Consider the following 55960-nt stretch of genomic DNA (forward strand, 5'->3'; position numbering starts at 1 on the left):
GCGGTCGCCTCCTAAAAGGTAACGGAGGCGCCCAAAGGTCTCCTCAGGCTGGTCGGAAATCAGCCATTGAGTGTAAAGGCATAAGGAGGCTTAACTGTGAGGCACACGGGCCGAGCAGATACGAAAGTAGGGCTTAGTGATCCGGTGGCGCTGTATGGAAGGGCCATCGCTCAACGGATAAAAGGTACGCCGGGGATAACAGGCTTATCGCGTCCAAGAGTTCACATCGACGACGCGGTTTGGCACCTCGATGTCGACTCATCGCATCCTGGGGCTGAAGTAGGTCCCAAGGGTTCGGCTGTTCGCCGATTAAAGCGGTACGAGAGTTGGGTTCAGAACGTCGTGAGACAGTTCGGTCCCTATCTGTTGTGGGCGGAGGAGAGTTGAGAGGGGCTTTCACTAGTACGAGAGGACTGTGAAGGACGGACCTCTGGTTTGCCGGTTGTCGCGCCAGCGGCAGTGCCGGGTAGCTATGTCCGGTAGCGATAATCGCTGAAAGCATCTAAGCGAGAAGCGTGCCTCAAGATAAGCTCTCCCGGGGTGTATGCCCCCTAAAGACCACTTGTAGACTACGAGTTTGATAGGCTGGGTGTGGAAGGCCAGTGATGGCTGTAGCTTACCAGTACTAATCGGTCGTGCGGTTTAACATCATCATCTTTGCTCCTGATAGACGTGGTCTTCACACGATGCAACACTTGCGTCGTGAGTGCTGAGACCAAAGTTTTGAGTGCTGAGTCAATTTAAACTCAACCCACTCAAAACTTAGTACCCAGCACTCAAGACATGTTCAATTTATAGACGTTCCCGGTGGCATTACCGGAGGGGCCACACCCGTTCCCATCCCGAACACGGAAGTTAAGCCCTCCAAGGCCGATGATACTGCTGCTGTGAGGCAGTGGGAAAGTAGGACGCTGCCGGGTTACAAAAAAGCCCGCTGATCGAAAGGTCAGCGGGCTTTTTATTGCCATGATCATGTGTACACCCATCTCGCTATCTCTTATTAAAATGATGTCACGCGATGATTAGTGACCTGCCGATTGAATCTGTGGTATCAGTTCCCCAATGATTCCTTCGATTCCTCCAGGCTGGCGATCGTTGCTCGATACTGAGACGCGTAGGCCATACTTTCGCAAACTCGATGCATTTCTAGACAGCGAAGTTGCAAGTGGACAGTCGGTTCTCCCTCCCAGCAAGGACATCTTCAACGCATTAGCCGCAACATCTTACGATCAGGTCCGTGTACTCCTAATCGGCCAGGATCCCTATCCAACGCCTGGGTATGCCCATGGTCTTTGTTTCTCCGTGCTTTCAACTGTTCGCCCCTTGCCGTTTTCATTGCGCAATGTTTATCGAGAACTCCATGACGATCTGGGATGCCGGATTCCCAATAACGGGCATCTAGAGCCATGGGCCAGGCAAGGCGTCCTTATGCTCAATACAGTCCTTACAGTTAGGGCACATGAGGCCAATTCTCATCAGGGACGTGGGTGGGAGCAATTTACCGACCGTATGATCGAGCTGGTTGCCGCGAAGCCAACGCGAGTGGTTTTCGTGCTCTGGGGACGCAAGGCTCAGAATAAGTTGCCATTGATTGCGCAATCGCACCATGCCGTGGTTGCTTGCGCACATCCTTCGCCATTATCAGTCAAGAAATTCTACGGATGTCGCTGTTTCTCGCAGGTCAACCGCAATCTTGCCGATGCCGGGGTAGCTCCGATTGATTGGCAGATTCCAGATGTCTAGCGCCGGTTTCTGGAAAATCCCGCCAGCATCGTTCTCGGCTCATCGAAATCCTCAACGTACCCCTGAGGGTATGCCTCCGATTTCGATTTGCCTGCGGCCTTGCTGGACGAATTTTTTGAGCAGCCTGCAAGAGTTATCCTCCCTGTGCTTTTCCCTAAATCATCTGTCCTGGTCGGCCATGACGGAATAATTATTGCTCCATAATATCCAGTTGTTACAGGCAGTTCCTGTCGCTAGTGCATTGACTCTCCCCCCTGAGGCCTGTAAGGTGAGGGACGACGTATTGAGCCACGCCGACTGTCCCATCTCTCGCACTGCACTCCCTCCCACGTTTCCGTGCGTCTGATTCTCCGGTCTCCGCCGCTTCTACGCCAGAGTGCCCATTGGTTGCCGCATCTGTTGTGGCGCACGACCGCTGTCCCTGACAGGTATAGCGTTGTGGCTATGACGGGCCAAACCTTTGTGACACATCGGGTGAATCAATGTGTACTGTTCTCATTCCACCACGCAAGAGAGGAACGTCAGATGAATCAAGAACAATTTTCAGCATTTTGGATGCAACTCAAGGCGCCACTCAAAGCGAAGTGGGTGAAGATTACAGACTCAGACCTGTTGGAAATTGCGGGGAATCTGGTCACCTTCTCGGCCGTCTTGTTGAAGCGATATGGCGCAACTGAGAACGGGGATGTGAATACATGGGCTAACCGTCGCTATTCGCATTGGTCCGGGAACTATACGAGCAAGTATGCAGACCCAGTAAAGGTACCCTGACGAATCACGCAGCCTGATTGCGCGGTTAGAAGAGCCGGTCCCAGGCCCATCAAATATTGCGACAACCTGAGCCCCGACAAGGGAGAGGAAAGGATCGGTTTATGAAGAAAATTGTGATCAACAAGAGCTACGACAAGTTTTCGGTGAGTCACCAAGCATTTCTGCGATTACGTGAGCTGGGCCAGCTGGATGCGCTTAAGGAAACGGACCTCGGAGCCTACTGGCCCGAGGCTGCGACGCCGAGAGAGCCGAGCCTCAATCAGTGTGGAATACTGATTCCGCGTGATGACCTGAAGTTGGCACAAGTTGTGGAGGAACTCGGTATGGCCGCCAATGGCCATGGTGCCGAGTTGCGCGTCGTCACGATTCCTGACGATGTTCGTTGGGAAATTAGTGCCGTGGGCGGGATCGAGCATGTCAGCGAACTGCATCGGACCTGGGCCTAACAGTCTGACATTGAGCGCCTGCCCGCATGATTGTAACTATCAGCGCGGGTAGGCCGCCTCGTGCGGGAATGTATATGTCTGCTGAAGTAGTCGTTTTTCTGTGATTTAATGAGCGTAGGATGAGTGCGGTCGTTGGGGGAGAAGGAGCCGCAGTTCGAGCCGTTTAAAGACGGCAGCCCCCCAAGGAAGCTTTCCCAGCCAGCTCTCGTCTGCGTTTTTCTCACGGTCCAACTACAAAGACTAGCCATCAGGATTACTCAGGAAAGACGATCTTGTGTGACGTCCTGAGGCCCTTCCAGCATGAGCTTGGCTCGCTGAAATGCGTTGGTTCTCGCTTCCCATTCGGTGTTGTAGCCCTTCGATGAATCCTGGCATGCCACGCCGCCGTCGAGATGGCTGGATCCTGGAATCGAAAACTTGCATAGCCATTTGCCATTCTTGATCTGATTGGTGACCAAGATCACTTTCTGGCCTTTGGCGTAGCAGGTTTCTGTCATGATCGATTCTACATCCAGGTTTCTGCGGGCAGGCATTTCACGGTGCTCATACTGCGTGTGCCATCCTCACCGCACTCGCTCTAAGTCTGTTAGGCCGGTTTAATGAAGCGATCTGCTGCCAGCACACTATGGAGCGATTGTGTGACGGCGCGGCGATACGGTGCCTTCTGCCGCAACATAATGACGAGATCCTCATCGTCGATCAGGATAGACAAATCGTCTTCTGTTACAAGCTGGCGATCCGGTGCCCCAATATTCATGCGATATTGCGTTTTTCCATCCGGGTTCCGGTTGGGGCCGGTGACAATCTCGGTAAGCCCATCGATAAATCCAATGTGTCCTTCATGACGGTGTTTAACCTTTGTGCCATCGGGAATGCGGACCCAGGCCTTGGCTGTTCGTGGCTGCGCAGGTTTTACGGTATTCATAGTCATGGTCTCTCCCTGTAATCCGATATGGAGTGTAGAATAACTGCCGATCTTTTCATCGTGCATCCCACGGTTATGGAAATGTCATCGATGCGCTTTGTCCCGGCGAGCGATCTCGAATTAAGCACGAAGTGAGTCAGCACGGCGTTGATGGAGAGACGGCGGCGATAATTCACGCAACCGCTCATGGGCGTCATCAACAGGGAAGGAATGCCAATATTCTTCGTTCAACAGAGACAACATTACTGTACCATAGGCAGCACTGCCATAGCGAATAATGGAGGGAATACCCCCGGCCTCGCATGGGACATGTGCGGCCATGAGTGCCGGTACTTTGTGTTCATTCTTGTTCACCGAAACAGGGGTGGTTTATCTGTACGCACATTCTCCCCATCCGTTGTTGATCGGCCGGGATGATATGATGGCGTCCGTTGATTGAAGGTTTGGCTCATCCATCCTGTTACGAAGGGATATTGGCTATGACATTGACTCGTTACACGATTGGAATTGCATTGGGTATCGTGCTGTCTGCCGGGTTCGGCTATGCGGCGGATCCGGCCGAGGTGGAATCATTTGTGAAAGCCAGGATTGAGATCGGCGAGATGATGACGAGCTATTTTCAAGGCGGGGAGCGGTTCAAGGAAGGACAGCGGCCGTCGCCAGAGCAGATGAAGGAAATGGGCGCGGATATCAATGCAAAGCTCAGCACGCTCTTGGCGAAGCATCACCTGTCGATTGAAGAGTATCGGAAGCGCAGCCCGGATGTTTTTGCGGATGAGGCGTCCGTCAAGGCCTATCTCAACGGGCATCCAGACTTAAAGGCTCGGTATGATGCGCTCCCGCTGGATCGGATGGGACGCGGCGGCAGTGGGCGTGGGTACTAGTGAGACGCAGTAGGGGCGGTAGAATGTTTTTGCCACACGGGCGTCCGCTTTCTGTTTGAGAAACATGCTGCAGGGTCTGTATCTGTGACCTCTCACGGTCGACGTTACCCTGCTCTATCTTTGACCGATGAGGGGTGAGTTCCCTGCTGCTACATCGGAACATCGCATGATCGTCAACGATACCGACTCGGCTGATATCCCCACTCCCACGGGGCCTATGCGTACATACCTCTTTCGGCCAGCGGCTGAGGGGCGGTATCCTGGCCTGGTGTTGTATTCGGAGATCTTCCAAGTGACGGGGCCAATCCGGCGAACAGCCGCGATGTTGGCGAGTCATGGATTTGTGGTGGCGGTTCCCGAGATCTACCACGAACTGGAGCCGGCAGGCACTGTGCTGGCCTACGACGAGGCGGGCGCCGAGCGCGGGAATCTGCACAAGACTACCAAGATATTGTCGAGCTACGATGGCGATACGCGTGCAGTGCTGGACTATCTGAAATCCTCCTCGCATTGTACGGGCAAGCTAGGGGTTATGGGCCTGTGCATTGGAGGGCATTTAGCGTTTCGTGCGGCCATGCAGTCTGACGTGTTAGCCACCACCTGTTTCTACGCAACGGATATCCACAAGCGCAGTTTGGGCAAGGGCATGCACGACAACAGCCTGGACCGGATCGGCGAGATCAGGGGTGAGTTGCTGATGATTTGGGGGAGGCAGGACCCTCACATTCCCCGGGAGGGTCGTGCGCTGATTTACAACGCGTTGAGCGAGGCCGTGGCGCATTTCCAGTGGCATGAGTTCAATGCCGCGCATGCCTTTCTTCGCGACGAAGGTCCTCGCTACGATCCAGCTGCGGCCAGGATTTGTTACGACATGGCCCTGGAGCTGTTCACTCGCAAGCTGGGAGAAGGCGATCGGCAGGCGTCTAGAGCTTCGACCGAGATCAAGCTGTAACGAGGTTAGCGTTGGGCTCCTTCGAGGGATGGGTCTCTCGTCTCGTGCTCGCCTGCGTGTCTGTATCTGCTCCTGCTCACCGTACCAGCCAGCCGTCAGAAATTATTTCTCCTCGAGCTTCCACCGTCGAAGTCAGGCTTCTTCCTGTGGTAGTCTCGTGGCAGATGGGGCTACCTTACGAGGGGAATTCGTTGTGAAGCAGGGATATCGCTTGATTATTGTTGATAAAGACGGTGTATTGGTTTCCGAGTTCCAACTAACGGAGCGCGCGCTGGCTCAGCCGGAGGCCTTTGTTGAAGGGATTAAAGCCACCATCGATGGTATCGAAGAAGAGGAGTCGTAAGGGGACGGCGCTGCGTACGTGATTCATGTGCACGGCGCTCAGGAATGTCCTTTTCATCGAGAGCCACGGGAGTGTTTCGTATCATGGCGACGATTCTGATCATCGATGATGAAGCGTCCATCCGTATTCTGCTCCGTTCCGCGCTGGAAGCGGCAGGGTATGAGGTCACGGAAGCTGTCAACGGCCGCCAGGGTCTTGAGTTGTATCGCCGGAAACCGGCGGACTTGGTCATTACAGACATCCTCATGCCAGAGTTGAACGGGCTGGATATGCTTCTGGAGCTGACGCGTGAATTCCTCAACGCCAAGGTGGTCGCCATCTCAGGCGCGGGAGGGGAAAAGAACGTGTTAGATGTCGCAAAGCTTCTCGGTGCACGACAGACGTTTCGGAAGCCGTTTAGCATGCCTCAGCTGCTCGGCGCCGTGCGATACGAATTAGATCATTAGCATAGTTGAAACCGTCTCGCTTCTCTTGCGTCAGGGGGCATGATCTGTGGCGCTGGTGGAACGTCCTGACATCCTGTTAATAGCGCTTGACCAGGCTCTCTATGGCGTCTAGCATAGGGCCGTGCTGCGTTGAGCCTCGCTGACTGTTCTATCCCTCGCGCCCGCTGTGTCCTTCCCGCGCGTCTGATCCCCCAGTCTCCGCCGCGCCTAGTTCAACGTATGTGTGCTGTGGCTATCGTGTGTGTGCATCCGGACCGACGCGGATCGGTTTATTGGGGACATATGATGCCATGGACGAGCCGCAGGCCTCTCGTTGCAGGTCACGAATAATATGAAGGAGAGACGTTATGACACCGGAAGAACAGATTGTGAAAATGAAGAAGGCGATCACACAGGCCGTGAAGGTGATGGGCGACCGGTTTGGATCGACTGAAGAAGATGTTGCGAGGGCGATTGATGAGCTGAAGGCATCTATGCAGACGACACCGGCTGCAGTCGTTCCGCCACTTCAGAGTGCGGCTGCCGTATCCGCCGGCGTGTAGTGTGCGCATCTTCAGATTGTGCAGCATAATCGAAGCGCCTCCTGTGGATGCGTCGCCGAGCAATCAGCCTGCCGGTCATGGGAGGATACTCTTCCTGTAGTCGCGCTGGATCATATGTTATCGCCGTAGATGCCCTGCTTGACTGCAGCGCCTATTCACCAAGAAAGAGTACCGCCATCATGTCGGACGATGCCAAAGATAAAAAGGTTCATGCCGCAGCCAAGTCGGCCGGCACTCCCATGCGGAAAGTTGTCGATGGTGATCTTACCTGTACCGAATCCCAGATTGAGGACATTCTCTCTGAAGGCGAGTCCAGTAAACCGCTGAGCAAGAGCGATAAGGGCCTTCATGTGAAACGCCAGCCCAAATCCTCGTAGGTCTCAGGGGTGAGGTGTGGCGCCTATTCGCCTGTCCCTGCCAAATCCGCGGTGACGTCTCTTCTTTTACGGCCCTCCCAGAATAATCCTGCGAAGTATTTTTGTTGAAAAGCGTGGCGGCACTGGGCGATCACGGTTGATACTTCGTGAAACGGCTGGTAGTTCAGGTCGGGGCATCTGGGGCCATTACGAGTGAGGAAGCGTTCCATGAGCGAACGTACGACTGATGCGAGATCCCGGTGGCCTCTTCCATCCCAGGACTATTGGTCCACTCCCTTTGCCGAGTCCTTATTGCAGCATGTAGATCTTCGCCCGGGTCTGTCCATTCTCGACATTGCTTCCGGGCATGGGATCCCTGCGTTCTATTTGGCAGAGCAGGTGGGGCCCACCGGGCAAGTCTTGGCTGTCGATCTTAGTGGACGCCAGGTGGAGAGCGCGCGAGTCATCCAGGGAGCACAGCTTCCATGGCTACGGTTCGAGTGCCAGGATATGCGTGCACTCGAACCGCACATACCCTGTTTCGATCGCATTACGGGCAATCTGTCCGTCATGTTTTTCCGTCCCAATCGTTTCGAGGTCATCCAGGGATTACTGGAGCACCTCAAGCCTGGAGGTCAGCTAGTGCTGACATTTCCTTCGCTAGGCACGTTTGATTCACTTTGGCGCAGGATCGACCAAGAGATGGCTGTTGGTGGGCTCTTGACCGAGCGCCGTCGGCTTGAGGTCTACCTTGCTGAGCGGCCGTCGGACGAAGACGTTCGGAGTTGGCTGGAGCGGCTTCATCTCACGCGCATTTCGGTGGTTGAGTATCCGTTGGAGGTGGCAACTGGAGCGGGTCAGGCGTTTCTTCAACATCCACTGCTTCGGGGTGGGTTTCTTGATGATGCGTACGAATGTTTTGACGATCACAGATTGGCGAACGAAGTCATGACAAAGGTGTCTGAAGATGTGGAAAGCTTCACGCCACTCATTGCGCAGCGATGTGTGTTGTCGGGGTGGAAGTCCTAGCAGGGGAGATCAGTGGACGGGCGCATGCCACGATGAGCTGAAGAGAGGTATGAGGAGTTGAGACCGGCCGGATGGCTAAAATGCGAAGGGGCGCTTCGGTTGAAGCGCCCCTTCTTCAGCTTTTGCTGGTAAGCGCTTCGTTAGAAGCGGCTGCGACCGCCGCGATCGCCACCGCCGCCACCGCCGCCAAAACGACCACCACCGCCACCGCTACCGCCGCCGGTGCGTGGTTCTTGTGGCTTGGCTTCATTGACAGTCAGGGGACGTCCGTCCATCTGTGAGCCGTTCAATGCCGCAATCGCGGCCTTGGCTTCTTCCTGTGTGGCCATCTCGACGAAGCCGAAGCCTCGTGATTGCCCGGTGAACTTGTCCGTGATCACGCGCGCAGACTCGACGGTGCCATGCGCGGCAAAGAGGGTGGTGAGCTGTGATTCAGTTGCCGCATACGGCAACCCGCCGACATAAAGTTTTGAACCCATGGGGGTTCCTCCTTCTGAAATTGATATTGTCTGCGACTCGAGAACGAATACACGAGGGGAAGGAACGGGCCGAAGACGCGAACAATGGAGCGGCTTGGGTCGAACTTCCGATCAGATTCTCGGCAACAACAATATCGGTGATGGGCCGTTCTATTTGCTGTTTCATGCGAGGCCCGCCGCATGAAACAGGAACACCTTAACAGAGACGCACATGAAAAGCTATAGCCGCTATTTCTTCAGCGCGGTGGGGACCTGTGCAGTGGGGAGTGGAGCGAGAGGGCCGGGTCGAGCGATTCAGTCGGCGGTCCTATACATCTGCGTTTCCGGTTGGGCCGGGACCAGGCCAAATGAGGTAGGGAGGCTTTTTCATCGTCTCAGCCGAACGCGGGTAGAGGCGCTGGGCATGGTTGTAGGCGTCTTCTTGCGCCACGAGGCAGGTGGCTGCGGCGAGATGGTTGGAGACGACGCGGAAGGCTCCTCGATCATCGGCTTCGATGGTCGCCATGTAGAGGGCACAGGAGAAATTGCCCTCTTTTGAACAGGCGGTGCTGATCAAGAGGTGCGACCCATCGGGAAAGGTCATGATCGGGTCTAAGTTGGTACGGCCCATGGTGATTCCTTCTCCAAGACGTGTGCGAGGTTAGGCTGGTTGGTTTGCGTAGGGAGTCACGTAAAGCCTGAGGAGGTGTCCCTCCCATTCGGTGCCTTCAAGGGCCACCACGGCGCTCAATGCCTGTTCACCGGATCCCATTTCGACGAATCCGTATCCGGCAGACTTTCCTGTATGTTTGAATCGGACCACATAGGCTCTGGCGACCAGTCCATAGGAGGCGAACAAGCCTCGTAGCTCGCAGTCCGAGACCTTGTCCGGGAGTCCTCCCACGTATAGGACTCGTTTCCCCATCGAGATTCCCTTCGTGACGTATTAATTCGTTCGAGTGAGCGAGTCTTCGACGTACGAGCCTGTCCGCAGCGATGTCGCAAGTCCTAGTGAGTAGAGCCCGAGGATGAGCCATTTCGAGGGATCAAAGTGGTACCAGCGATGGCCGTTTCGGTAGTCGGTCGGATACATATGATGGTAGTTATGGTACCCCTCGCCAAACGTCACGAGAGACACGAGCCAGCTGTCTCGACTGGAATCAGAGGTGCCGTGTGGCTGACGTCCCCACAGATGACAGACGGAGTTGATGCAAAACGTGGAGTTCAGCACCGCAAAAGTTCGTCCCACACCGGCGAGGAGAAAGCAGCCGATGCCACCCATGATGCCGTTGTGGAGGAAACCGATGAGAAATGTGCCGGCCAAACCCGTAAGGACCAGAAGCGGGTAATGTTGGTGTTGCCAGATCGCAACGGGATCGTTCGCGACGCGCGTCGCATATTTTGGATCGGCATACTGATCAGGGGTAAAGAGCCATCCGCAGTGGCTATGCCAGAATCCCAGTTGCGCGTTGTACGGATCTTTGACCTCGTCGCAATGTGCGTGATGTCGCAGATGATCGGACGCCCATTTGATGGCGGAGTTTTGCAACGCCCAAGCACCCGCGATTAAGAGTGCGCCCTTGACCCAGTTCGGACAGTCGAAGCTTCGGTGGGCCATCAGTCGATGGTAGCCGACAGTGATACCCAGTCCACTGGTGACATAGAGGAATCCAAAGAGCGACCAGTCCAGCCAGCTGTAGTGATAGACGTATCCATAGAGCGGAACTCCGATCATGGCGCCTATGGCAATGGCGCAAAACAATATGATCGTCCAGACCTTGTTGTAGCGTCGGCTGATCGCAATCGGAAGTCCTGTCGATGTCATGGCAATCGTGGGTGATCGTGGAGTCGCGCGTTGAGGGGCTGTCTGGCTCATAGGGCCTCTTCGTTCCGGGGGGTGCGTACTGCGGCCTCAGCCCGACATTATACGCGGCATTATTATTCATTCAAGGACCGTCCGGTCCTGTACTCGTCTGTCGATCGTACGGCTCGAACAGAGATGAGTGCGGCACGGACTGGTTCTGTTGTTCGATCTCTTTGATGAGATCTGTATGCAGAGTAGGGCGGAAACTAGAGCATCGATCGCGCAGGATCTAGAGGGAGGGAGTCAGGGCGCGAGGGATAGAGTAGTGACCGAGCTTGAACCTCTTTCAGCATAACACAGTTCATTGAGGATAGCGACCGAGCTGTTCTATTGTGCCATGATCCATAACTCTCGGTATTGGAAGTCCTGGTTAAATTCACGAGAGATCTTGTCGAGCCCTTTGATTTATCGAGAGAGTTGACGCTGGAACGGGCTTGCTGTACGATAATCGTACAGCGTAATCGCAGTGTCCGGCGGTACGACTGTATACACCATAACGGACTTCGCGATCGCATCGCGACCAGGTCCTGTCGGAGTTGATCCCTTTCTGGTTTCTCTCCCCTCGGCTCTCTGATCCCGTCTTAATGCGATCACACTGAAAGGATAGTGCAGTGAATACCTCTGTTCACACGAGTTTTCACACCCTTGGTTTGTCCGAGCCGCTTCTGCGGGATTTGACGGCAGCGGGGTTGTTGGTTCCTACTCCCATTCAAGCCCAGGCCATTCCCCCAGCTCTTGAGGGCCGGGACGTGATTGGGTGCGCGCAAACCGGTACGGGGAAGACGGCGGCATTTGTGGTGCCTATGATCGAGCGCCTCGCAGTTCTGCCAAAAGGTCATCCCCAGGCGTTAATTCTTGCGCCAACCCGTGAATTGGCCTTGCAGATTTTCGATTCGATCGAGAAGCTGGGGCGGAGCCACAATATCTCCGCAACGGTCATTGTCGGAGGGAGCGATATGCAGGCGCAGATCAGGGGTTTGCGTCAACGGCCCGACATCCTGGTTGCCACGCCTGGGCGTTTGCTGGACCATATGTGGAACGGGACGGTCAATATGCTCCCCATTAAAATTCTAGTGCTGGACGAAGCCGACCGTATGCTCGATATGGGCTTTGCACCACAGATCAATCAGATTCTTGACGCCTTGCCGCTGGAGCGACAGACGTTGCTCTTTTCCGCTACCCTTCCAACGGATGTGACCCGTTTAGTTCAGGCGAGCCTGAAGGATGCGGTTCGTGTGATGGTGACGCCTCACTCGACGACGGCGGAAGGTGTCACGCAGGCGGTGCACTATACGACGTTCCATGAAAAGACGAATCTATTGGTGTCGTTGCTGGGGGTTGAACGGGGAACGGTTCTCGTGTTCGCTCGGACCAAGAGCCGAGTCGATCGACTCGGTCAGACGTTAGAGCAGGCCGGTCACCGTGTTGCGGTCATCCACGGAGATCGAACGTTGCCGCAGCGCCTCCGCGCACTTGACGGATTTAAGCGCGGGCAAGTGAGGATTCTCGTCGCGACGGACGTTGCCGCCCGCGGAATCGACGTGGCGAATATCGGCCATGTGGTGAATTACGACTTGCCGAACTCTCCGGAGGACTATATCCATCGTATTGGGCGGACAGCCAGGATGAAGATGACTGGGCGAGCCACCAGTTTCGTGACGGCTGAGGATCATGATCAGCTGCGAGCGATCGAGACTCTGTTGGGGCACGCTGTGCCGTTGGCAGAGGGAAGTCCTGGCCCCGGTGATCGTTCCCCTTCGAGGGGAGGGGCTGATCGCTCCAGGGGCGAGCGTCAGCGGTGGGGCCGTCCAGGCGAGGATCGACGTCAACAGCAGTCAGGTCCTGTCGTGCCTGAGGGGGTCTAGGCTTCTCGATCAAGCGGGGTGGCATGACTCAGGCTCATGTCAGTACTGGAAGTATGGAACTGATGCCGACGATTGAAAATGATTTTCCGGCCTTGGTAGATGCAGAGGGCCTGGTGCTTCTCGGAGGCTGAGGGCTGATATCGCCGCGTGGTTGCCCTCCACGCGGCTGGGCAGGCTTTCCGTCGAACGATTTGTGAGGGCGGCGTCGGGTTGGGCGTAATGTGATGCGCGGGGCCTGCCCTCACATCATTCTTAGTACAGCGGTTCTTGTGGGCCCCACTGAAGCCCTGCCAAATCAGGATCTTCTCCTCCCTCAGTGCTCGATGGGCGATCTGGCTTCTCGGTCTTACGCTGTTCCCGCTTCGCGTCTTTATCGCGCCGCTGAACCTGTTTCGCTTTCTCGCGGTCTCGTTTTGCGATGGTCGTTTTTCCTGCTCGTCCGATGATGCCCTCCTTTGCGTGACGACTCGTCGTGATTCGTCAATCGCCTGCCGTTATGGTCTGGTCCCGCCTACGAAGGCGACGGTTCCGTTGCTCCTCGGCGTCTCTTGCTGGTTGAGTCAGGAGCATGATTGGTAGTTTTTGCTTCTCGCTCAGCCGTACGCGAGCGAGTGCCCTGGCCGAATCCGCGGCTAGCCATATTCGACACCTGCTGGCGAATATCCTCCATGGAGGTGGTCAGGCTTGGATCCAGAGGACTTGGAAGGCCGAGTACCTCCCATCTGATCTTTGGTTTTCTTGTCGCCCTTGCGCGGTTCTTTCTCGTTTTGTCGGCTCGCCACCCAGTGGATAGCTTCATAGATGCTCCTTTATAGAACCTGGCATCTCCGGTTTGGACCGATGCTCGATGGAGATGAGGGGATCGGATAGAAATGCTTCAATCACTTCGCCCATTGGTCTGCTCAGTATTCGCGCAGACCTTCAATGGAACGTAAGAGCAGCTCGCCCTAACTGATCAAGCGCGCTGGGATGATCGAGTGAGATGGAGCCGCGCGAGGGGAAAAGCTGGCTCGTACGGAAAATCAGAATACCATGGGGTATGGCCAGAGTCAAACCTGGTATTTGCGGAAGGTCTGGTTATGGTGGAGCTCTTCGTCTCGTGTTATGGGCCAACGAGTGGAATTCATGAAATGTTTTTCTGAGTAGAGCGCTCTGGAGTACAGTAGCGACAGGGTAGGGAGGCTCCATGGAACAACTCTCATATCGATCCTCTGGCTCGAATAAGTTTCGCCGGCATTCGCGAGTGCGCATCTCTGCTCCGTTCGCCTGCGCGCTGTCTCGACGTCAGGTTCGGCGTTGGTTACTTCGGCCGTCTATCGACTTGGGAGTGGTCTACGATCTTTCGATATGCGGGGCGCGAGTCAGCACAGAGGCTGCGATTAAGCCTGGAGATCAAATCACATTGAGCCTGCGTCTTCCCAAGCAAATTAAGCCTGCCGAGATTGCCGTGGCCACGGTGCAGTGGACAAAGGACCAATTTTTCGGCTTGGCTTTTACGGAGTTGTCTCCAACGGCACAGAGCCGTCTGGAAAAGTATGTGGCGGTCATGTCACCGAGCGCCGCATAATTTTCCTATGTCCAGGATGCGTGGAAGGTTGTGGATGAGAGGTTGGAATGGGCACTGAGTCAAGACGATACCCGCGTCTTCGCATTCCGGCACCCTTCGCCTGTTCGTTTGCACGCATTGGCTTACAGCGATGGGCAGCGGCTGAGCGTGCAGGATTGGGTGTTGTGCTTGATGTGTCGTTGAACGGTGCAAAAGTGATGAGCCCCGCCGCTATGAATCAGGGAGATCAGCTCGCGGTCAGTCTGCGATTGCCGGATCAGACGACGACGATGAATGTCGATGCGACCGTGAGATGGGGTAATCGTCATACATTTGGATTGGAATTTATTGCGCTCTCTCAACGCGCTGAAACTCGCCTGCGGAAATTTCTCTCCCGTGTTCCCTCGCATTGACATAAGATCATTTGGTGCGATTATCTTCTCTGGGGCTTCTTTTACTCAAGGGGAGGCTGATGCCGCTGACTATGCATGCATTGCCGACTCAGCATGATCGAATGCCGATCATGCATCCGCAGATATTTCAGATAGACAGGATGCAGTAGAGGGAGGCTCTGAGAGGGCTGAGGTTGCTAGGGGAGGAAGCGGGCTTTGTGACGGTGGCGCGTCACCTGTGACTACTTGATCGCCACGGCCTTCACTTCTTTGAACGTGGTGTGGCCCTGAAGCGTCTTCTGAACTCCGTCCTGCATGAGGGTCGTCATCCCGTCCTCAATGGCAGCCTTTACCATCTCTTCAGTCTTGGCTTTCGACTGAATCATGCGTTTGATGCGGTCCGATCCTAGGAGCAACTCGTGCAGTGCCACGCGTCCCTTAAAACCAGTGCGATTGCAGGTCTCACATCCCTTTCCGCGTGCTAGGCGGAACGTGTTGTCCTGCGGGATGCCCAGCTTGTCCCAATTCTCAGGCCCGTACCCCTGGCGAATTTCCTCATATTCAACTGCGGTTCCGACGTATTGTTCCTTGCAGTCCTTGCAGATCCGTCGAGTGAGGCGCTGGGCAAGGACTCCTAACATGGCATCGGCAAAACTAAAGGAGTCGCAGCCCATGTCCAGAAGTCTGGTGACCGTCTCCACCGCGCTGTTGGTGTGGAGTGTGCTCATGACGAGGTGTCCGGTCAATGAGGCTTCAATGCCGATTTCAGCCGTTTCTTTATCTCGCATTTCTCCGACCATAATCACATCTGGATCGGCTCGTAGAAATGCGCGCATAGCTTTGGCAAAGGTGAAATCGATCTTGGGTTGAACCTGCACTTGCCGAAGTCCGTACTGCGTGATTTCGACAGGGTCTTCTGCCGTCCAGATCTTGATGTCCGGTGTATTGATGAAACCGAGAACGGAATGGAGGGTTGTGGTTTTTCCAGAACCGGTTGGTCCGACGCAGAGAATGATGCCATAGGGTTTAGCCGCGATCTCTTTGATTGCCGCCAGATTTCGGTCTGAAAACCCCATCTTGTCAAGAGGCAAGGGCTCGCTGGCCGCGAGCAGACGCATGACGACGTCTTCATTATATCCAGCAGTCGGAATCGTTGCGACGCGCAACTCGATTTCCTTGTTTTCCGATAGTTTAAATTTGATCTTGCCGTCCTGGGGCTTGCGCCGTTCCGCAATGTCGAGGCTGGCCATGATTTTCAGACGCGACACGATGGCACGGCGATAACTCTGGGGGATTTTCATATATTCGAAACAATCACCGTCGACCCGGAAACGGACAAGAGTTTCACGTTTTTCGCCATAGGGTTCGACGTGAATATCTGAGGCGCCTTGGCGATAGGCATCGGCAATGATTTGATTCGCTAGTCGGACGATGGCGTTGTCATTTTCGTCGAGTCCGCCCCCGGCGTCTTCCGCTGCGGCTTCTTGGGCTTCGTTGACGAGTTCTCCGAGAATATCGGAGACGTTTTCATCCAACTTTCTGGTGCTGCCGCTATCTCCCTGTCCCTGTCCTGTGGCGGAGCTGAGGAATTGTGCAATATCACGGCGGAGGCTGATGGCAAAACGAATGTTGAGGCCTGGGAACGTGCGCTTGATATCCGCCACACGGTCGAGATCGCCAGGGTCGTCCGTTAAAATCTCGATGGCGGTCCTGTCCCGCTTGAGGGGCATCCAATGGTTTTTTCTGAGGTAGTCGACGTTGAGATTTTTCAGGAGCTCGATATCGACGATCGTTCGATCGCTGTACTCGATGTAGGGGCATTTGTGAAACTGCGCGAGCGATTTGCCGATCTCGATCTTCGGCACCTTGTATTTTTCGATCAAGATGCTCTCGAAGTCCGATACGCCTTTCTTGGATTCGGCGATGGCATTGTCTAAGTCGTTTTGAGAGATGCGGCTATTCGTCACCAAAAGATCGAACTTGGTCGGGTTCTTTTTTGAGACCTTGCGGAGGTTGAAAAAGGCGATGCCGAGGGCCTTTGCGATTTCCGCGACAGACTCTTCATCTTTTCTGGTAAAGCGGGCGCCGCTTTTCTTGTTGAGCAATTGGAGCACGCCCATTAAATACTTGTTCTCTGCCACGATTGGATAGGTCAAGACCTGCTTGGTTTTGAATCCTGTTCGCTTGTCGTAGGAGTTGTCGTGCAGGAGTGAAGGGTGAACGCCCTGCAGCTCCGCGATGTTATAGGCGTCGGCGATATTTACAGGGCGGAGATACTTCGCGCAGAACCCGGGCAGGCTTTGTTCCGTGATGGGGATGCGGATTTCCTCGACGCTATCGATGTGGGGGACTTTTGAGAAAATTTCTTTCTTGTCCGAATCAAACGCATAGATGGTGAGATCTTCGGCGTCGAAGAGACTGAGAATGTCTTTGTGCAGATCGAGCAGAATATGGTCGAGATCGCTGGCGGCATTGATTTGGTCAGCGATGCGTTTGATGTTTTCGGTAAAGGCGACTTTTTGCTGAAGCTCCTGGAGATTTTGCGGGACAGGATTGGCTTGCATTAGGAATATTCCTGCATGTCACACAAGGTGGTCATCGCCGGATTGAAGTGCATATGCGGGCCTGGCGTTCACGAGCACAATTGCTCTGAAGTGGAGGTTGAATGTCAGTCTAGCTGATCGCGAGTGGAAGGCAAGAAAAAGGCGGTTTCAGTCTGGCGAGCTTCCGAGCTCCACAAGATGAGTGCCGCTACGGGGGACGACGAGGTGCTAACTTGTTTGTGTGCGAGTCAGATGAGCGGCAACTTGAGCGGGAGGCATCTTGAGTTTAACTCCGTCCTTCCGAGTCTTGACCTCCACGACTCCTTCGGCGAGGCCCTTGTCGCCAATGACGACTTGGAACGGGGCTCCCATGAGGTCTGCATCGTTGAACTTCACCCCCGCTCGTTCATCCCGGTCATCCCATAGGACCTCTAGTCCCGCCGCCTGCAGTTCGTCGTAGAGCTGCGCGGTGACGTGAGCCGTTTGGTCAGATTTGGTGAGCGGGAGGAGATGCACATGGAATGGAGCAATGGGGAAGGGCCAAATAATGCCTTTGTCGTCATGGTTCTGTTCGATCGCCGATGCGGCAGTTCGTCCGACTCCGATGCCATAACATCCCATGACGGCGAGGCATTCCTTGCCTTGCGCATCCAGGAAGGAGGCTTTCATGAGTTCACTGTATTTGGTGCCGAGCATAAAGACGTGCCCGACTTCAATCCCACGCGTCGCTTTCAACGTCCCGTCTTTTCTCGGTGACGGGTCTCCTGCACAGGCACTGCGGAGATCGGCAAACTGCTCGACGTGAAAGTCACGCTCCCAATTCGCATCGACATAGTGCGTATCAAGTTGATTGCCGCCGATGACCACGTTGCGCAAGGCTTTGACCGCATGGTCGGCGATAATCCGAACATCTTTCAATCCGACGGGTCCGGCAAATCCGACCGGCGCGCCTGTGACTTGCTCGACAACGGCGGGAGTCGCGAGCTCAAGATCCGTCACGTGAAGAAGCCGTTGAATCTTAATCTCATTGGCCTCATGGTCGCCTCGGATCAACAGGGCCACAGTCTCTTTCCCCGTCGAATAGAGAAGTGTTTTGACGAGGTGAGCAGGGGAGACGTTCAAGAATTTCGTGACTTCTTCGACTGTCCGGCAACGGGGCGTCTGGACGGCACGCAGGGGACGGGGTGCGTCGGTGTCCATATCCGTAGGAGGAAGCACTTCGGCTTGTTCGACGTTGGCGGCGTAGGTGCCGGTATCGCTATAGACGATGGTGTTCTCGCCCGTATCGGCGAGCACCATGAACTCGTGAGATGAGCTGCCGCCAATCAACCCGGTGTCGGCTTCTACGGCGCGAAAGGTGAGGCCGCAGCGTGTGAAGATACGCTGATAGGCGTCGTACATCTTCTGATAGCTGACCTTGGCGCTCGCTTCGTCCTGGTCGAAGCTGTAGGCGTCCTTCATGATGAACTCGCGTCCCCGCATGAGTCCGAAGCGGGGGCGGATTTCGTCTCGAAACTTTGTTTGGATCTGATAGAAATTCAGTGGCATCTGCCGATAGGAGCGGACTTCTCTCCTGAACAAATCGGTGATCACTTCCTCATGGGTCGGTCCCAAACAGAATTCGCGTTCATGGCGATCTTTAAAGCGGATCAACTCCTTGCCGTAGAAGTTCCATCGGCCTGTTTCCTGCCAGAGCTCTGCGGGAGAGGCGATGGGCATGAGGAGTTCTTGTGCCCCAGCCCGGTTCATTTCCTCACGAATGATCTGCTCGACCTTTCTGATGACTCTGAGTCCGAGCGGAAGATAGGTGTAGATGCCGGCTGCCACTTTGCGGATCAGCCCCGCTCTGAGCATGAGCTTATGGCTGACGGTTTCCGCTTCAACCGGTTCTTCGCGCAATGTCGGGATTAAGACTTGAGAGGTACGCATAATTCTGTGAGAAGGGTCAATAAATAAGGGATTACGGCTGTAGGTTATTCAGTTCAAAGTGACGGTGATCGAGGAGTTGTTGTGACGAAATGAACACATTCAACGTCGGGACTTTCCGCCTCAGGTTTTACCGTAAAAAGATTCGCTCAAGGTCATTCCAGAACGCAAAAATCATGACGCCCACTAATAACACGAGGCCTGCCTGTTGTGCTACTTCTCTTTGGCGTTCACCGAGGGGCTTCCTGAGGATGGCCTCAATCAGGAAAAATAACAGATGGCCGCCGTCGAGAATGGGAATAGGGAGCAAGTTAAGGACGCCCAGATTGATGCTGAGAATGGCGATGAGAAAGACCACACTCGAGGCCCCTTGCGCAGCGGCTTCTCCGGAAATATTCGCGATCGTCAGCGGTCCTCCGATATTTTTACTGGAGATGTCCCCCACGATCATCTTGTAGAGACCGATGGCCGTCAGCTCGGTCCAGCCCCACGTGGCTCCCAAGCCGTCATAGAGTGACAACAGCGGGGTGCTGGAGCGCATGATCGAACGGCCGGGTCCTGAAATGCCGATCTTGCCAACCTCGACCGATTGGCCATTGACCATGGTCTTCTCGGCAGAGGGCGTCACGGTCAGTGGAATCCGCTGTCCTTCCCGCAGAACCTCGATCTTGAGTGGGTGGCTGGGGTTTTCTTTCACTATACCGGTCATCTGTGACCAGGTATGGATCGTGTGGCCCTCGATGTTGGCGACATGGTCACCTGCCTGTAGCCCGGCTTTGGCTGCTGGAGAGCCTTGCATGACGGAAGTCACAAGGGGAGGTGTTTCTTCGACGCCTAAGTAATAGGCGGGCTCTTGTGTCGAGGCCTGTGGTCCAGGGGCAGTGGTGGGCGTCACCGACAGTGTTTTGACCTGGCCGTCTCGTTTAATCTCAAGCGTCAGCGCCTGGCCCTTACTTTTCGCCACAGCGTCGAATAGTTCCGTCCTGGTCGAGATCTCCTGTCCGTTGACTCGGCTGATATGGTCGCCGATCTGGATGCCGGCCGTGTCGGCTGGAGAGCCGGGGACCATCGCTTCGACATCGGGATTCAAGTCTTGGAACGTGGGAACGAATAGTGGCGCCCCGGTGGCGAGCCATCCCGCAAAAATAAAATAGGCCAGAATAAAGTTAAATCCAGGCCCTGCGGCGACGATCAGGACTTTCCCCCAGAGGCCTTGGTGCGCAAAGGACCTGGTCCGATCCTCTGGCGTGGTGGCCTCGGTTTCATCTTCGCCGAACAGCTTGACGTAGCCACCCAGTGGGATGGCTGAGAGAAGATATTCGGTTTCGCCCATTTGGCGGCCGAAAATCTTCGGTCCGAATCCCAGAGAGAATTTGAGGACCTTGACGCCGACCCAGCGAGCGGCCAGGAAATGCCCGAGTTCATGGAACGCGACGAGCACGCCGAGGACGACCAGGAACCACCAGGCCTTCTGCAAAAGCAACCAGAGGGTATCGGGGGACCAGGTGAATGCCATGAACACGGTGTATGCTCCTTCGTGTGAAACTAGCGTGCCAATGCGACGACCAATGACTCTGCCTTCTCTCGGGCCCAGCGATCTGCCTCTAGGGCCTCTTCCAGCGTATCCACTTCTTTGGGGCTATGGGCGCTCATCGTGCTGCGAATAATGTCTACAATATCGGTAAACCGAACGCCCCCATTCAGGAACGCCTCAACCGCCACTTCGTTGGCGGCATTCATCGTGGCCGGCATCGTTCCGCCGATCCGCAGCGATTCAAATCCAAGGTCTAAACAGGGAAACCGGTCGTGATCCGGTTTGCAGAACGTCAACTTTCCGATCTCCGTCAGATCCAGTGACGGGAGGTCCAGCGGCAGGCGCCCTGGGTATCGCATCGCATAGGATATAGGCGTTCGCATATCCGGTAATCCCAACTGCGCAATCATCGAACGATCTTCATACTCTACCAGAGAATGGATGATGCTTTCCCGATGGATCATCACTTCGATTTGCGACTCCGGGATGTCGAAGAGCCAGCGGGCTTCCACGACTTCAAGTCCCTTATTCATGAGGGTGGCAGAATCGATGGTGATTTTGGCGCCCATTTTCCAATTGGGATGCTGGAGCGCCCGTTCGGGGGTCACATCGCGCAGCTCGTCCTTCGTCAGAGTCCAGAGGGCCCCTCCGGACGCCGTTAAGATGAGGCGGCGGACATCTTCTTTGCGATGGCCTTCTAACGACTGAAAGATGGCGCTATGCTCGCTGTCGACCGGGAAAATGCGGACACCGTGCCGCCGCGCCTCGTCCTGCATCAGTTTTCCCGCCATGACCATCGGCTCTTTATTGGCCAAGGCAATTTGTTTTCCGCTCCGGATCGCGGCCAGGGTGGGGACAAGACCGGCGCCACCGACGATGGCTGAGATGACGAGCTCAGCTTCTGGCGCAGAGGCGACCTGAATCAAACCTTCTTGACCGTCAAGGATTTCAACGGGCAATCCTGCGCAGCGCTGCCGGAGCCTGGCGGCTGCGGCGGCATTCGAGAGGGCCACGACGCGGGGCTTGTAACGGCGGATCTGCTCTTCGAGTTTTTCATCATTGCTTCCCGCAGTCAGTCCTGCCACACGGAACTCTTCCGGGAACCGGTCCACGATATCTAAGGTGCTGGTGCCGATCGACCCAGTCGATCCGAGAATGACGATTGTTTTCATAGCTGATCCCTCACTCGATGACTCGTAGGCGGCTTACCATCGTTATATAGTAGTAGAAGGCAGGGGCGGTGAACAAGAGACTATCCAGCCGGTCGAGCATGCCGCCATGTCCTGGCAGAATTCCTCCGGAGTCTTTGATGCCGACGCTTCGTTTCATGGCCGATTCGGTCAGGTCACCCCACAGACCTGTGATGGTCAGCAGGGTGGCCAAGACGAGACAGTCGAGGCCAGACAACTCAGGGAGAAACCACCAACGAACCGCATACGCGGCGAGTATCGCACCAATCAACCCGCCGACCAAGCCTTCGTAGGTTTTTTTTGGACTGATTGTGGGCGCCAAGCGATGTTGTCCGTAGAGGGTGCCGACATAGTAGGCTCCGGTGTCGGACGCCCAGGTAACCAAGAGAAGAAAAAAGATGAGCCATTCGCCGAGAGGCAGCAGTCTCGTCATCGAGAGCGGGCCAAGCGTGAGGCCCAGGTAGAGTACGCCGAACAAGGTCATGGCGCCGTTCTTCAGGCTCTGTTCGAGGGGCGCGCGACTGAATAGCGGAACGGAAATAATGCCGATCAATGTCGCGAGAAGGCTCGGTACGATGATGCCTGGCTGGTGTGCGCCGAGAATCACCGCGGCGAATCCTGTCAGGCCGATTCCTATCAGCCAGGAGTGACTGTGGTCGCTGAAACATAATCGATAGAATTCGAAGAGCGCGAGCGCACCGGCCAGTACCACGACGCCTGAAAATGCGAGGGGTGGGAGGTACCGAATGACGGCATACAAAAGTGGCGCGAGGACCAGGACGGTATAGATCCGGCGGGGGTCAAACCGAGGCGCTGCAGAGGGTGTTGGGCTTGCCGGCTGTTGGCCGGCGGTGTTGGCTTGCTGCATGTGGACGTTTACATCGGCCACTATGAAGAAATGGTGCTGAGCACGCGACCGAATCGCCGCTCGCGGCGCTGGTATTCCAGCAAGGCCAGCAAGAGTTCGCGGCGACGGAAGTCGGGCCAGAGAGTTGGCGTGAAGTAGAGCTCGGTGTAGGCCAGCTGCCAGAGGAGGAAATTGCTGATTCGCGTTTCGCCGCTCGTGCGAATTAACAGGTCAGGATCGGGCAGGTCGTGGGTGTAGAGGTGTTGTTGGATTCGTGACTCATCGACCTCGTTCGGTTGCAGTTTCCCGTCTTGTGCCTCACGCAGAAGCTCCCGCACCGCATCGACAATCTCGGTCCGGCCACCATAACTGAGGGCGACGGTCAGATGCAGTTTGTCGAGATGGGCAGTTTCTTGTTCGGCGGCCCGGACCCATTGGAGGGCGGAGGCCGGGAGGGCGTCGAGTCGGCCGATGGTCCGGAACCGGACACCCTGTTCAATGAGCTTCGTTCGCTCCGTCGACAAGTAGTATTCGAGCAAGCCCATGAGCGAGGAGATTTCCTGCGCAGGACGATTCCAGTTTTCCTGTGAAAACGCGTAGATGGTCAGGGCGTGGATGCCAAGCTCCAGGCAGACGGTGATCATTTCCCGAACGGACTGAATCCCTTCCCGATGACCGGCGATGCGAGGAAGGGTGCGGAGTTCTGCCCAGCGGCCGTTGCCATCCATGATAATGGCCACGTGTTTGGGTAAGAGGTCTGACTCGAGTTTTGTGGCCAGCTCTTCGTTGGATAACTGGTCCATAGCCGATGATTCGTTCGTGCTCATGCGATGTAGCTCGTCACGATCCTTAATCTTGGGTGAAAACTTATGGCAGGCGAGCAAAGTCTACTGGCGAGGGGGAGTAAAGTCAAACGAATTTTCGTAAAAGTCCTGTAAAAGCGACAAGTTGGACGATTCTGCATTGCGCCTGCGGAAATGATTCGGCTATACTCCAGCGTCCATTCGTATGCCAACCGTCGTGGGGATTCTCAAACCATGGGTGAACTTGTTCAGTTAGCCTCCTTTGGTCTGACCGAAAGTGAAGTGTTCTCGGCGCTCGGACGGGTCAAAGTCCGTGATGTCGACTATGCCGATCTGTATTTTGAGTCTTGTGTCTCCGAGTCCGTCTCGATGGAAGAGTCCCTCGTCAAACGTGCCACGAAGAATGTGTCGCAGGGTGTGGGGGTGCGTGCCACGGCGGGCGAAAAAACCGGCTTTGCCTATTCCGATGAACTGACGAAAAAGGATCTCGAGCTGGCGGCCGATACGGCGCGCTACATTGCCAATTCGCCAAGCGGGGCCCAGGCAGTTTCAGTACCTGTCCGCCAACGTCCAACACGAGACCTTTACCCGGTTGAACGGGCACAGGCCGAAGTGGCGACAGCCGATCGCGTGTCTCTCTTGAATGCCATCGATGCCGAGGCGCGCCGCTATGACCCGCGCATCAAGAATGTGATGGCCTCGTTTAACACGGAGTATAAGGTGGTCGTAGTCGCGACCTCCGATGGCACGTTGATCGGAGATGTGCAGCCGCTTTCACGGTTGCAAGTCACCTGTATCGCCGAAGAGAACGGGCAACGCCAAGCCGGCTCGTTCGGCGGGGGGGGGCGTGTCGGATTTGAGTTCTACCACGAGGGCGATCGGCATCTGCGGTTTGCTCGTGAAGCGGCTCGTGAAGCCATTCTCAATCTTTCTGCTGTCGAGGCGCCAGCCGGTGTCATGCCGGTCGTGCTGGGGGGAGGTTGGCCGGGGATTCTGTTGCACGAAGCCATCGGCCATGGTCTGGAAGCGGACTTCAATCGTAAGAAAACCTCAGCCTTTTCGAACCTCCTCGGTAAACGAGTGGCCTCCGATATCTGCACGATTGTCGATGATGGAACCTTGCCGGGCCGTCGGGGCTCGCTCAATATGGATGATGAGGGGACCCCGACCGGTCGCACGGTACTCATTGAGAACGGGATCTTGCGCGGCTATATCACCGACAAACTTAATGCGCGGCTGATGGGCATTCCTCTGACCGGCAACGGACGGCGCGAGAGTTATCAAAGTGTGGTCTTGCCGCGAATGACCAATACGTTCATGTTAGCCGGAACGTCGGATCCTGAGGACATCATTCGCTCGGTCGATCGCGGCCTCTATGCCGTGTCGTTCGGTGGCGGGCAGGTGGATATCACCAACGGAAAGTTCGTATTTTCAGCCAGCGAAGCCTACTTGATTGAAGGTGGGAAGATTACGAGACCGGTCAAGGGCGCCACATTGATCGGCAGCGGACCGGAGATTCTCACCAAGGTTTCGATGGTCGGGCACGATCTCAAGCTCGACGAGGGCATCGGCACATGCGGCAAGGAAGGGCAGTCCGTTCCAGTGGGTGTCGGTCTGCCGACCATTCGAATCGATGAGATCACCGTGGGCGGGACGCAGCGATGAACCAGCCGATACAACAGCGGGATGGGTATAGTCAGCTCGCCATGGATCTTTTGGCGAAGGCAAAGGCTAGTGGCGCGACGGAAGCGGACATCATTATTGCCGACGGTGAAACGTTTTCAGTTCAGGTCCGGCTGGGTGCCGTCGATCGTCTCACGAAAGCGCGGGAGAAGCATCTCGGGCTACGTGTCTTTGTCGGGAAACGCTCTGCCAGTACCTCAACGTCAGATTTTTCAGCAGATTCCTTGAATCAACTCGTGGCCGAAACCTGTATTTTGGCGAAGGCCGTCGTGGAAGATCCGGTATCCGGGTTGCCGGCTGCGGATCGTATGGCAGGCGAGCGGCCGGATTTAGATCTCTACGATCCAACCAGGCTCAATACGGAGCAGCAGATCGATTTAGCGAAGAGGGTGGAGGCTGCCGCCATGTCTTCGGACGAGCGGGTGACAAACTCTGAAGGGGGCGACTTCGATTCCTCCTCTGGGCGCGTGGTCTTGGGCAATAGTCATGGCTTCCTGGGCGAGTATCAAAGTTCCAGCTTTTCAATGGCGGCATCGCCTGTTGCGACCGATCCGGAGACCGGGGCCATGCAGCGGGATTCCTGGTATGCCGTGCAGCGGAAGTTTGCCAAATTGGATTCCCCTGAAGCGGTGGGACTGGAAGCGGCGCGGCGGACGGTCAGAAAACTCGGGGCGAGGAAGGTGGCGACTCAACGGGCTCCTGTCATTTTCGATGCTGAGATGGCCGGAAGCCTCATGGGGAATCTCTGCAGCGCGGTGTCCGGCTACTCGCTCTATAAAGGGGCTTCGTTTCTGGCAGGGCAATTGGACAAGCCTCTGGCTCCTGAGTATGTGACGGTTTATGACGACGGGCGAGTGGTCGGAGGACTGGGCTCTCGGCCGTTCGACGGCGAAGGCCTCCCGACCAGAAAAACGACCGTGGTGGAGCGAGGGGTCTTGAAAAGCTACTTGCTCGATACCTATTCCGGACGGAAGCTTGGTATGGCCTCGACCGGCAACGCCTCCCGCAGCGTCGGTGAAAATCCGTCGGTCGGTCCGACGAATTTTTATCTCGCGCCCGGGACGAAGACGGCACAAGAGATAATCAAGACGGTGAAGCAGGGGCTCTATGTCACGGACCTCATTGGTTTTGGCATCAATATGGTGACCGGCGATTACTCACGGGGCGCTGCCGGGTTCTGGATCGAGGGGGGCGAGTTGGCGTACCCTGTCGAAGAGATTACGATTGCAGGTAACTTACAAGAGATGTTCGCCGGAATCGAGATGATCGGTAACGATCTCGTGTTCCGTGGGCGCATTGCCAGTCCGACGATCAAGATCGGTGAAATGACGATCGCCGGGAGTTGAGACCGGAGGAAGGAGCGACACGATGCGACAGGTATGGGCGTTGATGGTTCTTGTGCTGCTTCCGGCTCCTGGTTTTGCCGCAGATTTTCGGGTGACGAGCCCCACGATCAAAGAGCAGGGCAGCATCGGCAACGAACATGTCTTTAACGGCTTCGGTTGCACCGGCAGCAATGTGTCGCCGGAATTGAAGTGGGAGCAGGCGCCGAAGGATGCGAAAAGCTTTGCCGTGACGGTCTATGATCCTGACGCTCCGACGGGAAGCGGTTGGTGGCATTGGGTGATCTTCAACATTCCTCCCAGCATCACGTCCCTCCCGGCCGGTGCAGGCCAATCAAACGGTAGCAGCGCACCGCAGGGCGCAGTTCAGAGTATCACCGATTTCGGTCAGCCGGGGTACGGCGGTCCCTGCCCTCCTCAAGGCGATAAGCCGCATCGGTATATTGTTACGGTCTATGCGTTGAAAGTGGATCAGCTCCCGCTCAAGAAAGAGGCGTCCGGTGCGATGGTGGGGTACTATCTGAATCAGAATGCGTTAGGAAAAGCCTCCCTCACCGTCACCTATGGACGATGAGTTTTCATACAACCGGTCGCCTGAAACAGTGACTAAAGGAACCACGCACCATGCCGCTTGATACCGAACTTGGAAAGACCATGCTCCAGTTGATTACGTCGAGATACGACGACCGGCATTGGCGCAAGAAGATCGAAAAGACGCTGGGCCTGCCGCAGTCAGGCGTCGGGGATCCTGCGCAACAGCAGATCTTTATGTATCTCAAGATCGGGCTCAAGGCCTACAAATCGCGCCGCGCCGATCCGGATTCCTGGATCGTCGGAGGATATGCGACGAAAGAGATCATCGACCGAGCGAAGTTCCAGCCCCAGGTGGTCGGTCCCGATATTACGAAGGATGAGGTTTCGTTTCTTGGCACCGATCCAGGGAAAGAGATCGATGAAGCCTGGTGGGACGAGATGGTTGTGTCCTGGTTCGATGTGCCGGAAGAAGAACAACCGGCAGAATTGGACGGGGAGTCAGAGCCGGATTCCGAGTCTGCAACTTCTGCAAAGGCTGAAAAGGCGTAACCTCGTCACAGGGCCCGGTTCCAAGAGGGTGCTGCTCGCGGTTCGTCCCGCTTATCAGAACAGTTCCATCTGCGTCGGTTGAGGTTGCTCGGCTTCAAGCACGGGAGCTGCTGGCGGAGTGGCCTCTGTCGGTTCGACCGGCGTTGCATGACGGTCCAGAAATTCTCTTAGTTTCTTGAAGTCCTCACGAAGCGGTTCGAGCATGCTGCTTTGGTGCAAGGCCGCTGCCGGGTGCAGCAGGGGGAAGAGCACAAAGTCTTTCATGTAGAACGCCTGCCCGCGAACCTTCGTGATTCCCACCTTTCGTTCCAGCAATGTTTGCGTCGCCCAATTTCCCAACGTGCATACGAGAGTAGGACGGATCATGGCGATCTGTTGCAGCAGAAACGGTTTGCACGTCTCGACCTCATCCGGTTCCGGGTCTCGGTTGTTCGGGGGGCGGCACTTGATCACGTTCGCGATGTAGATGTCACTCCGTGACAGTCCCGCCGATTCCAGGAGCTCGTTTAAGAGTTTTCCTGCAGCCCCGACGAACGGTTCCCCCTGCTGGTCCTCATAGAAGCCAGGCGCTTCCCCGACGAACATCACAGTCGCATGCGGATTTCCCACACCGAATACGACCTGGCGCCGGCCGAGTTTTGCCAGTTTGCACAGCTGGCAATTATGGAGAGATTTCGCCAGCTCTTGAAGGGGTGTCGTGGTCATGATGGAATGGAGCCATGAGGAATATGGCCGATATCTTAGGAAGCTGTGCCAATCTTGTCAATGTGAGTGAGGGGGCGAGAGCGGCAACATGAACGATGCGACCTGCCTGTGCGAAGCCGCTTCGGCGAAGGCAGGGAACGAAGCCGGAGGCCTTTTTCACCATCCGTCTACTCGACTCGGTAGCCTTTGGCCGCCAAGCAAGTATCCCTCATCGCATTGATCGTCGAGATCCCGTGCAGGGCGCGGGCATGGTCGCTCGGGCTTTGGGGGCCTCCGCTGAACGGGAAGGGGGTACTCTGGTTATAGAACTGGTTTTCGTTCGCTAGCCTCGCCTTGTACTCGCACTCCATATAATCCCGTTCCAGATCTCGCTGACTCAGCCCCTGCGGATTGCCTCCACGCGTGGAGGAACCGGGTGCGCATCCGGCGAACGTCAGCACAATGACTGCTAGCAAGGCGCGTTTCACCAACGGCTGTCTCATCCTCATAGACCTACCATTGGATAGTGCCATCGTCAAGCGGACCTATTGGCGCGCGATGGCATCGGCGCAATGGTTGCCACTGACGATCGCGCTTTCGAGGTTGGGCGGCCATCCGGTATCGGTCCAGGCCCCAGCCACGAGCAAGTTGGCGATCGGACTCCGTTGGATGGGCCGATGCAGTTTCGTGCCGGGCCTGAGTGAGAGGATGGCGTTGGGCATCGTTCGGCGGTGGATCGGTCCGAGCCTGCATCCGGGACGGAGAAGTTCCAACGATCTGAGCATGTCAGGAATGAGTCCATCAAGGTTGGAGTCCGATCGAGTCTGCGCAAGTTGATGGTCGGTTGTGAGCAGGGAGAAGCCTGTGCGGTCTGGCGTTGCCGCTGTGACGAGTAGCGAGTGAAACGCGGTATCGCCTAAGAGGATGAGGCGAGGAGTGGCGCAGGGTTGCTCTGCTTGCAGATGTAAGAGGGTGCCGTCTTGCGACACCAATTCCGCAAGCTGCTGAAAGTAGGCATAGCGGGTCAGCCATCGTTCCGGAAGTAACGGCGTGAGTTGCTGCGGAGGCAGGGCGGCGATATACCAATCGGCCTGCAGCAGTGACCCATTCCTCAACAGGACTCCCGTGATGTGATCTCGCTCATAGCGGAACTGCGCCGAGTCGGTATTGCGTAAGATGGTCGCTCCGCCCGCCGTCAGTCTCTCGGTGATGGGTCGTATCAGGCAGGTTTGCAGCGAGTCCTGGACAACCGAGATGCGGCTATCGTGACGAGTGCTTAGGAACAAGGGCCGCAGCGATGCGATGAAGGCATCGGCGGACAGAGCAGAGAGTTCATTGCCAGTCAGCCAGCGCGCGAGAGGATTCCAGACGACACGGCGCGTCTGCGCGCTTTGTCCTATTGACGCAAGCCATTCGTCGGCGGTGCGCTGTTCCAGGTCGGCAGGCAGGCGTTCATCGCCTTCCCAGAGCCGTTCCAATCGGGATACCAATCGCCACCGTTCCGTCCAGGGGAGGCCTGTAAACCTCAGCAGGCTGACCCAGGTATGTAGGGGGGCGGGGAACCAGGCATGTGGATAACGGGCGATGGCATTCTCGTTGAGGCGAAATTCCAGAGAGATGTCTCGCTGTGTCGGCTGCTGGAGATTGGCATGGAGTGAGCCTAGTAAGGCCTTTGTTGCGTGATGGCAACCGAGGATTGTGAGCGGTTCAGGGCTGTCGTCCGCAGGCGTACCAGTGGTGGCACCCGCCAAGAGTGGCTGAGGGTCGACGATCGTGACTCGATAGCCCTGGCGGATGAGACGATAGGCGGCGGTGAGCCCGGCCGGGCCTCCACCAAGAATCACGACGGACTGAGCGTGCGTGGGCGTCACAAGAATTTTGAGCGGAGCCAGACTCCGGCGGCAAGGGCCAGCCGATGATTGGTTGAGAGTCGGACGCGAGGACCGAAAATCCGATGTCCTGGATCCTCGATTTTTTTCAGGATGCGGAAATAGACGGCACGCATGATTTCCGAGACGGTCAATGCGCGCCGGTCATGTGTCGGCAGGGCTTCGAACGCCGCCTGTGCCTTGGCGTAATACTCATGGGCTCGTGCGGCTTCGAAGCGAAGCAACTTTCGGAGTTCTTCACTCTCCTGACGCTGGAGGATCATCTGCTCGGTGCATCCGAATTTTATGAGATCTTCCTGCGGTAGGTAGATGCGGCCCTGGGCTGCGTCGGTTTCGATGTCCCGTAGAATGTTCGTCAGTTGGAATGCCATGCCGAGAGAGACGGCATAGTCTTGGGCCCTGGCTGAGGTCGGCCCGAAAATATGCAGGCAGATGAGTCCGACCACCGATGCGACTCGATAGCAGTAGAGCGAGAGATCTTGAAACGACGCGTATCGTGCCGCCGAGAGGTCCATGCCCACGCCCTTAATCAGCTCCTCGAAATAGGCCTGTGGGATCGATAGCTGTTTCACATGGGTGGCCAGGCTGATGGTGACCGGGAAGGTCGGTGTGCCTTGATAGGCCGCCTCCAGCTCGTTCCACCACCGCTGCAACTCATCCTGGGGATTGCTGCCTGTCGGGGGCTCATCGACCGCGTTATCGACTTCCTTGCAGAAGGCGTAGACGGTGTACATCGCTGCGCGCCTGGCTCGTGGGAGGAAGAGGAATGAATAATAGAAATTACTCCCGCTCTTCTTGGTGAGAGTCGTGCAGTAGGCTTGCGCGTCGGTCGAAGAGAGTATGGTCATGGCATTAGTGCTGAGGTTGTGGCTCCAGGCGACTGGCCATGGAGTCGTGCATGGGGTACTGGTCTGATGGATGGAAGATGGCGGCCAATAGTTCAATCCCGTCAATCAGGCGAGGGCCAGGCCGGCTAAAATACGAGGACGCGTCGACCAGGAATGTCTGTTCCCTCAGTGTTGAGGGGATGGGCCATTGACCAGGTTGCAGCATAAGCTGGGATAGTTCAGTACGTGTCCGTTCAACTGAGAAGCCGCAGGGCATGACGATGAGCACGTCCGGAGACGCGGCGACGATGTCGTCCCACGTCACAACGCGAGAAGGGGTGCCAGGCTGGGCCAGGACATCCTGTCCGCCTGCAAGTTGAACCATCTCAGGAACCCAATGACCTGCGACATATAGCGGAGAGAGCCATTCGATACAGACCACGCGAGGGCGATGCGAGAGATTCTGGACGCGAGTGCGAACGGCTTCGAGTCGCTCGCGTAACTGCGACGCGAGACGATGGCCCTCTGCCGACCGGCCTGCCGCGTCGCCGATCCGCACGACATCATCGATTACATCGTGAATCGTACCGGGGTTCAATGTCAGGACGGTCGGTTGGTGAGGCATGGCTCGAATGGCCTCATGCAGTTGATCCGGCGTGACGGCACAGACATGACAGAGGTCTTGGGATAGGATCAGATCGGGGCGCGAGTGGCACAAGCGGTCATGGTTTAGCCGATAGAGCCGCTGGCCGGAGGCCACGAACTGCGCGACTTGTCGATCGATCTCAGCGCTGGTCAGCCCATGAGGAGGGATCATCGGCTCAACCATGATGGGCACGCTCCCGACCGATGGCGGGTAGTCGCACTCATGACTGATTCCAACGAGTTCCTCGCTCAGACCGAGCGCGGCAATCACTTCGGTAGCACTGGGAAGCAGCGAGCAGATTCTCATATCACTCGGTTCTTATGGGGCGGGCCATAACCGCTCACGGAGTTCGCTGAGGCGAACCTGTGTGAGACTTGGGGTTATGGCATGGGCTTCATGCAGATCTTGGATCGTGTGCGTGTTCGCCACGGCGAGGACCTTCATCCCGGCGGTTTTCGCGCCGCGCAGGCCGGGGATGGAATCCTCGATGACCAAACAAGATCCTGGGGCGATGGTCTGCTTCGGGTCTTGTCGATTCAAGGCGTCGAGGGCATGGAGAAACGGCTCCGGATCGGGTTTTCCCTTGGTGACGTCTTCGGCGCCAGTGATGTGGAGAAATTCTTTACGAAGCCCGGCCTGTTCAAGGATGAATTCAATCTCATGGCGGAGGGCGCCGGATGCAATGGCTAAGGGGTACGTCGCAGCGGCCTCCTGCACAAATTCCCGCACACCTGGAAAAATGACCAGATGTCCCTTCACCGACTCCAGATAGGCCAGGGCTTTCCGTTGCATCAATGTCGTGATGGCCGCGAGATCGGTGGAGCGCTGATGTGCGGTGAGTGCCGCGAGAAAGCAGCCTCGATCGTCGTAGCCAAGGTAGTTGGCGTAGTAGTCGGACTCAGTCAGGCCGATGCCGATTTCAGCGAGCGTCTGGCGGAAACCAGCGAAATGGAGGGGTTCGGTGTCCGCGATGACTCCATCAAAGTCAAAAATGATGGCTGAGAGTGTGTTCATGAGGATCGTTCAAAATGTTGGCATGACCACGAGATCTAACAGGCTGCAAAAAAACTCGGTGACAAATAAAAATGCTGCGAAAACGCTCCATATGGCAAAGAAATACCAATAACTTCAGGATGCTCAAAAAGACCGTCCAGCAAGACCGCAGCGAGTGAAGAGGCGAGTCGTACCCTTGTGGTACGTTGAGAGCCTCTTCGTGAAGCGAGAACGCCGCTGGCGGTCTTTTTCAGCATCCTGCTAAAGCGGGCGGATTATAGCACAGGAAGACCGACTGAACAGTCGAGAATGTGCCAGGCGTAGCAGCCAGTTTGCGCCGGGGAAAGGGGATGATTAGAACTTCAAGCGGAGGCGTTTCTCCGATACCCAACCCTTCGTCCCTTCATCTGTGCGCACCTGGTACATCCAGCCGCTCGGCTGCAGATCGCCGTCGAGGACTGTCAGGGTCGCTCCAAAACGAACCACCGGTCCTGGCTTGCTGCCCGATGCGTCGGCGAACAACGGACTGCTTCCCCCGGGAGCCGTTTCGTCCATCGTGGTCGTAACTTTCTGGCCTTCGCTGAACATCGGAGCGGAAGAAGTCATGGCTGGTGCAGCGGGTTTCACGGTGGCTTGAGGTGGCGTCATGGCTGGGACCGCCGGGGGGGCAACAGCAGTGGGGACCGAGGCTGATGGCGCGGGCACCGGCGCCCCATCGCTTGGGTTGGGAGTCGCTTGTGGTGCTGGTACCGATGGTGTTGTGGGTGCCGGTTTTGGGTTCATGGCCACCGGGGGCGGTGTGCTTTCCCCCAGGTACGGGCTCAGCCATTCGGTCACGAGTTCAGGTTCCATGGTGGCGACATAGGCGCCGCCGCCGATGAGAGCCAGGAGCAATATCCAGAGGATCGGGCGACCGCCGCCAGATTTTTTACGGGGATTCAGCGGGCCGGTTGCTCTCGTGGTGGTGGTTTGATCGAGTTCTTCTTCCGTGAATTCCAAGTCCGGTTCCGGTTGGCGGGCGAAGAGGAGCGACCAATTCACATCAAAAGAATTCCCGACTGATGTCAGGGTTCCAACGAGCGCAGCCATCGAGTACCTCCCTGCTGAACGATTCGGTTCGACATACACCAAGTCTGTGAATATACGTATCACCATCGTTGGGTACTGTCAATTTTGTTGGGGAATTTGGGCGATGCCTGGCCATTCTCAACAGGGGTTCGAAGGGTGACAGGACAGGACTTGTTGTTCACGGCTGCCTGTTCGAAAGACGGTGAGGCCTTTGCACTTCAGTCGATAGGCGCGCAGAAAGGCCGCGGCGACTTCGGCTTTGGTCGCGGTGCCCGGTAAATTGATGGTTTTTGAGACACCGCTGTCGCTATAGCGCTGAAACACCGCCTGCATACGCACATGTTGCTCGGCCGAGACATCATGGGCTGTGACAAAGAGGTGTCGCAGCTCTTCTGGAATATCGGTCATATGTTGGATGGAAGGATGCGCCGACAGGTTGGCCTGGAGCGCGTCGAGATCGAGACCGAGGGCCTCTGCGTAGCGGACGAAGGCCGGATGACAGGAGGTGAGCACAACGCCATCCATGATGCGGCGGACTTCCTGCACGCCGTAGAGCGGCTCAATGCCTGGTGAGCAGTTGGCGATGAGGCTGATGCTGCCAGTCGGTGCAATGGTGGTGACGGTGGCGTTTCGATGCCGTTGACCGAGAGTCTGGAGCCGACTGCCTCGATAGGCAGGAAAGACTCCGCGCTCGGTGGCAAGGTCCGCGGATGCACGATGGGCGTGAGATTGAAAGAACTCCATCAGGGCGCCGGCTGTGTGGATGGCAGCCTCGGAGTCGTAGGGGATGTTGAGGGCGATCAGCAAGTCGGCAAAGCCCATGATGCCCAGGCCGATCTTCCTTGTGCGCTTCGTCATGCGGTCGATGTGGGGAAGGGGGAAACGGTTGCGATCGATCACATTGTCGAGGAAGCGCACGGCGAGAGGAATGATGTCGGCTAATCGAGCGAAGTCGATGGCGGGTCCTGCGCTCGATGGCATGACGAAGTTGGCGACATTGATAGAGCCGAGGGTGCAGGACTCAAAGGGCAGTAGCGGTTGTTCGCCACAGGGGTTCGTCGACTCGATGGTGCCGAGGCGGGGAGTGGGATTCCCCCGATTGATCGTGTCCAGGAACACCAAGCCAGGCTCCCCGCTGGCCCAGGCTGCTTCGACGAGCCGATCGAAGACGAGCTGGGCCGGAAGCCGTTTCGCGGGTTTGCCGGTTCGCGGATTGATCAGAGCGTACGTGCGACGGCGCGTGAGTGCCTGCATGAACGAATCGGTGATGCCGACGGAGAGATTGAAGTTCGTCATTTCGGTCGGGGTTTGTTTGAGCGCAATGAAGTCCAGAATGTCCGGGTGGTCGATGCGGAGGATGCCCATATTCGCGCCCCGTCTGGTCCCGCCTTGCTTGATGATATCCGTCGAGAGATTGAAGAGGCGCATGAAGGAAATGGGGCCGGAGGCGACGCCGCTCGACGATGAAACCAGGTCGTTGTGAGGACGGAGGTGGCTAAACGAAAATCCGGTGCCGCCGCCCGATTGGTGGATGAGGGCTTGATGTTTCAGACTGTCATAAATGGAGTCGAGGGAATCTTCGACCGGGAGCACAAAACAGGCCGAGAGCTGCTGGAGTCGACGCCCGGCGTTCATCAGCGTGGGAGAGTTGGGAAGGAAATCGAGACGGGCCATACAGTCGTACCATCGTTGGGCGGCGTGGGGTAGCCGGCTGGCGCGGGGGTAGAGTCGTTCAGCTTGTGCGATGTCGGTGGCTACGCGCCAGAACATGTGCGCCGGGGTCTCGACGATCCTTCCCGTCGTATTCTTGCCCAGATAGCGCCCGCGTAACAGGGTCGTGGCATGGTCCGAAAGGCGAAGTCGTGGGAGGTGTGGCGGGCCTGAGGGAGTGCGCGTCTTCTTGCCGGACATGGTTCTAGTATATACCGCCCTATTCGATTGATCGATAACGGATACCGTTTCGTCCTGCTTGCATCTTGACGGTCCAGTTCGGCAGAATGAACTTCCACTGACCGACGACCATGAAATCCTATCGCGAAGAGCTCTGGTTCGAAACGAAGACGCGGCGCGCCTACCTCAACATCACGCAACAGGTCGAGGCGGCGGTCAAGAAGAGCGGGGTCCAAGAGGGGCTCGTCTTGGTCAACGCCATGCATATCACGGCGAGCGTCTACATTAACGACGACGAACCGGGCTTACTCAATGACTATGACCGATTCCTGGAAACGCTGGTTCCTCAGGCCGCAACCTATCGGCATAACGAGACCGGCGAAGATAACGGCGACGCGCACATCAAACGCCAGCTGATGGGCCGAGAAGTTGTCGTCGCGATCACCGAAGGCCGGTTGGACTTCGGTCCCTGGGAACAGATCTTCTACGGAGAGTTCGATGGCATGCGGCGGAAACGTGTGCTGGTCAAGGTGATTGGCGCGTGAGCCCGATGTCGTCTCATCAAGGGGCAGAACCCTATGGGAATAAACTGCTGGAGCGCTTGCTACCACATGGAAAGTTTGGCAACATGGGGTCAGTGATGCACGACTGTGCTGGAGGAGTCTGTTGATATGTTGAGTTGGTCTCGTCCCGACCCCCTCACCCGAGATCTCGTGCACTTGATCAATGCCCGGCGCCATGATCATGGCGATACCGATGCGGCGATCGATACATTGCAGGCCTTCTTGGAGCAGGGACGGGAATACGATCTCCTTACGGTGCTGGCGGCGCTGGATGAGGACATGGCGGAATGGCTCTTCGATCTCCTCGCAGAGGCCTCCTGTTCTGTGCTCATAGATGGGCCGGCCGATGACAAGCTGTCCTATGCCATCATGGCGGCCTTGGAGCTTCCTCTCCAGGCGAATCTGACCCATCCGCTCAAGCTCAAGATCGACCCGGTCGCGACGGCAGATTTGCTGCACCGGCATCTTCGCCTCTCAGCCGGGACCGTGGTGCGAGTCGAGTCTCGCCTCCTGACCGATTCGACGTTAGAGCCGCTCAGTCTCCAGGGCTTGAACGATCATTTGAGCTCAGTCGCAGATTCGCAGCGGACCACCTCGATTGCGGCCCGGCTCTATCCTCCCGTCGAGAGTACGGCATTTCTCTTCTTTGAGCTGATCGGCGTTCCGGATTCTGGACTGCCCGATGCACTGGAAGACCGGCATCGCCGGGCGCTCCTTGAAGGTCTCGTGGAGCAATGTCCCGAGTTGGCGCTCGCTCCCGATATGCTTGAGGCGCCGGTGTACGCCGCCTACGCCATGTTCGATGCGCAAAATGCCGTGCGGCTCCATCGGTTGGCGGATGAGACCGCAGCGGTCTGGCGCGATCTGGACCCCCTCGTGCGAGCCCGCACGATCGTGCACCTTCATACGCAATGTGGGAATGGTGTCTACATGCCGGTCTGGACCGATCTATTTGACCCCGAGCTTCCTGAAGACCATGGTCCTGTTTGGACCTCTCCTGATGTCTGGGTCTTCACGGCCGATTTGCCGATCGAATGGCCTGGAGAGATGCTCACCAATCGTCTTCTCGCCGAGGGCTGCACCAGGTTCGAGAATCACATCGTTGAGACACCAGAGAACTGACCGTCGTTCCCCCGTCTCCTTTTCCCTGTATATTATCCAGCATGACCGCCCTCACGAATCCTCGTCCGTAAAAACAGGACATTTCATCGATTTTTTTCACGGCTTATCCTATGCTGAGATCGGTCAGATAGGGAGCAATCATGGCACAACAGCAGTCTTCAAGCGGGATCATGGCCGGCGCCATGACATTGCTTGGTCTCGGGCTCGTCTGGGGGACGGTGGCTGCTAATTTCCCCTCACAGGAAGAGCTGTCTGCGGCTGCAGTACCGGCTGAGACTCGTCCGGCGGCACATCCCTCGTCTCCAGTGCCTGCGTCGCCTGAGTTAGACCTCAGCATTCCCGGTGCTCCTCCAATGACTTCATCGGTTGTCAGGCCAAGGAGAGAGAAGGAACAGTCATCCGATACACCAGTTGATGTTCCAGCGGTGACGCGGTTTAACCCTCGTGCCGCGCAGGTTGCAAAATTGAGGTGCGAGTCCGAGATCGAAGAGTTGTGTCCGGATTCTCCAGACGGTGCTGCCCGTACGCGTTGTCTTGAGCAGCGGGCCAGAAAACTATCTCCGCTTTGCCAAAGCCAGGTGCGCGAGCGGTTTGTGAAGTGGAAGGAAGATCGAGGCCGGATGATGGCCGCCTGCGATGAGGATGTAAAAAAGTTTTGTCCCGACGTCGTACCCGGAGGCGGGCAGATTCTCCAATGTCTCCAATCGAATGCCCCTGACGTGTCGGACCGATGTTACGAGACCCTTCCGAAGGGCGCGCTCTACGTTCAATAGCCGTATGCGTCTTAGCGAGCGGCCGGTTTGGATTCTGAGAGCAGGTAGAACGTCAGCTGTACACCCGCCACGTCGATCTGGTCTCCATTCTTCAGGACCTGTTGTCCCACGACATTCGTGCCGTTGACGAGCAGCGACTTTGTGCCTTGAGAAGGGCTAATGGCGTAGCTTGGGCCTCGTTGGGCGATTCGTGCTGCGGACTTTGGGGCAAACCAGCCGGTCAGCCGAATGGCTGCTCCTTCTTGTGATCCGATGAGAGTGACCTGTTTGCCGAGGGGGTATTCCAACCGATCGGTCTTCCCGGCCACAACCAGGATCTTAGCGCTGAGGGCCGGTTCTTTGGCGGTACGGTTCGATCCTGTGAGTGCGATGGTTCGATCCAAATCGGCTGCTGATGGGGGAGTCTCAGTCGTGCAGGCTGTCGCCTGCTCTTGGAAGACGAGCCGGTGTTGACCGATGGTAATCACGTCCGCGTCATGGAGTTGGTGGCGCGTGATCGATTTTCCATTGATGGTCGTGCCGTTGGTGCTCTGTAAGTCTTCGAGGAAAAAGACAGCCTGAATCTTGACGATCCGTGCATGGTGTCCCGAGACGGCTGGGTCATCGATGGCGAGGGTGTTGTCGGCCTTCCGGCCGATCGTCACGGTCTCATGGGTGAGCTCGATCTGCTGTGAGCCCTTCCCGTGAAGTTTGACAAGTAATGTGGCTGGTTGTGTCAGTGCTTCCGGCATGATGTGGCCTCCCGTGCAAGATTCCTCTGATGGGTTACGCGACAAACCGTTGTTTGAGCCGCTCCCATAGTCCGGTATGGAGTGCATTCCGCAGGGCCACGACGACCACGGTCGTGTTGTCGTCGCCCCCGGCTTCATTCGCCATGGTGATGAGGCGATCGGACAGAGTAGGGATGTCGTCTGAGCCGCTCAGGACTTGAAGTATTTCGCTCGGGCGGACCCCACGGGTGAGTCCGTCCGAACAGAGCAGCAGCACGTCCCCACTTTTCACCGGTACCTCCGTCAGTTCAACCTCGACGTGGCTGTCGACACCGAGGGCTCTTGTCACAATATTTCTACGGGGAGATCGTTCCGCCTCTTCCTCTGTCATGACTCCCTTGAGCATTTGTTCAGCGACCCAGGAATGGTCTGTGGTGAGGGCATGGATGGCCGCGTTTCGGATGAGATAGAGACGGCTGTCACCGACATGGGCGATGGCGAGCATCTCCTCTGAAAGTCGTGCTGCGACCACGGTGGTGCCCATGCCTTCATAGTCAGGTCTGCGCCATGATTCGCGATGGATGACCTCGTTGGCCGCTCGAATCGCGCTGGCGAGACGATTAGCCGATTCAGACATCGTGGGATCGCCAGGGCCGATCAGCGGAAGGTCTGGGTTGTTGGCTGCTTCGGCCAGATGTGCGTGAATCGCCTCGACGGCGAGTGCACTGGCAATTTCGCCGGCATTGCTGCCGCCCATGCCGTCGCAGACGACATAGAGTCCGAGCTCAGGGTCGACCACAAAACAGTCTTCGTTGTGGGGGCGCTTGAGGCCGGTATCGGACTTGGCGCTATGCACTCGTTCGAAGGACAGACGACACCTCCCTTAGGCTGCGAGACTCTGCAGGCAAGCACGGAGTTCGCGCGCGAATTCGTCCGCACGCCGATACCGGTGAGGCAACTCTTTCTGCAACGCCCGATCCACGATCTCCTGCACCATCGGGGGAAGATCCGGCCGCAAGGTGTGAATGGCAGGATGCGGATGATGGGCGATGCTGAACAGCAGTGCCGACAAATTATCGGCGGTGAACGGCGGCTGTCCCGTGAGAAGTTCGAACAACACGACGCCGAGCGAGAAAATGTCCGATCGGCCGTCCACTTTTTTCCCTGAGATTTGTTCCGGGGACATGTACGTCGGTGTGCCCATCACCATATTCGTCTGTGTTTTGCTGCTCGAGGCGATTTTTGCAATACCGAAATCCATGACTTTCACGATGCGATCTTTTGTGAGCATGATGTTGGCCGGCTTGATGTCGCGATGGACGACTCCTTGCTGATGGGCATAGTCCAGCGCGTCCGCGGCGGTGGCCACAATCAGAAGGACCTCGTTGAGCGGCATCAAGTTGGGTTGCCTTGCCCATTGTTTCAGTGGGGTTCCCTCGATGAGTTCCATTGCGATATACCCCAAGTCGTTTTCCTCTCCTGCGTCATAGATCGTCACGATGTTGGGGTGAGAAAGGCGCCCGGTGGATTCTGCTTCGCGAAAAAACCGCGCCTTGATGTCTTGTAGCTTGTCGTCGTTGTCGATCTGGTCGAGCCGCATGGTTTTGATAGCCACGAACCGTTGGATCGTGGGATCTTTCCCCAGGTAGACCAGTCCCATCGCTCCACGCCCCAGTTCTTTCAAGACTCTATAACGCCCGAGCATGCCAGGGGTGGAGGGGTTGGAGGTTATGATCGTTGACGTGGCGGAGTGACTCTTCGATTCCGACGAATCCTCTGCTGCCTCTTGTTCTTCTTCCTCGTCTTCGGCAAGCGCCTGTGCCCCTTGGCGTCTGGTCTGGAGAGGGGGATCGAAGGCTCTGCGTAACGAAGGATGGTTCATGAACCATGCCGTCGTGAGCCAGAGCCCGGAGCCGACAAGTCCGATGGCATAGCCCGAGGCGAATCGAGCTGAGCCGATCTGCTCAACGAGTGGCAGTCCGACCGTTCTCAAGGCTTTATTGGCGAAGAGGATGACGATCAGGGTCGTGAGCGGAAGGACGAGGCTGCGGAGAAAGCTTGAGCCCCGGCCATTGTCTGGGAGCTGCTGTGACGCCGCAAGGGCAAGGAGCCAGAGGATGGTCAGCGCGAGGAGGTCAGCACCCAATCGAATGACGTGAGGACCACTGAGTGCCAGGTACGGAACCGTGGCGGATTGGGCCACGGCCATGCTGCTCAGCAAGGGACCGGCCAGGAGCACGGCCAAGATGGCAAAGGTATAGGGAGCGATCCAAGTCCAGGATTTCGACATAGGAATTTGTGAGACTGCCTGTGAACGTCTCAAAGTGTAACGGATGGGATGGGAGAGTCAACGAATTGGGGTAAATGCGCGGTCGGTGAGCTCGATGCTCGTGAAGCGTATCTCGCAAGCCAGAAAGCATGATTGTCTGCGAACGACGAGATACGAGATACGAGATACGAGTTACGAGTGAGGAGCAGAGAGGGCAGCTTTTTTGAGTGGATCGAGCAACTTTTCGGATACTTTCAAGCCGCCCTTTCCGGTGCCGACCTCGATATCCGGTTTAGTGATGCCGTGGAAATCGCTTCCACCGGTGATCAGCAAGTCCAGCCGTTTGGCCAAGTCGTGGTATTCCCTCGTCTGTCGCTTCGTGTGGCTACTATAGTGGACTTCAATGCCGCCGAGGCCTTCGGCTTTCAAGGCGATCAGGAGTGCGTTCAGACTTTCTCCCGACACCTTGGCCCAGGTGGGGTGGGCCAGCACGGCGACGCCGCCGGCCGCTCTGATCCAGGCGATGGCATCCGCCGGCGACGGCAGCTCACGCGCCACATAGGCCGGGCGCCCCTCTGCCAGGTAGCGATCAAAGGCCTCTTTCGCCGACGTGACGTAGTGTTTGTCCATCAAGAGCCGCGCGATATGGGGGCGGCCGACCGCATCCGTGCCGGCCAGCGCTCGCACCTCTTCATAGGTCACATCCAGCCCCAAGGCACGCAGCCGTTCGATGATCTGCGGGTTGCGGCTATGCCGGCTCTCGCGCAAGAAGGCCAAGCGTCGATTCAGTTCAGGGTCTTGCCACTGGAGGCAGTAGCCCAGGATATGCAGCTCACTGTTGCCCACACGGGAACTGATTTCTACGCCGGGGATGATCTCAATGCCCAGCTCAGCCCCGGCAGCGATGGCCTCGGGTATGCCGGTCACAATGTCGTGGTCCGTAATGGCTAGCGCAGTCACGCCTGCCTTGTGGGCGAGCCGGAGCACCTCAGTTGGCGAGAGGCTGCCATCGGAATGGGTCGTATGGAGATGGAGATCGATGCGGCTCATGTCGACTCGTGCGGCAGGCTGCTGGGTCCTGTCTGTTGGGCGACGAGCTGCGCGGTATAGACCGCATCCGGTCCAGGGCCGCCGTCATGTTCGCCTTCGTCGTACGATAAGAGGCGGAGATTGGACGTGAGCCGGAGCAATTCGTTATGGGCCAGGCAAAATTCCCAGCGGCGCGGATGGCGATGGCGCAAATAGTTGTCGATGGTGAAGGTTTCGTAGATCAAGACCCCGCTGGGTTTCAGCGATTCGAGGAGCGCGGGAAACAACGCGCGATGGAGATAGAAGAAGACGAGGATGACGTCGTAGGTCTGTGCCGGAAACTCGGGACGTTCATCCGTCGTTCGCTCAAGGTCCACCGTTCGGACTGTAAGGTTCGTGAGGCCCCGCTGTTTGGCCGTGGCTGCGAGCTGGGCCATGGCCTGCTCATCGCGGTCCATCGCATCGACCTGAAAACCCTGTGAGGCGAGAAAGAGCGAGTGGCGTCCGGACCCGGCCGCGACGTCGAGCGCCTTACCCTTCGGTAAGCGGTGGAGTTGCTGTGCAAGAAACCGGGCCGGAGTGGGTCCCACATCCTGAATCCGATGAGCCTGGCGAGATCGTTCGAGTCGCACACCGACCGAACCGGTGACATGCTCCAGCGGAGGGGCCAGTTTTCTCACCCAGATCTTCGCCCGTTCGACGGGAAACTCGGCAAAGAGCATGGTGAGGAGCCGTTCCGAAAACGTTTCCAGCAGGGCGCAGTCCTGCGTCGCGGCGATTTCAACGATCCGATCAGCCACCTCCGCATAGTCGACCGCTTGGCGGATATCATCTGACGCCGCAGCCGACTCAGTCCGGCATTCCAGTTCCAGGTCCACAGCCAAGGGCTGAGGCCGTCGGCGCTCCTCCGGCGTCACGCCGCAGCGCCCCTGAAACTCCAATCGTTCGATAATGATTTTTCCTGCCATGGTCACACGACGGCAATCGTGCCTTCAATGCTGAACCCTGTTTTCGAGACCGTGACCGGTGAGGCGCCGGCTTCCTTCAGTTTCTCTCCCAGGCCGGATGAGGCGAGCGACTGCTGCAGGCCTTCGGCTGTTTGCCCGAGGAGAAAGTCGAGCCCGAGGACCGCGTAGTGGAGCGGGTGGCCATGCGGCCCATCGACTCGGAAGACCTGTGCGCGACTGGTACCTTCCTCGAAATCGGTGATGTGATGTTTGGGAAACTGCCCGCGCAGGTAGAGGCGAATCACATCAAATTTAGCCATATTGCTCACGAGAGTTCCTTCTGTCGTTCGCCGCACATCTTATTCAGTGCGCCATTCGTGGGATGCTGAAAACGATCCCCAACTTCGTTCTCGGATCGAAATAATCCTCAACGGGGACCCGGCCGCCTCACCACTCGGCGGCGCGCACAAACGTGGTGCTCCTTATTCGTCGCACCGTGCGCCCCAGTGGGTACGCCTCCGGTACTTTCGTCGGCTGCGGCCTTGCTGGACGGCCTTTTTGAGGATCCTTCCAGCGCGAGTTTCCCGTTCAACGCCCAGGATGAGGATCAGGTTGCGCATTATACGCTTGCGATCTCCTTAAAGTCAGGAGGGCAAACGAGATTCTGGAGCCCTAAAAGACCCTCGTTCGTTAAGCGTGAAGCGTATTTCGTTTCAGATCAGACTCATCGAAAGGACCAACGCCGAGAGGAGGAGCGCGCGGGGAAATGTTGGATTACAAGACCCGACCCCAATTTTTCTTGTTAGCTGTTTTGCGACTTCTTGCATGTGTGCAGAAGATCCAATAGATAATCGAGATCGTTGATATTCTCCGGTTCCAGGACGAAAAGCTGTCCATCATATGCAACGGAGTATCGGTTAATGACTTCGGATATAACCGCGATCACCTTTCCAAGATCATCCCATGTGGGAGCCTCTTTCGCCATGCGCTCTCGGTCGAAAAAATACTCCTTGTCGAAATGTGCATAAAATTTGTCCCGTAGAGTCGTGAAGCTTTGAAGGCAGCCAAGGCTTTGGATATATTTTCGGTCTCTGTTAATCGTTTCGAGAGTAATAGGATCCCGGTTGAGCATCCGATGGCCGTCTGGATAGTTTTTGCGATGCTTGAGCTGTTCTATTGCGAGGATATTCCTATTATGCTCGATAAACATGAGGAAATTGAAAATACCACGTTCCCCTCTCTCATCGAACAGTTTATCCGCCCAAAGGATAATAGCTGAACGCAAAGCGTCAGTCGCCACCTGGAAGAAAGCTGGCGCAATGTTCATCTCCTCAAGTCGATCAACTCTGCGCTCATAGAGCCTGCGAAACAGGTTGACGAAGCTTGCCAAGCAACTGGCTTCGTACACCAAGTAGCGGCGATATTCCTCGAATTTCTTTTCCGTCTCAGGGTTGGGTGGAGAAATAGACATCCGATCACTTGATTGATAGCGATGCGTTTGCAAGTCACACTAGAAGTAGAGTGGGGGGCATTGCGGCGGACTCACTGTTTGTCCGATGAAGTCTTAAGCCATAGATTTCATTCTTCCGGCCAGTCTGTTTCACCTGGAGGAAGGAGTTTCCCTGCGGCTGCTCGGCGCGCTCTCCATTTGCTTTTCATCTCGTTTAGGGCTTCTGCTGTGATTGTATCAACTGTCATTGGGCCCATGAGTTGAAGCCAGTCCTTAATAAGAGCCTCTCGATTCTCTGACTTAGATAGCTCGACGAGGGTTTGAGTCAAACTTGTGAACGCTGGCAGGTCATGGAGAAAGGCGAAGCTCACTATGTCACGTGCGAACTCAGGACTAGAAGGCCAGCGGAGGCTGACTCCCCCATCTTTTCCGAGGACCACTACACACGTCGGCTTGAGGAGTTGGGCGAGACCTCCTGACTCTTCGGGATCGTGGAGGTGAAACTCAATAAGCCCTGCGATTTTACCCGCGATCACATGGTCACTCGGAGGGGGGTTGATCTCTTCTTGTTTTGGGCTTTTACCTGTGAGCCATGACAGAAATCCCATCAGAATACTCCTAACCAGTAAGTCTGCTGCAGCTTACCCGTGCAGCATAGCAAGGCAGCCTCAGCAATCTGTTGCAGACAAGTCTACTGCAAAGTCCAATGCTTATCTACGGCGTGCCATTACAGAATGAGTCCTTCCAGGCCCGCTCGTTATCCCTTTCTCGGATGGGCGGCTTCCAGTGATCCTCCACTGCGCGCATGCAACGAGGGCCTTCTGAGGCCGCGCGTTGCGCGAGCACAGAGGATTGCTGGAGCCGCCCTTCCTCTTTCATTCCCATGTTTTCGAGTCTCTCTTCCACTTTCCCGCTCAGCAGGGTGGCCTGGAATGGTCCCTCACCGCGCGCATTGAACGAGCACTGTTTCATCGTGCGCGTTCAGCGAGCGAAAGGGACCATCCAGGCCGCCCTGCCCCTCTATTGACTGCCCTTTCCACCGGCCCCTATAATCCCCGCCAGGATTGAGTCGTAACGCGCTGATTTAGCTAAAAGATGGCAGAATTTACGCACTTCAACGAGTCAGGCCGGGCGCGGATGGTCGACGTCAGCGCCAAACACTCGACTGAGCGGGTCGCCACGGCTCAGGCTACCGTTTTCCTACTTCCAGAAACCCTTGAAAAGATTCAACGAGGCAAGATCGCCAAGGGCGATGTCCTATCCGTGGCGCAGGTTGCCGGCGTGATGGGGGCCAAGCGGACCCCTGACCTCATCCCCATGTGCCATCCATTGCTGATCACCAGCGTCGATATCTCCTTCAAAGAAGCATCCCAGCCGAACCAAGCAGGCCTCTGTGCCATCAGCATCTTCGCCACGGTGAAAACCACGGGGCAAACAGGGGTCGAGATGGAAGCGATGACGGCGGCCACAGTGGCGGCCTTGACCATCTATGATATGTGCAAGGCGGTCGATCGCGGGATGAGTTTCAGTGACGTGTGCCTGCTTTCCAAATCAGGGGGAAAGTCCGGCACGTATACGAGGCCAGGCTGAGCCATCATGGTCACGATTAAGCTATTCGGTATGACGAAGCTGCTAGCAGGGAACCAAGGCTCTCTCTCTCTGGCCTTGGCGGATGGACGACGAGTGAAAGATTTGGTTGAGCTTCTCGATGGCGGGTATCCGCAGATCGGGGAGTTGATTCATAAGAAGAAGGTCCTGGTGTCGGTCAATCAGGAGATTGCCCACGAGGAGACTGAAATCAAAGACGGCGACGAAATCGCATTGTTGCCGCCATTCGCAGGTGGGGCAGGCATGGAACCGATAGATGAGAACCAGCTCGTTCGGGTGCAGCGGGAGAACTTCTCCATCGATCGAGAGCTCGATCGGGTCAAGAGCCGATCGAAGCGGATCGGGGGGATCGCGACGTTTCTGGGGATTGCCCGGGATCGTTCCAAAGGGCGGGATGTCGATAGCATTACCTTCGAACATTACGAAGGGATGGCGGAGAAGAAGCTGCGCGAGATTCGCGAGCGGGGGCTGAAAGATTTCGACATCCTGGAGCTCCTGATCATTCACCGATATGGCGAGATCACGATCGGCGAAAATATCGTGTTGATCATTGCCGGTGCCGAGCATCGGGCCGAGGCGTTTCGTGCCTGCGAATGGGCGATCAGTGAATTGAAACAGATTACTCCGATCTGGAAGCTTGAACATACGCCGGAAGGCGAAGTCTGGGTTGAGGAACATCCGTAGCCGTGACGAGTGATGTGTGATCTGTGATGGGTGACGAATCGAATATGACGATGCCGACGCCTGACGATGCCTCTCATTTTGTCGCTGCCGATACGTACGGTCGGCCGCTCCGTAGTTTGCGGCTATCCGTCACGGATCGCTGTAACCTCCGCTGCAAGTATTGCATGCCGGAAGAGGACTATGTCTGGCTGCCGCGCGAGGATGTGCTGACCCACGAGGAAATGGCGACGCTGACGGGTTATTTTACCGACCTCGGCGTGGATCGCGTGCGGCTGACCGGGGGAGAGCCGCTGCTGCGGCGTGATTTGCCCCGGCTGATTCGTCTCTTAGTCCAGAACCGGCGGGTGATGGATATTGCGTTGACGACGAACGGCATTCTGCTGGCGGACCAGGCTGAAGCATTGTTTGACGCAGGGCTGCACCGCGTGACGGTCAGCCTCGATACGCTCAGGCCGGAACGGTTTCGTCAGCTGACCCGCCGCGATGAGTATGCGCGCGTCATGGAAGGGATTGAGTCCGTGGCGCGCGCGGGCTTCACCGGGCTGAAGCTCGATACGGTCGCGATTCGAGGTTTCAACGACGATGAGTTGGTCGCGCTGATCGAGTTCGGCAAGCGCGTGCAGGCGGAAGTGCGGTTCATCGAATATATGGACGTCGGCGGGGCGAATGAATGGTCGCAACAGAAAGTGTTGTCCCGCGCTGCGATGCTCGCGTTGCTGACGGCGCATTATGGGACGATCGAGCCGATGCCGGAGCGGGGGGCTGCGCCGGCGCAGCGGTTTCAGTTGCCGGATGGCGCAACCTTCGGGATCATCCCGTCGACGACCACGCCGTTTTGTGCGACCTGCGATCGCAGCCGGGTCACCGCCGACGGCATGTGGTACCGCTGTCTATACGCGACGGCGGGAACGGATTTGCGGAAGCCGCTCCGCGTTGGGGCGTCCGCAGATGAGATGCGAGCGGTGATTCGTGCCGGCTGGGAAGGCCGCCGCGACCGGGGCGCAGAGGACCGCAAGGCGCTGGAGCGGGATGGGTTGCGTGTCGGGGGGCTCATTGGTATTGAGAAGCTCCGCGAAGATCCCCATCTTGAAATGCATGCCCGCGGCGGTTGACGTCCCACCTGGCTGCCGACCTAAGCCACAAGAGCAGACCTTGTCGATGGTTCATGCTGGATACTGAATTCCTCACAATCTTAGGACTCGGGTTTGTACTGGGGCTTCGTCATGCCTTGGACTCAGACCATTTAGCGGCTGTCTCTACGGTGCTGGCGCAGCGGCCCTCGTTGCGCGCGTCCGGCATGATTGGATTCAGCTGGGGGCTAGGCCATACGGTGGTCTTGTTACTGGTCGGGGCAGTCGTGTTGGTGCTTCGCATGCCGATTCCTGAACCTGTCGCCGAAGCGGCCGAGTTCGGCGTCGGTGCGATGCTCGTGCTGCTCGGCGGCATGCTCGGGATGCGGTTGGTTCGGGAGCGCTGGCATGTGCATACACACGACCATGACGGTGCGCCGCATGTGCATTTGCATAGTCATGCATTGGTCGAGGATCACGGGCATGGACATTGGTGGCGCGACTCCGTTCGGCCATTCTGTATCGGCATGGCCCATGGTCTCGCCGGGTCGGCAGCATTGTTGCTGATCGTGCTGTCGTCCGCCCGGTCGGTGCCGGAAGGGCTCATCTATATTGCGGTATTCGGGGTTGGTTCGATCCTGGGTATGATGTTGGTCGGGATCGTCGTGAGCCTTCCTGTGTTGTGGTCGCTGAACCTCGGACGTCCCGTATTTCTCGCGGTGCAGGGGCTGGCGAGTCTTGGGAGTGTGGCCGTTGGACTCGCCCTGATGTTCCAGATCGCCTTCGGCGGTCAACGCTTCTGACTCCCGCGTCGTCACGGTCATCGATGGGAAATCTACGTGCGTCATATGGGCGGCTATGGTATTCTGCCGTCCTCTTCGTGCGTCGTTGGTATATTGTAAGTGAGACGAGCGAGACTGGCGGGAAAAGCGCGACTCGCAACGATGACACTTCCGACCTGTCCCGCTTTTCGCGCAAGTCTCGCGCGAATAACGAGTCCCGCTTGCGACTAAGAGGAGCGCGTTATGGCCTGGTTTAAAAAACAGAAAACGACTGAGGCTGAAGCCCCGAAACGATCCAAGCTTTCGGAGGGCATGTGGCTCAAGTGCAATCATTGCCGGGAGATCGTCTATCGTAAAGAGGTCGAACGGAACAATAAGGTCTGCCCGAAGTGTGATTACCATTTTCCCATCTCCGTCTTGGAGCGCATTGCACTCTTGGTCGACTTCGGCACGTTCAAGGAATGGGATGCGGAACTCGGTCCCCTGGACCCCCTGAGCTTTCACGACACGAAGTCGTACAAGGATCGGGTGAAGGCGCACCAGGAGAAGACCGGCCGCAAAGATGCCATGGTGATCGGCGAGGGGATGATGAACGGCCGCCGGGTGGTGCTCTGTGTATTCGACTTCAGTTTTATGGGCGGCAGCATGGGGTCGGTGGTCGGTGAAAAAATTTGCCGCGCGATCGATCGCGCGCTGGAGACCCGGTTGCCGGTGATCTTGGTCACTACCTCCGGAGGCGCCAGGATGCAAGAGGGGATTCTCTCCCTGATGCAGATGGCCAAGACCTCTGCCGCGGTTGCCAAACTGGGCGAGGCGAAACTGCCATTTATTTGTTTGTTAGCCGATCCCACGTTCGGAGGTGTCACCGCGAGCGTCGCCATGTTGGGCGATGTGATTCTCGCCGAACCGAAAGCGCTGATCGGCTTTGCCGGGCCCCGCGTCATCGAGCAGACTATCAAACAGCAGCTGCCGGATCAGTTTCAGCGCGCAGAGTTTCTGCTCGAGCATGGCATGATCGATATGATCGTGGAGCGCAAGCAACTGAAAGAAACCTTAAGTACGCTCGTGGCCCACTTTTAAGCCTGGTTGCCCTATGACGCATCCGGGCTAACCTCCCATCCTGCCTGATCACACCATGACCTATTTGTCTGCCGTGACTTTTCTCTATCGCCTGCAAAAGCATGGCATCAAATTGGGTCTCGATACAATGACGGCGCTGATGGGGCGACTCGGGATGCCGCAGACCACGTATCGCACACTGCATATCGCCGGGACGAACGGAAAGGGCTCCACCGCGGCTATGACTGCCGCGATATTGCAGGCGGCAGGGTATCGAGTGGGGCTCTATACCTCGCCCCATCTCGTGGAGTTTCGAGAGCGGATTCGTGTGAATGGCGAGATGATTGCGGAGTCGCAGGTGACACAATTGACCGAACAACTTCAGTCGGTCTGCCAACCGGACCTGTCGCCGACCTTCTTCGAATATACGACGGCGATGGCATTTCAGCACTTCGCCGACTCAGGAGTCGACGTGGCGGTGTTGGAAGTCGGGCTTGGCGGGCGCTTCGATGCCACCAATGTCGTGACACCCTTGGCTTGTGCGGTGACGACGATTGCCCTCGATCATCAGGAATATCTGGGGACGACCGTCTCGGCGATCGCGTTCGAGAAGGCCGGCATTATCAAACAGGGGGTGCCGGTGGTGCTGGGGCGGCTCGATGATGAGGCCAGGCGCACGATCGAGCAGGTGGCTATAGAACGGCAGGCCCCGGTCTTTCGCCTGCAAGAGGATTTTCGTACAGAGGGGGAGGGACCCGAGGACTTTTCCTATCGCGGCATGGGTCTGCACTATGACGGATTGGCCTGTGTCTTGGAGGGGCGGCATCAACTGGATAACGCGGCCTGTGCGTTGGCGCTCTTGGAAGCGGCAGCCCCTCAGGGGATCGCGGTCACGGCTGAAGCGGTGCGAGCTGGCTTGCGCGCGGTCGACTGGGCCGGGCGATTGGAAGTGGTCGATCACGATCCGACGATCCTGCTGGATGGCGCACATAATCCCGCTGCCGCCAGGGTCTTGGCTCACTACCTCACCCAGTCTGCCCGATCTCATCCGTCCCGCCCCGTCGTCCTGGTCCTTGCCATGATGCGAGATAAGGACCATCGAGGGTTTGTCGAGCCGCTCAAGGGCCTGGTGGATGAAGTCGTGTTGACACAGGCGGATCTTCCTCGTTCATTCACCGCGCAGGAACTCAGCGCTTCGCTCGACGGTGTGCTGCCGCATTCGCATGTCATGTCCTCGCTCGGTGATGCGATGGTCTTGGCCAGACAGCTGGCCACACCGGAGGGGCTGGTCTGCGTCACGGGCTCGCTCATGCTGGTGGGCGAGTGCAAGGCCTGGCTCCGTGGCTGTGGGCTGTCGCCGCTTCGGGGCTGATATGACAGGTATGGTGATGCGGTTATCCAGGTGTCTGGCCGGTTGGTTGTTGGTGGGGCTGTTGTTTCCGCTCGGCGGGCATGCCGTGGGGAACCAGGCTGCGTCTGTGCCGGCGGCGACATCGTCCGGTGCGCTCCCGCTCGATATCACTGCCGAACGCATCGATTATCTCCAAGAACAAGAGACGTACGAAGCCAATGGTTCGGTGGTGGTCAATCAGGGCGCCATGCGTCTCACGGCCGATCACATGACCATTCATGCCTTGCCTGGCGTGGTGATTGCCACGGGCCATGTCCGACTCGTCGATCCCAAAGCCGATCTCGCGACCGAACGGTTGGAACTCAACGTGAATACCGAGGCGGGGGTGATCACGCATGGACGGGTCTATCTGAAAGCCTCGAATACCTCGGTCGAGGGTCGACTCATGCAGCGGTTTTCAGAGGACCATTATCGGGTGAAAGAGGGCCGGTTTACGAACTGCGATGCGCAGGAAGGGGAGACGCCGGCCTGGCGGTTTGAGTTTAAAGATCTCGATCTGAATGCCGGCGATCACGTGGGATTTGCCGGCGGGTGGCTCTGTGTGAACGATGTCCCGGTGATTCCGATTCCCACGATGACCTATCCGCTCTCCAGTCGACGGAGCGGGTTTCTCATTCCGAATGTCGGGTACGACAATCGATTTGGGACGCACCTCCAGGAAAGTTTTTATTGGGCCATCAATCCTAGCCAGGATCTGACGATCTCTCCTTCGTATTACAGCAGTCTCGGCTACGGAAGCGATTTCGAGTATCGTTATGCCCTGGACCAGAAATCGAAGGGGCAATGGTTCGTCAGTTTTCTGCAGCAGACGAAATTGCCGAATGTGTCAGGCGTCACCGACACCGGGAGCAGCGCGTCCCAGTCCCGCGCGCTCATCGCCGGGACCCATACCCAGCAGTTCACGCCGGATTTGTTGTTGCGCGCCCAGATAAGCTTTGTGACCGATCCAAACTATCTGCAGCAGCTCAGTAACTCAGGCGCCCAGCGGGCGCTCCCAAGCAGTGAAAATAATATCTTAGCCACACAGCGGCTGCCCTATGGGAACCTCTACTTCCTCGGTCAATACCTGCAGCCTCTCCAGGCGGGAGGTAAGGATACGTTCCAGCGGTTGCCGGAAACCGGCTATAGCCTTCCCAACCTGTCGCTCTTCAACTCGCCGCTGCTCCTTGGGTTGGACAGCAATTATGTGAACTTTTATCGCGAACAGGGCTTTACGCTCAATCGGGTGGATGTGATGCCTGGTCTCACCACCGATGTCATCGACCTGGGGCACATTATCGGTCTGACGCCGCAAGCGAAGGTCCGGGAGGTCTATTACACCCGAGGCGTCGAATCGAGCAATAGTCAGCATCGGGAGACGTTGTGGGCGAGCCTTGACGCGACCTCGAAGCTCAGCCGACGATTCGGTGTCGGAGACGGTGGCTCGTTCTTGCATACGCTCGAGCCGAGCGTGGTCTATGAGTATGTGCCTCCCACGGATCAGTCGAAGATTACGCAGATTGATCAGGTGGACGATCTGCCGAAGAAGAATTTGCTGACCTATGCCATCCGCAGCCGGTTGCTGGAGCAAGAGGGCGGCAGCAGTTTCAACTGGCTGGATTTTACGATGGCGCAGAGTTATCACGTGGGTGCGACGCAAACGAGAGCGCGCGATTTTACTCCGGGGGCTTCTCCGCAGCTCGGGTCGATTACGCAACCGCTGCAGCCGGCAACGGTGGCCATTGACGGCAAGAAACTGTCCGACCTCTGGATGCGCGCCGTGATCGGCAATACGACGCCTCAGTTCACGCCGGCTCAGCTGGCTGGCACGGCGTTCGGTCGTGGCGCCGGGGTTGTCCCCGGTCAGCAGCCGGCCATCAATCAGTATCTCACCATCGATGCCTTTTTCGATCCCTACCGATCCACGATGAGTCAATTCAATACTGACCTTCGGGTGCAACAGTCGAACTACTGGTACCTGGAAGTCGGACAACGATTTTCTCGCGATGGGAACCGCGTCCGCCGCGGCGATGTCTGGAACCCCGTTTCGTTCAATGAGGTCTATGCGCCGACCGAAGAAATTCAGTTTGTCACGGCAGGCGGAGGGTTTCGGACACCCTGGGGCTGGACCATCGGCGCCAAGGGTTATTACGATGTGAAGAACGGCAAGAGCCCGGAGTACGATGTCGTGGCCCTCTATCAGAATCCCTGCAAGTGTTGGTCTCTAGGCCTGTACTATTTACAGTTCCCAGACCGGGCTCAGTACAATTTCATGCTGAGCCTGACTGGTATTGGTTGGACGGAAAACTTCGGTACGGCGGTGCTCCGAAGTATACTCAGTCCTCTGCTGATCGGAGAGAAAGGTCTGCCCTGGGCTGCACCGGGCGGGCCATATGGAAGGGCACAGTCGGTTCTGCCCCAGACAGGGATGGGAGGGATAGCCCGGTGAGTCGATCATGTCGTGGAGCGGCGCGGGTCACGTCGCGCATCGGCTCGATGGATTTGACTCCCCGAAGAGGGCTGGTATACGATGCCCCATCGATTTGAAATTTATTCCCGTACTCAGCGAAGGAGGAATACGACGTGGCTGGTGATGCACTGAAAGTTGAAGATGGAACGTGGGACGCCGATGTCATGAAGTCCGCTGAACTGGTGATGGTCGACTTCTGGGCGGTCTGGTGTGGCCCCTGCCAAATGGTCGCTCCGATCATCGAGGAGTTGGCCAAAGAATATGCCGGAAAAATGAAGGTGCGGAAGCTCAATACCGATGAGAATCCGGAAGTGGCAGGCCGCTATCAGGTCATGAGTATCCCGACGATTCTGTTTTTCAAGAATGGCCAAGTCGTGGAAAAACTCGTTGGCGCACGACCCAAGCGGCAGTTCAAGGAAATGATCGATTCCCTGCTGGCGCAACCAGCCGGCTCAGCCTAGGAATGTAGTCACCTGCCGCAATGCTCTCCGAGTTGCGCATCGTCAATTTCGCGCTCATTGAGCAGCTCAGTCTCCAATTCCAGTCAGGCTTTATTGTTCTGACCGGGGAGACCGGGGCTGGCAAATCTCTCCTCATCGATGCGATTGCGTTGCTAGTCGGTGGACGGGCCTCCACCGACCAGATTCGTACTGGCGAAGACGAGGCTCAGCTCGAAGCATCGTTCCATCTCCCAGATACCCATCCACTCCTCCAACGATTGCGGTCACTAGACCTCATCGGTCAGCACGAGTCCGAACTGATTCTTCGGCGTGTCCTCTCTCGATCCGGTCGCCATCGTGTGTACCTCAACGGCAGCCTCTGTCCGCTCCGTGTACTCGAAGAACTCGGGGGCACACTCGTCGATATTCATGGTCAGCATGAGCAGCAATCGCTGCTAGCCCCGGCCAAACAACTCGATGCCCTCGATGCGTTCGGACGCCTCCATGAGTTGCGTGGACGGTACGAGCAGACTTATCAGGGATGGAAGGGTCTTCGCACGCAGTTGGATGCCTTGCAGCATGAAGGTGTCGATCGTACACGACTTGAAGACATGTTGCGGTTTCAATCGCAGGAGATCGAGCAAGCCGGCTTGCTGCCCGACGAAGAAGAACGGGTTCGTCATGAGCGGCAGCGACTGGTCCATGCACATCGGCTGAGGGAATTGGCCCATGAGGCCTATGTGGAATTGCAGGAGGATGAGCAGGCGGTTCTCACCAGGCTTGGACGGATCGAACGGACCCTTGTAGCGCTGGCTCAGACCGACACAGCGATGGGTGATTGTGAGCAGGCTGCCAAGGATTCCGCGATTCAGCTCAAGGATCTTGCAGGACGATTGCGGGATTATGCGGAACAACTCGAGGCCGATCCTGACCGATTGGCTGTCGTGGAGGACCGACTCGATCTTATCCAACAACTGAAGAAAAAATATGGAGGGTCGGTCGAGGCAGTACTTGCGACGGGAAGACGGGTGCAGGAGGAGCTGCAGCTCTTGGACAATCGTGAAGCGCGCACTGCTCAATTGACGGTGCGGTTGGACGAAGAAGCCTGCCGTCTCCGCATGTTGGCGCAGCAACTGTCGAAGAAGCGAATGGACGCAGCCAAGCGAATGACGTTGCTCGTGGGGGCAGAGCTGGTCGCGTTGAAAATGGAACAGGCCATCTTTCAAGTCACGGTCTTGAGTGATGAGTCGGATGAGGGGCTTGGACCGTCTGGGCGTGACCGAGCAGAGTTCCTGCTCTCAAGCAATCCTGGTGAACCGGCGAGGCCGTTGGGACGAGTGGCCTCCGGCGGGGAACTGTCGAGGATTATGTTGGCGCTCAAAACAGTATTGGCCGAGATGGACCAGGTGCCGGTGTTGGTATTCGATGAAATCGATACGGGGGTGGGCGGGGCGGTTGCTGCCGCTATGGGAACGAGATTGCGCAAGCTCGGGTCGTTCCATCAAGTATTTTGTATCACCCATCTTCCTCAGGTTGCTGCCCAAGCGGAGCATCATCTGCTGGTGGAAAAGGGACTGGAGAGTCAGCGTACATCCACATCGGTGCGAGCGCTCAAGGGGATAGGGCGAGAAGAAGAAATCGCCAGAATGTTGGGCGGACTGACCATTACGAAAAAAGTGCGTGAAACGGCAGCGGAGCTCATTGCGGGGACGAAGGGAAAACGGTCTGAGTGAGTAGGCGAGGCGTCAGATCAGTCGGCAGGGGTTGTGGCCGTTGCCATTGCAGGAAGGCATGCTTTGCATTCCTGGATCACATGCGTAAAGAGTTCTGTCAATTTTGGTTCGAAGTGAGTGCCTGCATGCGCCAGCATGTGTTGGCAGGCGTCATCAATTGAGAGAGGCGTTCGGCCTGGAAGCTCCGCGGTCAGATGGTCGAATGCTTGGGCCAGACACACGATACGGGCCAGTTGAGGAATGCCTTCTTCTTGCAGTCCATAGGGATACCCTGAGCCATCCCAGCGTTCATGGTGATAGGCAATGATCTGTCCCACCTCAGCCGGCAGTCCCAATGGCAACACAAGTTT

General features: G+C 56.9%; 59 protein-coding genes, 2 rRNA genes and 1 pseudogene (1 of these 62 cut by a window edge). 32 read left to right on the forward strand and 30 right to left on the reverse strand.

Features of this window, described 5'->3' with window-relative positions:
* The 5 genes from Q7U76_01035 to Q7U76_01055 form a co-directional block, all read left to right on the forward strand.
* Positions 1-650 (forward strand): 23S ribosomal RNA (locus Q7U76_01035); the annotation flags it as partial.
* A gap of 153 nt (positions 651-803) precedes the next feature.
* Positions 804-920, forward strand: a 5S ribosomal RNA gene (rrf, locus tag Q7U76_01040).
* A 142-nt stretch (positions 921-1062) separates the two neighbouring features.
* Positions 1063-1743, forward strand: a complete 681-nt coding sequence (locus Q7U76_01045) for a uracil-DNA glycosylase (GenBank protein MDO8354961.1) — start codon at positions 1063-1065, stop codon at positions 1741-1743.
* A gap of 525 nt (positions 1744-2268) precedes the next feature.
* Positions 2269-2514: a hypothetical protein gene (locus Q7U76_01050; GenBank protein ID MDO8354962.1), complete on the forward strand. Its 246-nt coding sequence runs from the start codon at positions 2269-2271 to the stop codon at positions 2512-2514.
* 101 nt (positions 2515-2615) lie between these two features.
* Positions 2616-2960 carry a hypothetical protein gene (locus Q7U76_01055; GenBank protein ID MDO8354963.1) on the forward strand — a complete coding sequence of 115 codons (345 nt, stop codon included), beginning with the start codon at positions 2616-2618 and terminating at the stop codon, positions 2958-2960.
* 257 nt (positions 2961-3217) lie between these two features.
* On the opposite strand, the gene Q7U76_01060 is transcribed toward Q7U76_01055, so the two are convergent.
* Positions 3218-3457 carry a hypothetical protein gene (locus tag Q7U76_01060; GenBank protein MDO8354964.1) on the reverse strand — a complete coding sequence of 80 codons (240 nt, stop codon included), beginning with the start codon at positions 3455-3457 and terminating at the stop codon, positions 3218-3220.
* 89 nt (positions 3458-3546) lie between these two features.
* On the reverse strand, positions 3547-3885 hold the full coding sequence (locus Q7U76_01065; GenBank protein ID MDO8354965.1) for a hypothetical protein: 339 nt from the start codon (positions 3883-3885) through the stop codon (positions 3547-3549).
* A 479-nt stretch (positions 3886-4364) separates the two neighbouring features.
* On the opposite strand from Q7U76_01065, the gene Q7U76_01070 reads away from it, so the two are divergent.
* The 7 genes from Q7U76_01070 (at position 4365) to Q7U76_01100 (ending at position 8437) form a co-directional block, all read left to right on the forward strand.
* On the forward strand, positions 4365-4769 hold the full coding sequence (locus Q7U76_01070; protein MDO8354966.1) for a hypothetical protein: 405 nt from the start codon (positions 4365-4367) through the stop codon (positions 4767-4769).
* A 166-nt stretch (positions 4770-4935) separates the two neighbouring features.
* On the forward strand, positions 4936-5721 hold the full coding sequence (locus Q7U76_01075) for a dienelactone hydrolase family protein (GenBank protein ID MDO8354967.1): 786 nt from the start codon (positions 4936-4938) through the stop codon (positions 5719-5721).
* Between the two features lie 193 nt (positions 5722-5914).
* The gene (locus Q7U76_01080) at positions 5915-6064 is read left to right on the forward strand and encodes a hypothetical protein (GenBank protein ID MDO8354968.1); all 150 of its coding nucleotides are present in this window, start codon (positions 5915-5917) and stop codon (positions 6062-6064) included.
* A gap of 83 nt (positions 6065-6147) precedes the next feature.
* The gene (locus Q7U76_01085; protein ID MDO8354969.1) at positions 6148-6510 is read left to right on the forward strand and encodes a response regulator; all 363 of its coding nucleotides are present in this window, start codon (positions 6148-6150) and stop codon (positions 6508-6510) included.
* Between the two features lie 347 nt (positions 6511-6857).
* Positions 6858-7052 (forward strand): hypothetical protein, encoded by a 195-nt coding sequence (locus tag Q7U76_01090; GenBank protein MDO8354970.1) that lies wholly within the window; start codon positions 6858-6860, stop codon positions 7050-7052.
* A 179-nt stretch (positions 7053-7231) separates the two neighbouring features.
* On the forward strand, positions 7232-7429 hold the full coding sequence (locus Q7U76_01095; GenBank protein ID MDO8354971.1) for a hypothetical protein: 198 nt from the start codon (positions 7232-7234) through the stop codon (positions 7427-7429).
* 207 nt (positions 7430-7636) lie between these two features.
* Positions 7637-8437, forward strand: coding sequence for a class I SAM-dependent methyltransferase (locus tag Q7U76_01100; GenBank protein ID MDO8354972.1), 801 nt, complete (start codon positions 7637-7639; stop codon positions 8435-8437).
* 140 nt (positions 8438-8577) lie between these two features.
* On the opposite strand, the gene Q7U76_01105 is transcribed toward Q7U76_01100, so the two are convergent.
* The 4 genes from Q7U76_01105 to Q7U76_01120 all read right to left on the reverse strand — a co-directional run bounded on the left by Q7U76_01105 (position 8578) and on the right by Q7U76_01120 (position 10771).
* Positions 8578-8916, reverse strand: coding sequence for an RNA-binding protein (locus Q7U76_01105; GenBank protein MDO8354973.1), 339 nt, complete (start codon positions 8914-8916; stop codon positions 8578-8580).
* 307 nt (positions 8917-9223) lie between these two features.
* Positions 9224-9526 carry a hypothetical protein gene (locus Q7U76_01110; GenBank protein ID MDO8354974.1) on the reverse strand — a complete coding sequence of 101 codons (303 nt, stop codon included), beginning with the start codon at positions 9524-9526 and terminating at the stop codon, positions 9224-9226.
* Positions 9527-9556: 30 nt separating this feature from the next.
* Positions 9557-9820 carry an RNA-binding protein gene (locus tag Q7U76_01115; protein ID MDO8354975.1) on the reverse strand — a complete coding sequence of 88 codons (264 nt, stop codon included), beginning with the start codon at positions 9818-9820 and terminating at the stop codon, positions 9557-9559.
* A gap of 21 nt (positions 9821-9841) precedes the next feature.
* A complete protein-coding gene (locus Q7U76_01120; GenBank protein MDO8354976.1) occupies positions 9842-10771 on the reverse strand; it encodes a fatty acid desaturase in 930 nt (309 codons plus the stop codon).
* 599 nt (positions 10772-11370) lie between these two features.
* Here Q7U76_01120 and Q7U76_01125 point away from each other — a divergent pair.
* The 3 genes from Q7U76_01125 (at position 11371) to Q7U76_01135 (ending at position 14583) form a co-directional block, all read left to right on the forward strand.
* The gene (locus Q7U76_01125) at positions 11371-12624 is read left to right on the forward strand and encodes a DEAD/DEAH box helicase (protein MDO8354977.1); all 1254 of its coding nucleotides are present in this window, start codon (positions 11371-11373) and stop codon (positions 12622-12624) included.
* 1186 nt (positions 12625-13810) lie between these two features.
* A complete protein-coding gene (locus Q7U76_01130; GenBank protein ID MDO8354978.1) occupies positions 13811-14191 on the forward strand; it encodes a PilZ domain-containing protein in 381 nt (126 codons plus the stop codon).
* A 47-nt stretch (positions 14192-14238) separates the two neighbouring features.
* Positions 14239-14583, forward strand: a complete 345-nt coding sequence (locus tag Q7U76_01135) for a PilZ domain-containing protein (protein ID MDO8354979.1) — start codon at positions 14239-14241, stop codon at positions 14581-14583.
* 221 nt (positions 14584-14804) lie between these two features.
* Here the strand turns inward: Q7U76_01135 and Q7U76_01140 are convergent, their stop codons facing one another.
* From Q7U76_01140 to Q7U76_01165, 6 genes are all read right to left on the reverse strand, one after another.
* The gene (locus Q7U76_01140) at positions 14805-17126 is read right to left on the reverse strand and encodes a GspE/PulE family protein (GenBank protein ID MDO8354980.1); all 2322 of its coding nucleotides are present in this window, start codon (positions 17124-17126) and stop codon (positions 14805-14807) included.
* Between the two features lie 207 nt (positions 17127-17333).
* Entirely contained in the window at positions 17334-19034 is a 1701-nt protein-coding gene (locus tag Q7U76_01145) for a proline--tRNA ligase (protein MDO8354981.1), read from the reverse strand.
* A gap of 127 nt (positions 19035-19161) precedes the next feature.
* Complete coding sequence (gene rseP, locus Q7U76_01150) at positions 19162-20547, reverse strand: RIP metalloprotease RseP (GenBank protein ID MDO8354982.1); 1386 nt, start codon at positions 20545-20547, stop codon at positions 19162-19164.
* 29 nt (positions 20548-20576) lie between these two features.
* Entirely contained in the window at positions 20577-21737 is a 1161-nt protein-coding gene (locus Q7U76_01155) for a 1-deoxy-D-xylulose-5-phosphate reductoisomerase (protein ID MDO8354983.1), read from the reverse strand.
* Between the two features lie 10 nt (positions 21738-21747).
* Positions 21748-22644, reverse strand: a complete 897-nt coding sequence (locus Q7U76_01160) for a phosphatidate cytidylyltransferase (protein MDO8354984.1) — start codon at positions 22642-22644, stop codon at positions 21748-21750.
* The gene (locus Q7U76_01165; protein MDO8354985.1) at positions 22644-23429 is read right to left on the reverse strand and encodes an isoprenyl transferase; all 786 of its coding nucleotides are present in this window, start codon (positions 23427-23429) and stop codon (positions 22644-22646) included. The genes Q7U76_01160 and Q7U76_01165 overlap by 1 nt, the downstream gene beginning before the upstream one ends.
* Positions 23430-23639: 210 nt before the next feature.
* On the opposite strand from Q7U76_01165, the gene tldD reads away from it, so the two are divergent.
* Genes tldD through Q7U76_01185 form a run of 4 tightly spaced genes read left to right on the forward strand, consistent with a single transcriptional unit; the run spans position 23640 to position 27514 of the window.
* On the forward strand, positions 23640-25070 hold the full coding sequence (gene tldD, locus Q7U76_01170) for a metalloprotease TldD (protein ID MDO8354986.1): 1431 nt from the start codon (positions 23640-23642) through the stop codon (positions 25068-25070).
* Positions 25067-26434 (forward strand): metallopeptidase TldD-related protein, encoded by a 1368-nt coding sequence (locus Q7U76_01175; GenBank protein ID MDO8354987.1) that lies wholly within the window; start codon positions 25067-25069, stop codon positions 26432-26434. Before tldD ends, Q7U76_01175 begins: the two co-directional genes overlap by 4 nt.
* A gap of 22 nt (positions 26435-26456) precedes the next feature.
* Entirely contained in the window at positions 26457-27005 is a 549-nt protein-coding gene (locus Q7U76_01180; protein ID MDO8354988.1) for a YbhB/YbcL family Raf kinase inhibitor-like protein, read from the forward strand.
* Between the two features lie 50 nt (positions 27006-27055).
* A complete protein-coding gene (locus Q7U76_01185) occupies positions 27056-27514 on the forward strand; it encodes a hypothetical protein (GenBank protein ID MDO8354989.1) in 459 nt (152 codons plus the stop codon).
* A 54-nt stretch (positions 27515-27568) separates the two neighbouring features.
* On the opposite strand, the gene Q7U76_01190 is transcribed toward Q7U76_01185, so the two are convergent.
* From Q7U76_01190 to Q7U76_01230, 9 genes are all read right to left on the reverse strand, one after another.
* Complete coding sequence (locus Q7U76_01190; GenBank protein MDO8354990.1) at positions 27569-28219, reverse strand: uracil-DNA glycosylase family protein; 651 nt, start codon at positions 28217-28219, stop codon at positions 27569-27571.
* Positions 28220-28386: 167 nt separating this feature from the next.
* The gene (locus tag Q7U76_01195; GenBank protein MDO8354991.1) at positions 28387-28707 is read right to left on the reverse strand and encodes a hypothetical protein; all 321 of its coding nucleotides are present in this window, start codon (positions 28705-28707) and stop codon (positions 28387-28389) included.
* Positions 28708-28743: 36 nt separating this feature from the next.
* Positions 28744-30069 carry an FAD-dependent oxidoreductase gene (locus tag Q7U76_01200; GenBank protein MDO8354992.1) on the reverse strand — a complete coding sequence of 442 codons (1326 nt, stop codon included), beginning with the start codon at positions 30067-30069 and terminating at the stop codon, positions 28744-28746.
* Positions 30066-30935 (reverse strand): presqualene diphosphate synthase HpnD, encoded by an 870-nt coding sequence (gene hpnD, locus Q7U76_01205; GenBank protein MDO8354993.1) that lies wholly within the window; start codon positions 30933-30935, stop codon positions 30066-30068. Before hpnD ends, Q7U76_01200 begins: the two co-directional genes overlap by 4 nt.
* A gap of 4 nt (positions 30936-30939) precedes the next feature.
* Positions 30940-31866, reverse strand: coding sequence for a cobalamin-binding protein (locus Q7U76_01210; protein ID MDO8354994.1), 927 nt, complete (start codon positions 31864-31866; stop codon positions 30940-30942).
* Between the two features lie 12 nt (positions 31867-31878).
* On the reverse strand, positions 31879-32574 hold the full coding sequence (locus Q7U76_01215; GenBank protein MDO8354995.1) for an HAD family phosphatase: 696 nt from the start codon (positions 32572-32574) through the stop codon (positions 31879-31881).
* Between the two features lie 35 nt (positions 32575-32609).
* Positions 32610-32810, reverse strand: a complete 201-nt coding sequence (locus Q7U76_01220) for a hypothetical protein (GenBank protein ID MDO8354996.1) — start codon at positions 32808-32810, stop codon at positions 32610-32612.
* 97 nt (positions 32811-32907) lie between these two features.
* Positions 32908-33642: a hypothetical protein gene (locus Q7U76_01225; protein ID MDO8354997.1), complete on the reverse strand. Its 735-nt coding sequence runs from the start codon at positions 33640-33642 to the stop codon at positions 32908-32910.
* A gap of 117 nt (positions 33643-33759) precedes the next feature.
* A complete protein-coding gene (locus Q7U76_01230; GenBank protein ID MDO8354998.1) occupies positions 33760-35532 on the reverse strand; it encodes an adenosylcobalamin-dependent ribonucleoside-diphosphate reductase in 1773 nt (590 codons plus the stop codon).
* Positions 35533-35642: 110 nt separating this feature from the next.
* On the opposite strand from Q7U76_01230, the gene Q7U76_01235 reads away from it, so the two are divergent.
* From Q7U76_01235 to Q7U76_01245, 3 genes are all read left to right on the forward strand, one after another.
* Positions 35643-36056, forward strand: coding sequence for a secondary thiamine-phosphate synthase enzyme YjbQ (locus tag Q7U76_01235; GenBank protein MDO8354999.1), 414 nt, complete (start codon positions 35643-35645; stop codon positions 36054-36056).
* Positions 36057-36182: 126 nt separating this feature from the next.
* A complete protein-coding gene (locus tag Q7U76_01240; GenBank protein MDO8355000.1) occupies positions 36183-37196 on the forward strand; it encodes a hypothetical protein in 1014 nt (337 codons plus the stop codon).
* A 140-nt stretch (positions 37197-37336) separates the two neighbouring features.
* Entirely contained in the window at positions 37337-37969 is a 633-nt protein-coding gene (locus tag Q7U76_01245; protein ID MDO8355001.1) for a cysteine rich repeat-containing protein, read from the forward strand.
* An 11-nt stretch (positions 37970-37980) separates the two neighbouring features.
* On the opposite strand, the gene Q7U76_01250 is transcribed toward Q7U76_01245, so the two are convergent.
* The 8 genes from Q7U76_01250 to Q7U76_01285 all read right to left on the reverse strand — a co-directional run bounded on the left by Q7U76_01250 (position 37981) and on the right by Q7U76_01285 (position 44982).
* The gene (locus Q7U76_01250; GenBank protein MDO8355002.1) at positions 37981-38700 is read right to left on the reverse strand and encodes an FHA domain-containing protein; all 720 of its coding nucleotides are present in this window, start codon (positions 38698-38700) and stop codon (positions 37981-37983) included.
* 34 nt (positions 38701-38734) lie between these two features.
* Complete coding sequence (locus Q7U76_01255; protein MDO8355003.1) at positions 38735-39535, reverse strand: Stp1/IreP family PP2C-type Ser/Thr phosphatase; 801 nt, start codon at positions 39533-39535, stop codon at positions 38735-38737.
* 27 nt (positions 39536-39562) lie between these two features.
* Positions 39563-40969: a serine/threonine-protein kinase gene (locus tag Q7U76_01260; protein ID MDO8355004.1), complete on the reverse strand. Its 1407-nt coding sequence runs from the start codon at positions 40967-40969 to the stop codon at positions 39563-39565.
* 171 nt (positions 40970-41140) lie between these two features.
* Complete coding sequence (locus tag Q7U76_01265) at positions 41141-41998, reverse strand: PHP domain-containing protein (GenBank protein ID MDO8355005.1); 858 nt, start codon at positions 41996-41998, stop codon at positions 41141-41143.
* A complete protein-coding gene (folB, locus tag Q7U76_01270; GenBank protein ID MDO8355006.1) occupies positions 41995-42945 on the reverse strand; it encodes a dihydroneopterin aldolase in 951 nt (316 codons plus the stop codon). The genes Q7U76_01265 and folB overlap by 4 nt, the downstream gene beginning before the upstream one ends.
* Before the next feature lie 2 nt (positions 42946-42947).
* Positions 42948-43244 carry a hypothetical protein gene (locus tag Q7U76_01275; GenBank protein ID MDO8355007.1) on the reverse strand — a complete coding sequence of 99 codons (297 nt, stop codon included), beginning with the start codon at positions 43242-43244 and terminating at the stop codon, positions 42948-42950.
* A 482-nt stretch (positions 43245-43726) separates the two neighbouring features.
* Positions 43727-44395, reverse strand: coding sequence for a hypothetical protein (locus tag Q7U76_01280; GenBank protein MDO8355008.1), 669 nt, complete (start codon positions 44393-44395; stop codon positions 43727-43729).
* Positions 44396-44502: 107 nt separating this feature from the next.
* On the reverse strand, positions 44503-44982 hold the full coding sequence (locus Q7U76_01285; GenBank protein ID MDO8355009.1) for a hypothetical protein: 480 nt from the start codon (positions 44980-44982) through the stop codon (positions 44503-44505).
* A 487-nt stretch (positions 44983-45469) separates the two neighbouring features.
* On the opposite strand from Q7U76_01285, the gene moaC reads away from it, so the two are divergent.
* The 10 genes and pseudogenes from moaC to recN all read left to right on the forward strand — a co-directional run bounded on the left by moaC (position 45470) and on the right by recN (position 55610).
* Positions 45470-45964: a cyclic pyranopterin monophosphate synthase MoaC gene (moaC, locus tag Q7U76_01290; protein MDO8355010.1), complete on the forward strand. Its 495-nt coding sequence runs from the start codon at positions 45470-45472 to the stop codon at positions 45962-45964.
* Between the two features lie 6 nt (positions 45965-45970).
* Positions 45971-46207, forward strand: a pseudogene (locus Q7U76_01295) (MoaD/ThiS family protein).
* An 18-nt stretch (positions 46208-46225) separates the two neighbouring features.
* On the forward strand, positions 46226-46666 hold the full coding sequence (locus tag Q7U76_01300; protein MDO8355011.1) for a molybdenum cofactor biosynthesis protein MoaE: 441 nt from the start codon (positions 46226-46228) through the stop codon (positions 46664-46666).
* A gap of 26 nt (positions 46667-46692) precedes the next feature.
* On the forward strand, positions 46693-47778 hold the full coding sequence (moaA, locus tag Q7U76_01305; GenBank protein ID MDO8355012.1) for a GTP 3',8-cyclase MoaA: 1086 nt from the start codon (positions 46693-46695) through the stop codon (positions 47776-47778).
* Positions 47779-47831: 53 nt separating this feature from the next.
* Positions 47832-48539 (forward strand): urease accessory protein, encoded by a 708-nt coding sequence (locus Q7U76_01310; GenBank protein ID MDO8355013.1) that lies wholly within the window; start codon positions 47832-47834, stop codon positions 48537-48539.
* Positions 48540-48761: 222 nt separating this feature from the next.
* A complete protein-coding gene (accD, locus tag Q7U76_01315) occupies positions 48762-49598 on the forward strand; it encodes an acetyl-CoA carboxylase, carboxyltransferase subunit beta (GenBank protein MDO8355014.1) in 837 nt (278 codons plus the stop codon).
* Between the two features lie 55 nt (positions 49599-49653).
* Positions 49654-50949 (forward strand): folylpolyglutamate synthase/dihydrofolate synthase family protein, encoded by a 1296-nt coding sequence (locus tag Q7U76_01320; protein MDO8355015.1) that lies wholly within the window; start codon positions 49654-49656, stop codon positions 50947-50949.
* A gap of 16 nt (positions 50950-50965) precedes the next feature.
* Entirely contained in the window at positions 50966-53416 is a 2451-nt protein-coding gene (lptD, locus tag Q7U76_01325) for an LPS assembly protein LptD (protein MDO8355016.1), read from the forward strand.
* A 134-nt stretch (positions 53417-53550) separates the two neighbouring features.
* Positions 53551-53898, forward strand: coding sequence for a thioredoxin (gene trxA / locus Q7U76_01330; GenBank protein ID MDO8355017.1), 348 nt, complete (start codon positions 53551-53553; stop codon positions 53896-53898).
* Positions 53899-53930: 32 nt separating this feature from the next.
* Entirely contained in the window at positions 53931-55610 is a 1680-nt protein-coding gene (recN, locus tag Q7U76_01335) for a DNA repair protein RecN (protein ID MDO8355018.1), read from the forward strand.
* A gap of 17 nt (positions 55611-55627) precedes the next feature.
* Here recN and Q7U76_01340 read toward each other — a convergent pair whose 3' ends face one another.
* A protein-coding gene (locus Q7U76_01340; protein ID MDO8355019.1) for a response regulator crosses the window boundary here: on the reverse strand, positions 55628-55960 show its 3' portion. Its footprint extends 810 nt past the window's final position; only the last 333 of its 1143 coding nucleotides appear in the window; the start codon falls outside the window, past its right edge; it ends in the stop codon at positions 55628-55630.

The sequence above is a fragment of the Nitrospirota bacterium genome (assembly GCA_030645475.1).
Taxonomy (GTDB): Bacteria; Nitrospirota; Nitrospiria; order Nitrospirales; family Nitrospiraceae; genus Palsa-1315.

Excerpts from the sequence above, each read along its gene's own strand:
- Q7U76_01045 (MDO8354961.1), top strand. The coding sequence starts at position 1,063 with ATGATTCCTTCGATTCCTCCAGGCTGGCGATCGTTGCTCGATACTGAG.
- Q7U76_01050 (MDO8354962.1), top strand. The coding sequence starts at position 2,269 with ATGAATCAAGAACAATTTTCAGCATTTTGGATGCAACTCAAGGCGCCA.
- Q7U76_01055 (MDO8354963.1), top strand. The coding sequence starts at position 2,616 with ATGAAGAAAATTGTGATCAACAAGAGCTACGACAAGTTTTCGGTGAGT.
- Q7U76_01060 (MDO8354964.1), bottom strand. The coding sequence starts at position 3,457 with ATGACAGAAACCTGCTACGCCAAAGGCCAGAAAGTGATCTTGGTCACC.
- Q7U76_01065 (MDO8354965.1), bottom strand. The coding sequence starts at position 3,885 with ATGAATACCGTAAAACCTGCGCAGCCACGAACAGCCAAGGCCTGGGTC.
- Q7U76_01070 (MDO8354966.1), top strand. The coding sequence starts at position 4,365 with ATGACATTGACTCGTTACACGATTGGAATTGCATTGGGTATCGTGCTG.
- Q7U76_01075 (MDO8354967.1), top strand. The coding sequence starts at position 4,936 with ATGATCGTCAACGATACCGACTCGGCTGATATCCCCACTCCCACGGGG.
- Q7U76_01085 (MDO8354969.1), top strand. The coding sequence starts at position 6,148 with ATGGCGACGATTCTGATCATCGATGATGAAGCGTCCATCCGTATTCTG.
- Q7U76_01090 (MDO8354970.1), top strand. The coding sequence starts at position 6,858 with ATGACACCGGAAGAACAGATTGTGAAAATGAAGAAGGCGATCACACAG.
- Q7U76_01095 (MDO8354971.1), top strand. The coding sequence starts at position 7,232 with ATGTCGGACGATGCCAAAGATAAAAAGGTTCATGCCGCAGCCAAGTCG.
- Q7U76_01100 (MDO8354972.1), top strand. The coding sequence starts at position 7,637 with ATGAGCGAACGTACGACTGATGCGAGATCCCGGTGGCCTCTTCCATCC.
- Q7U76_01105 (MDO8354973.1), bottom strand. The coding sequence starts at position 8,916 with ATGGGTTCAAAACTTTATGTCGGCGGGTTGCCGTATGCGGCAACTGAA.
- Q7U76_01110 (MDO8354974.1), bottom strand. The coding sequence starts at position 9,526 with ATGGGCCGTACCAACTTAGACCCGATCATGACCTTTCCCGATGGGTCG.
- Q7U76_01115 (MDO8354975.1), bottom strand. The coding sequence starts at position 9,820 with ATGGGGAAACGAGTCCTATACGTGGGAGGACTCCCGGACAAGGTCTCG.
- Q7U76_01120 (MDO8354976.1), bottom strand. The coding sequence starts at position 10,771 with ATGAGCCAGACAGCCCCTCAACGCGCGACTCCACGATCACCCACGATT.
- Q7U76_01130 (MDO8354978.1), top strand. The coding sequence starts at position 13,811 with ATGGAACAACTCTCATATCGATCCTCTGGCTCGAATAAGTTTCGCCGG.
- Q7U76_01135 (MDO8354979.1), top strand. The coding sequence starts at position 14,239 with ATGGGCACTGAGTCAAGACGATACCCGCGTCTTCGCATTCCGGCACCC.
- Q7U76_01140 (MDO8354980.1), bottom strand. The coding sequence starts at position 17,126 with ATGCAAGCCAATCCTGTCCCGCAAAATCTCCAGGAGCTTCAGCAAAAA.
- Q7U76_01145 (MDO8354981.1), bottom strand. The coding sequence starts at position 19,034 with ATGCGTACCTCTCAAGTCTTAATCCCGACATTGCGCGAAGAACCGGTT.
- rseP (MDO8354982.1), bottom strand. The coding sequence starts at position 20,547 with ATGGCATTCACCTGGTCCCCCGATACCCTCTGGTTGCTTTTGCAGAAG.
- Q7U76_01155 (MDO8354983.1), bottom strand. The coding sequence starts at position 21,737 with ATGAAAACAATCGTCATTCTCGGATCGACTGGGTCGATCGGCACCAGC.
- Q7U76_01165 (MDO8354985.1), bottom strand. The coding sequence starts at position 23,429 with ATGAGCACGAACGAATCATCGGCTATGGACCAGTTATCCAACGAAGAG.
- tldD (MDO8354986.1), top strand. The coding sequence starts at position 23,640 with ATGGGTGAACTTGTTCAGTTAGCCTCCTTTGGTCTGACCGAAAGTGAA.
- Q7U76_01175 (MDO8354987.1), top strand. The coding sequence starts at position 25,067 with ATGAACCAGCCGATACAACAGCGGGATGGGTATAGTCAGCTCGCCATG.
- Q7U76_01180 (MDO8354988.1), top strand. The coding sequence starts at position 26,457 with ATGCGACAGGTATGGGCGTTGATGGTTCTTGTGCTGCTTCCGGCTCCT.
- Q7U76_01185 (MDO8354989.1), top strand. The coding sequence starts at position 27,056 with ATGCCGCTTGATACCGAACTTGGAAAGACCATGCTCCAGTTGATTACG.
- Q7U76_01190 (MDO8354990.1), bottom strand. The coding sequence starts at position 28,219 with ATGACCACGACACCCCTTCAAGAGCTGGCGAAATCTCTCCATAATTGC.
- Q7U76_01195 (MDO8354991.1), bottom strand. The coding sequence starts at position 28,707 with ATGAGGATGAGACAGCCGTTGGTGAAACGCGCCTTGCTAGCAGTCATT.
- hpnD (MDO8354993.1), bottom strand. The coding sequence starts at position 30,935 with ATGACCATACTCTCTTCGACCGACGCGCAAGCCTACTGCACGACTCTC.
- Q7U76_01210 (MDO8354994.1), bottom strand. The coding sequence starts at position 31,866 with ATGAGAATCTGCTCGCTGCTTCCCAGTGCTACCGAAGTGATTGCCGCG.
- Q7U76_01215 (MDO8354995.1), bottom strand. The coding sequence starts at position 32,574 with ATGAACACACTCTCAGCCATCATTTTTGACTTTGATGGAGTCATCGCG.
- Q7U76_01220 (MDO8354996.1), bottom strand. The coding sequence starts at position 32,810 with ATGCTGAAAAAGACCGCCAGCGGCGTTCTCGCTTCACGAAGAGGCTCT.
- Q7U76_01225 (MDO8354997.1), bottom strand. The coding sequence starts at position 33,642 with ATGGCTGCGCTCGTTGGAACCCTGACATCAGTCGGGAATTCTTTTGAT.
- Q7U76_01230 (MDO8354998.1), bottom strand. The coding sequence starts at position 35,532 with ATGTCCGGCAAGAAGACGCGCACTCCCTCAGGCCCGCCACACCTCCCA.
- Q7U76_01235 (MDO8354999.1), top strand. The coding sequence starts at position 35,643 with ATGAAATCCTATCGCGAAGAGCTCTGGTTCGAAACGAAGACGCGGCGC.
- Q7U76_01240 (MDO8355000.1), top strand. The coding sequence starts at position 36,183 with ATGTTGAGTTGGTCTCGTCCCGACCCCCTCACCCGAGATCTCGTGCAC.
- Q7U76_01245 (MDO8355001.1), top strand. The coding sequence starts at position 37,337 with ATGGCACAACAGCAGTCTTCAAGCGGGATCATGGCCGGCGCCATGACA.
- Q7U76_01250 (MDO8355002.1), bottom strand. The coding sequence starts at position 38,700 with ATGCCGGAAGCACTGACACAACCAGCCACATTACTTGTCAAACTTCAC.
- Q7U76_01260 (MDO8355004.1), bottom strand. The coding sequence starts at position 40,969 with ATGTCGAAATCCTGGACTTGGATCGCTCCCTATACCTTTGCCATCTTG.
- Q7U76_01265 (MDO8355005.1), bottom strand. The coding sequence starts at position 41,998 with ATGAGCCGCATCGATCTCCATCTCCATACGACCCATTCCGATGGCAGC.
- folB (MDO8355006.1), bottom strand. The coding sequence starts at position 42,945 with ATGGCAGGAAAAATCATTATCGAACGATTGGAGTTTCAGGGGCGCTGC.
- Q7U76_01275 (MDO8355007.1), bottom strand. The coding sequence starts at position 43,244 with ATGGCTAAATTTGATGTGATTCGCCTCTACCTGCGCGGGCAGTTTCCC.
- Q7U76_01280 (MDO8355008.1), bottom strand. The coding sequence starts at position 44,395 with ATGTCTATTTCTCCACCCAACCCTGAGACGGAAAAGAAATTCGAGGAA.
- Q7U76_01285 (MDO8355009.1), bottom strand. The coding sequence starts at position 44,982 with ATGGGATTTCTGTCATGGCTCACAGGTAAAAGCCCAAAACAAGAAGAG.
- moaC (MDO8355010.1), top strand. The coding sequence starts at position 45,470 with ATGGCAGAATTTACGCACTTCAACGAGTCAGGCCGGGCGCGGATGGTC.
- Q7U76_01300 (MDO8355011.1), top strand. The coding sequence starts at position 46,226 with ATGGAACCGATAGATGAGAACCAGCTCGTTCGGGTGCAGCGGGAGAAC.
- moaA (MDO8355012.1), top strand. The coding sequence starts at position 46,693 with ATGGGTGACGAATCGAATATGACGATGCCGACGCCTGACGATGCCTCT.
- Q7U76_01310 (MDO8355013.1), top strand. The coding sequence starts at position 47,832 with ATGCTGGATACTGAATTCCTCACAATCTTAGGACTCGGGTTTGTACTG.
- accD (MDO8355014.1), top strand. The coding sequence starts at position 48,762 with ATGGCCTGGTTTAAAAAACAGAAAACGACTGAGGCTGAAGCCCCGAAA.
- Q7U76_01320 (MDO8355015.1), top strand. The coding sequence starts at position 49,654 with ATGACCTATTTGTCTGCCGTGACTTTTCTCTATCGCCTGCAAAAGCAT.
- lptD (MDO8355016.1), top strand. The coding sequence starts at position 50,966 with ATGCGGTTATCCAGGTGTCTGGCCGGTTGGTTGTTGGTGGGGCTGTTG.